Source organism: Pedobacter sp. MR2016-24 (assembly GCF_026239655.1).
Taxonomy (GTDB): domain Bacteria; phylum Bacteroidota; class Bacteroidia; order Sphingobacteriales; family Sphingobacteriaceae; genus Pedobacter.
On record NZ_JAPIVO010000010.1, the window covers coordinates 1 to 57,671 of the forward strand.

The 57,671-nt window shown below is 41.3% G+C and carries 51 protein-coding genes (1 of these 51 running past the window's edge); 28 read left to right on the forward strand and 23 right to left on the reverse strand.

Going from position 1 to position 57,671, the window contains the following annotated elements; genetic code table 11:
• Positions 1-398 precede the first annotated feature (398 nt).
• On the forward strand, positions 399-767 hold the full coding sequence (locus tag OQX62_RS24660) for a response regulator (protein WP_265834340.1): 369 nt from the start codon (positions 399-401) through the stop codon (positions 765-767).
• Between the two features lie 398 nt (positions 768-1,165).
• Here the strand turns inward: OQX62_RS24660 and OQX62_RS24665 are convergent, their stop codons facing one another.
• Positions 1,166-2,017, reverse strand: coding sequence for a helix-turn-helix domain-containing protein (locus OQX62_RS24665; protein ID WP_265834341.1), 852 nt, complete (start codon positions 2,015-2,017; stop codon positions 1,166-1,168).
• A gap of 422 nt (positions 2,018-2,439) precedes the next feature.
• Between OQX62_RS24665 and OQX62_RS24670 the strand changes: the two genes are divergently transcribed.
• From OQX62_RS24670 to OQX62_RS24680, 3 genes are all read left to right on the forward strand, one after another.
• The gene (locus tag OQX62_RS24670; protein WP_265834342.1) at positions 2,440-3,018 is read left to right on the forward strand and encodes a TetR/AcrR family transcriptional regulator; all 579 of its coding nucleotides are present in this window, start codon (positions 2,440-2,442) and stop codon (positions 3,016-3,018) included.
• Between the two features lie 79 nt (positions 3,019-3,097).
• On the forward strand, positions 3,098-3,838 hold the full coding sequence (locus OQX62_RS24675; RefSeq protein WP_265834343.1) for an SDR family NAD(P)-dependent oxidoreductase: 741 nt from the start codon (positions 3,098-3,100) through the stop codon (positions 3,836-3,838).
• A gap of 104 nt (positions 3,839-3,942) precedes the next feature.
• Entirely contained in the window at positions 3,943-5,142 is a 1,200-nt protein-coding gene (locus tag OQX62_RS24680; protein ID WP_265834344.1) for an MFS transporter, read from the forward strand.
• A gap of 132 nt (positions 5,143-5,274) precedes the next feature.
• Here the strand turns inward: OQX62_RS24680 and OQX62_RS24685 are convergent, their stop codons facing one another.
• The 3 genes from OQX62_RS24685 to OQX62_RS24695 form a co-directional block, all read right to left on the reverse strand.
• Positions 5,275-8,478, reverse strand: a complete 3,204-nt coding sequence (locus OQX62_RS24685; RefSeq protein WP_265834345.1) for a TonB-dependent receptor — start codon at positions 8,476-8,478, stop codon at positions 5,275-5,277.
• Between the two features lie 203 nt (positions 8,479-8,681).
• Positions 8,682-9,263, reverse strand: coding sequence for a YdeI/OmpD-associated family protein (locus OQX62_RS24690; RefSeq protein ID WP_265834346.1), 582 nt, complete (start codon positions 9,261-9,263; stop codon positions 8,682-8,684).
• A 99-nt stretch (positions 9,264-9,362) separates the two neighbouring features.
• Positions 9,363-10,271 (reverse strand): hypothetical protein, encoded by a 909-nt coding sequence (locus tag OQX62_RS24695; protein WP_265834347.1) that lies wholly within the window; start codon positions 10,269-10,271, stop codon positions 9,363-9,365.
• A gap of 195 nt (positions 10,272-10,466) precedes the next feature.
• Between OQX62_RS24695 and OQX62_RS24700 the strand changes: the two genes are divergently transcribed.
• Positions 10,467-11,894 (forward strand): MATE family efflux transporter, encoded by a 1,428-nt coding sequence (locus tag OQX62_RS24700; protein WP_265834348.1) that lies wholly within the window; start codon positions 10,467-10,469, stop codon positions 11,892-11,894.
• A gap of 84 nt (positions 11,895-11,978) precedes the next feature.
• Here the strand turns inward: OQX62_RS24700 and OQX62_RS24705 are convergent, their stop codons facing one another.
• Positions 11,979-12,800, reverse strand: a complete 822-nt coding sequence (locus tag OQX62_RS24705) for an alpha/beta fold hydrolase (protein ID WP_265834349.1) — start codon at positions 12,798-12,800, stop codon at positions 11,979-11,981.
• 245 nt (positions 12,801-13,045) lie between these two features.
• Positions 13,046-14,176, reverse strand: a complete 1,131-nt coding sequence (locus tag OQX62_RS24710; protein WP_265834350.1) for an epoxide hydrolase family protein — start codon at positions 14,174-14,176, stop codon at positions 13,046-13,048.
• Between the two features lie 205 nt (positions 14,177-14,381).
• Between OQX62_RS24710 and OQX62_RS24715 the strand changes: the two genes are divergently transcribed.
• Genes OQX62_RS24715 through OQX62_RS24725 form a run of 3 tightly spaced genes read left to right on the forward strand, consistent with a single transcriptional unit; the run spans position 14,382 to position 15,698 of the window.
• Positions 14,382-14,798: an organic hydroperoxide resistance protein gene (locus tag OQX62_RS24715; RefSeq protein WP_265834351.1), complete on the forward strand. Its 417-nt coding sequence runs from the start codon at positions 14,382-14,384 to the stop codon at positions 14,796-14,798.
• A 1-nt stretch (position 14,799) separates the two neighbouring features.
• The gene (locus OQX62_RS24720; RefSeq protein ID WP_265834353.1) at positions 14,800-15,216 is read left to right on the forward strand and encodes a hypothetical protein; all 417 of its coding nucleotides are present in this window, start codon (positions 14,800-14,802) and stop codon (positions 15,214-15,216) included.
• 44 nt (positions 15,217-15,260) lie between these two features.
• Positions 15,261-15,698: a MarR family winged helix-turn-helix transcriptional regulator gene (locus tag OQX62_RS24725; RefSeq protein ID WP_265834354.1), complete on the forward strand. Its 438-nt coding sequence runs from the start codon at positions 15,261-15,263 to the stop codon at positions 15,696-15,698.
• A gap of 186 nt (positions 15,699-15,884) precedes the next feature.
• Here OQX62_RS24725 and OQX62_RS24730 read toward each other — a convergent pair whose 3' ends face one another.
• The 5 genes from OQX62_RS24730 to OQX62_RS24750 form a co-directional block, all read right to left on the reverse strand.
• A complete protein-coding gene (locus OQX62_RS24730; protein WP_265834355.1) occupies positions 15,885-17,426 on the reverse strand; it encodes a sensor histidine kinase in 1,542 nt (513 codons plus the stop codon).
• A 232-nt stretch (positions 17,427-17,658) separates the two neighbouring features.
• The gene (locus OQX62_RS24735; RefSeq protein ID WP_265834356.1) at positions 17,659-17,886 is read right to left on the reverse strand and encodes a hypothetical protein; all 228 of its coding nucleotides are present in this window, start codon (positions 17,884-17,886) and stop codon (positions 17,659-17,661) included.
• The gene (locus tag OQX62_RS24740; RefSeq protein ID WP_265834357.1) at positions 17,887-20,250 is read right to left on the reverse strand and encodes a M14 family zinc carboxypeptidase; all 2,364 of its coding nucleotides are present in this window, start codon (positions 20,248-20,250) and stop codon (positions 17,887-17,889) included.
• 26 nt (positions 20,251-20,276) lie between these two features.
• Positions 20,277-21,623: a RagB/SusD family nutrient uptake outer membrane protein gene (locus OQX62_RS24745; protein WP_265834359.1), complete on the reverse strand. Its 1,347-nt coding sequence runs from the start codon at positions 21,621-21,623 to the stop codon at positions 20,277-20,279.
• 18 nt (positions 21,624-21,641) lie between these two features.
• The gene (locus OQX62_RS24750; RefSeq protein ID WP_265834360.1) at positions 21,642-24,689 is read right to left on the reverse strand and encodes a SusC/RagA family TonB-linked outer membrane protein; all 3,048 of its coding nucleotides are present in this window, start codon (positions 24,687-24,689) and stop codon (positions 21,642-21,644) included.
• A 568-nt stretch (positions 24,690-25,257) separates the two neighbouring features.
• Here OQX62_RS24750 and OQX62_RS24755 point away from each other — a divergent pair.
• The 3 genes from OQX62_RS24755 to OQX62_RS24765 all read left to right on the forward strand — a co-directional run bounded on the left by OQX62_RS24755 (position 25,258) and on the right by OQX62_RS24765 (position 28,966).
• Positions 25,258-26,130 (forward strand): ABC transporter ATP-binding protein, encoded by an 873-nt coding sequence (locus OQX62_RS24755; RefSeq protein ID WP_265834361.1) that lies wholly within the window; start codon positions 25,258-25,260, stop codon positions 26,128-26,130.
• A gap of 2 nt (positions 26,131-26,132) precedes the next feature.
• Positions 26,133-27,710 (forward strand): hypothetical protein, encoded by a 1,578-nt coding sequence (locus OQX62_RS24760; protein ID WP_265834362.1) that lies wholly within the window; start codon positions 26,133-26,135, stop codon positions 27,708-27,710.
• Between the two features lie 140 nt (positions 27,711-27,850).
• Positions 27,851-28,966, forward strand: coding sequence for an acyltransferase family protein (locus tag OQX62_RS24765; RefSeq protein ID WP_265834363.1), 1,116 nt, complete (start codon positions 27,851-27,853; stop codon positions 28,964-28,966).
• A gap of 25 nt (positions 28,967-28,991) precedes the next feature.
• On the opposite strand, the gene OQX62_RS24770 is transcribed toward OQX62_RS24765, so the two are convergent.
• Complete coding sequence (locus OQX62_RS24770) at positions 28,992-29,342, reverse strand: hypothetical protein (protein WP_265834364.1); 351 nt, start codon at positions 29,340-29,342, stop codon at positions 28,992-28,994.
• 315 nt (positions 29,343-29,657) lie between these two features.
• On the opposite strand from OQX62_RS24770, the gene OQX62_RS24775 reads away from it, so the two are divergent.
• Positions 29,658-31,235 carry a Na+/H+ antiporter gene (locus OQX62_RS24775; RefSeq protein WP_265834365.1) on the forward strand — a complete coding sequence of 526 codons (1,578 nt, stop codon included), beginning with the start codon at positions 29,658-29,660 and terminating at the stop codon, positions 31,233-31,235.
• Positions 31,236-31,249: 14 nt separating this feature from the next.
• Here the strand turns inward: OQX62_RS24775 and OQX62_RS24780 are convergent, their stop codons facing one another.
• The 4 genes from OQX62_RS24780 to OQX62_RS24795 form a co-directional block, all read right to left on the reverse strand.
• Positions 31,250-31,480, reverse strand: coding sequence for a hypothetical protein (locus OQX62_RS24780; protein WP_265834366.1), 231 nt, complete (start codon positions 31,478-31,480; stop codon positions 31,250-31,252).
• A 90-nt stretch (positions 31,481-31,570) separates the two neighbouring features.
• On the reverse strand, positions 31,571-33,142 hold the full coding sequence (locus OQX62_RS24785) for a DHA2 family efflux MFS transporter permease subunit (RefSeq protein ID WP_265834367.1): 1,572 nt from the start codon (positions 33,140-33,142) through the stop codon (positions 31,571-31,573).
• Positions 33,143-33,144: 2 nt separating this feature from the next.
• Positions 33,145-34,224, reverse strand: a complete 1,080-nt coding sequence (locus OQX62_RS24790) for an HlyD family secretion protein (protein ID WP_265834368.1) — start codon at positions 34,222-34,224, stop codon at positions 33,145-33,147.
• Between the two features lie 30 nt (positions 34,225-34,254).
• The gene (locus OQX62_RS24795; RefSeq protein ID WP_265834369.1) at positions 34,255-35,571 is read right to left on the reverse strand and encodes a TolC family protein; all 1,317 of its coding nucleotides are present in this window, start codon (positions 35,569-35,571) and stop codon (positions 34,255-34,257) included.
• Positions 35,572-35,722: 151 nt separating this feature from the next.
• Here OQX62_RS24795 and OQX62_RS24800 point away from each other — a divergent pair, with 151 nt between their 5' ends.
• From OQX62_RS24800 to OQX62_RS24815, 4 genes are all read left to right on the forward strand, one after another.
• The gene (locus OQX62_RS24800; RefSeq protein ID WP_265834370.1) at positions 35,723-36,223 is read left to right on the forward strand and encodes a MarR family winged helix-turn-helix transcriptional regulator; all 501 of its coding nucleotides are present in this window, start codon (positions 35,723-35,725) and stop codon (positions 36,221-36,223) included.
• 91 nt (positions 36,224-36,314) lie between these two features.
• Positions 36,315-36,743, forward strand: a complete 429-nt coding sequence (locus OQX62_RS24805; RefSeq protein WP_265834371.1) for a hypothetical protein — start codon at positions 36,315-36,317, stop codon at positions 36,741-36,743.
• Positions 36,744-36,888: 145 nt separating this feature from the next.
• Complete coding sequence (locus OQX62_RS24810) at positions 36,889-38,388, forward strand: M28 family peptidase (protein ID WP_265834373.1); 1,500 nt, start codon at positions 36,889-36,891, stop codon at positions 38,386-38,388.
• A 159-nt stretch (positions 38,389-38,547) separates the two neighbouring features.
• Entirely contained in the window at positions 38,548-38,811 is a 264-nt protein-coding gene (locus OQX62_RS24815) for a DUF3072 domain-containing protein (protein ID WP_265834374.1), read from the forward strand.
• 59 nt (positions 38,812-38,870) lie between these two features.
• On the opposite strand, the gene OQX62_RS24820 is transcribed toward OQX62_RS24815, so the two are convergent.
• The 4 genes from OQX62_RS24820 to OQX62_RS24835 all read right to left on the reverse strand — a co-directional run bounded on the left by OQX62_RS24820 (position 38,871) and on the right by OQX62_RS24835 (position 41,033).
• Positions 38,871-39,305 carry a carboxymuconolactone decarboxylase family protein gene (locus OQX62_RS24820; RefSeq protein ID WP_265834376.1) on the reverse strand — a complete coding sequence of 145 codons (435 nt, stop codon included), beginning with the start codon at positions 39,303-39,305 and terminating at the stop codon, positions 38,871-38,873.
• Positions 39,306-39,389: 84 nt separating this feature from the next.
• Positions 39,390-39,959 (reverse strand): Crp/Fnr family transcriptional regulator, encoded by a 570-nt coding sequence (locus OQX62_RS24825; protein ID WP_265834377.1) that lies wholly within the window; start codon positions 39,957-39,959, stop codon positions 39,390-39,392.
• A 72-nt stretch (positions 39,960-40,031) separates the two neighbouring features.
• Entirely contained in the window at positions 40,032-40,646 is a 615-nt protein-coding gene (locus OQX62_RS24830; RefSeq protein WP_265834378.1) for a DUF4142 domain-containing protein, read from the reverse strand.
• 63 nt (positions 40,647-40,709) lie between these two features.
• Complete coding sequence (locus OQX62_RS24835; RefSeq protein WP_265834379.1) at positions 40,710-41,033, reverse strand: hypothetical protein; 324 nt, start codon at positions 41,031-41,033, stop codon at positions 40,710-40,712.
• Positions 41,034-41,385: 352 nt separating this feature from the next.
• Between OQX62_RS24835 and OQX62_RS24840 the strand changes: the two genes are divergently transcribed.
• The 3 genes from OQX62_RS24840 to OQX62_RS24850 all read left to right on the forward strand — a co-directional run bounded on the left by OQX62_RS24840 (position 41,386) and on the right by OQX62_RS24850 (position 44,559).
• A complete protein-coding gene (locus OQX62_RS24840; RefSeq protein WP_265834380.1) occupies positions 41,386-42,456 on the forward strand; it encodes an ATP-binding protein in 1,071 nt (356 codons plus the stop codon).
• Between the two features lie 264 nt (positions 42,457-42,720).
• Positions 42,721-43,527, forward strand: coding sequence for an alpha/beta fold hydrolase (locus OQX62_RS24845; RefSeq protein ID WP_265834381.1), 807 nt, complete (start codon positions 42,721-42,723; stop codon positions 43,525-43,527).
• A 6-nt stretch (positions 43,528-43,533) separates the two neighbouring features.
• Positions 43,534-44,559: a PAS domain-containing protein gene (locus OQX62_RS24850; protein ID WP_265834382.1), complete on the forward strand. Its 1,026-nt coding sequence runs from the start codon at positions 43,534-43,536 to the stop codon at positions 44,557-44,559.
• Here OQX62_RS24850 and OQX62_RS24855 read toward each other — a convergent pair.
• Complete coding sequence (locus tag OQX62_RS24855) at positions 44,556-45,602, reverse strand: glycoside hydrolase family 130 protein (protein WP_265834383.1); 1,047 nt, start codon at positions 45,600-45,602, stop codon at positions 44,556-44,558. The two genes, OQX62_RS24850 and OQX62_RS24855, sit on opposite strands and share 4 nt — an antisense overlap.
• A gap of 128 nt (positions 45,603-45,730) precedes the next feature.
• On the opposite strand from OQX62_RS24855, the gene OQX62_RS24860 reads away from it, so the two are divergent.
• Positions 45,731-47,968 carry a hypothetical protein gene (locus OQX62_RS24860; RefSeq protein ID WP_265834384.1) on the forward strand — a complete coding sequence of 746 codons (2,238 nt, stop codon included), beginning with the start codon at positions 45,731-45,733 and terminating at the stop codon, positions 47,966-47,968.
• Between the two features lie 36 nt (positions 47,969-48,004).
• Positions 48,005-48,946 carry a manganese catalase family protein gene (locus tag OQX62_RS24865; RefSeq protein WP_265834385.1) on the forward strand — a complete coding sequence of 314 codons (942 nt, stop codon included), beginning with the start codon at positions 48,005-48,007 and terminating at the stop codon, positions 48,944-48,946.
• 113 nt (positions 48,947-49,059) lie between these two features.
• On the opposite strand, the gene OQX62_RS24870 is transcribed toward OQX62_RS24865, so the two are convergent.
• Together OQX62_RS24870 and OQX62_RS24875 are read right to left on the reverse strand one after the other, a co-directional pair.
• Positions 49,060-49,542: a hypothetical protein gene (locus OQX62_RS24870; protein ID WP_265834386.1), complete on the reverse strand. Its 483-nt coding sequence runs from the start codon at positions 49,540-49,542 to the stop codon at positions 49,060-49,062.
• A gap of 4 nt (positions 49,543-49,546) precedes the next feature.
• Positions 49,547-50,689 carry a zinc-dependent alcohol dehydrogenase gene (locus tag OQX62_RS24875; protein WP_265834387.1) on the reverse strand — a complete coding sequence of 381 codons (1,143 nt, stop codon included), beginning with the start codon at positions 50,687-50,689 and terminating at the stop codon, positions 49,547-49,549.
• A gap of 212 nt (positions 50,690-50,901) precedes the next feature.
• Between OQX62_RS24875 and OQX62_RS24880 the strand changes: the two genes are divergently transcribed.
• From OQX62_RS24880 to OQX62_RS24910, 7 genes are all read left to right on the forward strand, one after another.
• A complete protein-coding gene (locus OQX62_RS24880) occupies positions 50,902-53,292 on the forward strand; it encodes a response regulator (protein ID WP_265834388.1) in 2,391 nt (796 codons plus the stop codon).
• A 102-nt stretch (positions 53,293-53,394) separates the two neighbouring features.
• On the forward strand, positions 53,395-53,721 hold the full coding sequence (locus OQX62_RS24885; RefSeq protein ID WP_265834389.1) for a hypothetical protein: 327 nt from the start codon (positions 53,395-53,397) through the stop codon (positions 53,719-53,721).
• Between the two features lie 167 nt (positions 53,722-53,888).
• Complete coding sequence (locus OQX62_RS24890) at positions 53,889-54,734, forward strand: metallophosphoesterase family protein (protein ID WP_265834390.1); 846 nt, start codon at positions 53,889-53,891, stop codon at positions 54,732-54,734.
• A 425-nt stretch (positions 54,735-55,159) separates the two neighbouring features.
• A complete protein-coding gene (locus OQX62_RS24895) occupies positions 55,160-55,558 on the forward strand; it encodes a cupin domain-containing protein (RefSeq protein ID WP_265834391.1) in 399 nt (132 codons plus the stop codon).
• A 23-nt stretch (positions 55,559-55,581) separates the two neighbouring features.
• Entirely contained in the window at positions 55,582-56,085 is a 504-nt protein-coding gene (locus tag OQX62_RS24900) for a GNAT family N-acetyltransferase (RefSeq protein WP_265834392.1), read from the forward strand.
• Positions 56,086-56,160: 75 nt separating this feature from the next.
• Positions 56,161-57,360 (forward strand): PQQ-dependent sugar dehydrogenase, encoded by a 1,200-nt coding sequence (locus OQX62_RS24905; RefSeq protein WP_265834393.1) that lies wholly within the window; start codon positions 56,161-56,163, stop codon positions 57,358-57,360.
• A gap of 1 nt (position 57,361) precedes the next feature.
• A protein-coding gene (locus tag OQX62_RS24910; RefSeq protein WP_265834394.1) for a gluconolaconase crosses the window boundary here: on the forward strand, positions 57,362-57,671 show its 5' portion. Its footprint extends 662 nt past the window's final position; the window shows 310 of its 972 coding nt (coding positions 1-310); it begins with the start codon at positions 57,362-57,364; its stop codon lies off the right edge, out of view.

Sequence of the window (57,671 nt, forward strand, 5' to 3'; positions counted from 1 at the left end):
CCCCACTACTTTGTCTTATCTGTCTTATCCTTGTTTTACTTGTGTCTTATCTTAAAGAAAATGTAAGCAGATTTTTTGCGCCCTGACTTCCGGCTGCGCTTAAAGCCGTTGTAACGATTTGGTGATCCAATGAGAGATTAGGTCATCGAGCATTGCTGCTTCTGCATCATTCATTGTATGTATAAAAGTTAGTCTAAGGCTAAAATAGTTTCTTTCTATAAATCTTTAAAGATTTACAAAATCCTAATTTTCTCAGCTATTCAACATGGATCACATGATTTTACTGCTAACAATCAACTAATGAATGGAATAAAGCATCCCCATCAAATGGTGGGGCTAGAATTTAAAGGCTTTATTGATATTATAACCTTACATTTGAGCTTATCATAACTGCAACCATGAAAGACATAGTGATCATTGAAAATGACAGAGAGATTTTAGAAATTATCGAATTTCTTTTGTTAGACAAAGGCTTCAAAGTTACAGCGGTACTTAATGAAGAGGATCTTTGGCGTCTGGAAAAAATGCCTGACTTAATTATTTTGGACAATTGGTTAAATGGTCGCAGCGGTCATGATATATGTATCGAATTGAAAGAAAACGAAGAAACGGCTGCGATTCCAATTATTCTTATTTCAGCAGCAAATAACCTGCGGGAAGTTGCCCGCAGCTGTAATGCAGATTCTTTTATTGAAAAACCATTTGATATTGATGTACTGGTTAATGAAGTAGAAATTCAGTTGGCGAAAGTAGATACCCGCGTATAATCTTATCAGTGGTTAAAGTAGTAAATTTCCTTGTACCCCTCAAGAGGTAAAAAGGAACGCATTAAACAGGCATTGTTGGTGAGTGATCGCTCTTGCTGGTATGATTTAGTTTTGCCGCTGTAGCCGGATACAATTCATACAATCAGCGTAGCTAATACATAAGTCTGGATTTTATTTACGCTACTGACTCCAAATTTTGTTACACAAATCCTGTCAATAATCAATGGCAAAGGTAACCAAAGCAGGTTTACCCATCACTTTAATCTCGCACTCATAGTATTTAGATTGATCATCACGATAGATGAAATGATTAATCCTGGTAATACGAGTATGCTCAGTATATAAAAATCGTTATTCTTCTTTACCTGGTTATTGACATCATATCTGGATTTACAAGGTTATTTTCGGTATTGCTGTCTGAAGGCACTGGCCGATACACCTGCCGCTTTACGGAAAAAACGGGAGAAGTAAGAATGATCAGTATAACCCAGCTGATTTGAAATTTCCTTGATACTGAGTTCGGTATAAGATAAAAGGCGTTTGGCTTCCATCATGATTTCCTGTTGGATCCAGTAGCTGGCAGGAAAACCAGTCTGTTTTTTGAGTACCTCACTCAGATAGGCATCTGAAACATTTAATAATGCAGCATAAGCTGCCGGACTTTTATTGGATTTTAAATGTTGATTGAGCAGTTGTTTGAACTGGCTGGTGAGTTGAGCCAAACGGGAAACTTTTACGCTGGAACCACTGGTAGTACTGTAAAAACCCGCAGCTATGCCAATAAAGGAATGCAACAGGGCATGAACTATAGTAGTGTGAAAGGGATGGTAAACCTCTTCATTGTATTTCTCGACAAACAACCGTAATAGGATCCTGCATTGCTCCAGTTCCACAGCATTTAAGGAATAGGGTTGCTGTAACAATAACTGACTTTCAAACACATTTCTGCAGTCTTGTGGAATAAGCGCAGGATCAACCGCTACAAACCATCCCTTTGCGGAGTGCTGGTGGACCAGGCTGTGTACCTGGCCTGGCAACACATAGTAGAGCGTACTTCCGGCCAAATGCACTTCCTCAAAATCTATTACCATAGCACCTAAACCTTCTTCTAAAACGAAGAAAATATAATGATCATCACGGTGGGTGTGAAGTGCAGAATCATCTTCTTTCACATCACTACTGCTCATGTAGCGGATCTGCAACCCCTTGTTGGTTCTTTCCTGTAGAATGTGTATCGGAATGTGATTCATCACTCAAAGCTAACAAATTCCCGGTTTACCACTGCCAGAATTTATATACTTGCCGGGATCTGAATGCAACTCAGTGTGTCAGTTAAATGCTACAAACATTTTATCATATAAGCTCTCTCCTGCTGATCATACTCTTTCTGTCTATTTCAGTTATTCAGGAACTGCATAGTCATAAAAAAGAAGTGTAGACTGCGCAGTCTACGGGCGACAACGATGGGGTTTCAGATACAGACGATTGCAAACTGTGTGATTACCTGACGCATAAATAAGGTCATCAGCTATTTCTGCATTATTCGCCAATATTGGTTCTTGCACTGCCTCAACCAATAGGTTATCACACAGAAATTTTTATAGGTAATTATAAATTGACGCTACAGGGTTTTTTATTTGGAACAGTCGGTTTAATATAATACTTTTGCTGCATGCCGCGCATTAAAGAATTTGATTACGACCAAAAGCTTGAAATTGCCAGAAATCTTTTTTGGGAAAAAGGATATCATGCAACTTCTATGAATGATCTGGTAGATACCCTTAAACTAAATCGCAGCAGTATTTATGATACTTATGGTAACAAGCACAGTCTTTTTATCAAATGTTTGAACAGTTACATTCTCAAAAAGGAAGAGGAGTATAAAGCAGCGGGTAAAAAGGGTAAGTCGCCTCTGGAAGCTGTCCGGTTAATTATCAAAAATATTGTTAAAAATATGATACTGGAAGCTAAGACCTGCATGTCTGTCAAAACAACCTTCGAACTCGGGAAAACTGACGAAGAGACACAGGCATTATTAAATCAGCAAGCTAAAAATTCTGTTCAGTTATTTTCAGCTCTTTTACAACAGGCCAAAGAGCAGGGTGAACTGGCAGAAAATAAAGATCCCGAAATGATTGCCCACTTTATTGTAACTTCTTTCAGCTCATTATGGAACGCAGATATTTTATTCAGGGATAAAAAACTGACCCAAAAATTGACTGATCATTTAATTAGCACCATCAATACCTAATATTTTTTTACCCGATAAAAGAACGATCGGTTTAAATTAAAACAATCATTACCAACACAATAACAAACACATAAAAAAAATGACAGGATTAACAAACAAAGTAGTTTTCATTACCGGAGGAAGTCGTGGTATTGGCGCAGCAATAGCAAACAGGTTTGCAGCTGAAGGCGCAAAAGTAATTTTCACTTATGCTAAATCTACCCATCGTGCTAAAGAACAGGAAGAAAAATTAAAAGCTTTTGGGGTTAATGCAAAAGCTATACAGGTAGATAGTGCGGATGCCGTGGCGCTGCAAACTGCCATTTCCGACACGACCGATCAGTTTGGTCCGATAGACATCCTGGTGAATAATGCGGGAATCTGCCCGTCCGGCGATTTCTCTGATATTACCTTGACCGATTTTGATGAAATTATGGACATCAATGTGAAAGCGGTATTTGCGGCCAGCCACGCTGTGGTTAAAAACATGGCTGAAGGAGGACGAATTATCTCTATCGGCAGTAATCTGGCAGACATTGCCGTGTCTGGTGATACTATACTGTATTCTATGAGTAAATCTGCCTTGCAGGGTTTTACAAAAGGTCTGGCCAGGGCATTAGGCCCTAAAAAGATTACTGTTAATCTGGTACAGCCCGGCCCTATAGACACGGACATGAATCCCGCAGATGCACCGTTGGCCGACTTTTTAAGAAGCAGAATGGCCCTCCCTGAGTATGGTACTGGTGATGATATTGCCGGTTTGGTTGCCTTTCTTGCCAGCGATGAAGGGAAGTATATCACCGGTTCTACTTTAACAATTGATGGTGGAATGAATGCCTAACCTTTTTTTATCAAATAACGGAACGATAGGTTTAATATTAAATAGCTGAAGGTGATTTCAAAGGTTAATTTTTTTCAAACAGTAAAATAACGGATTTATAATAGATGAATGTAACAAATAAAAGAAATGCCTATATCGGATGTCTGGGGATAGTGGGGATCATTAGTACTGAATTTGGCGTAATTGGTATCTTGCCACAAATAGCGGAACATTACAGTATCACTATTGAAAAGGCGGGATATCTGCTTAGTGCCTTTGCGCTCACCATAGCTGTTACAGGACCATTTATGGTCTTGTACGCTTCCAAATTTGACAGAAAAAAAGTAATGCTTTTTGGTATCGCGATGTTTTTTGTAAGTAATGTCCTCTCGGTATTTGCACCACCATTCTGGTTACTGATGACTATCCGTGTGCTCCCTGCCTTTTTACAACCTGTTTTTATCTCCACTGCTATAGCTGTTGCTATAAAGGACATGCCCGAAACCACACATCACAGGTTGATGAGCATCGTCATTGGCGGCATAGCTTTGGCACAGGTTACAGTCATCCCATTTATGACCTTTATGGCTGCACACTATGGATGGGAAATCTCTTTTGCAATACAAGGGGTTATTAGCTTGCTTGCGGTAACTGCTATCTATTTTCTGATGCCGGCCATGCCTGTGAAAGAGCCAAAATCATTCAGTAGTCAGTTGAGCATATTGAAAAGGAAAACCTTTGTCCTCAGTACAATGATGAATGTATTCCTGATTGCGGCCTGGTTTTCTACTTACAGCTATTTTGCGGATTATCTAGCCAAAGTGAAAGGATTAAGCGGAGAACAAATCAGTTACATGCTACTTTTGTTTGGGATAATGGGGGTAATTTCTAATTTTTTTGCAGGAAGATTATTAGGTAAAAGTCTGGTAAAGACAACGGTAATTTTCCTATTGGGAACGTTGATTTTACCTTTTTTGCTCACCTATAGTAACACTTCTATGTTATCTGTTAGTCTGATTGTTGCCTTTTGGGGCATGATGTATGGGCCTTGTTTCTTAACCGCAATTGCTTATATGGTTTCTCGTGCGCCCGATGCCAAAGAGTTTGCGAACAGCCTGCAGACCTCTTTCGGTAATCTAGGTGTTTCTGGCGGAACAGCGATAAGCGGATGGTTTATTGGTAAACAGGGGATTACTATTGCACCATGGGTAGGCTTGTTTTTTGGCATAATTGCCTTGTTATTTATCGTATGGCGGAGCGTAGAAGAACTCAGGTTGATAAAGTATGATAAAAACAGGATGAAAACTGTTGTTGATGGAAATTAAGCAAGGGTATTTATCATGCCTAGTCTGAGATCTTAAAATTCTGGAAAATACTTGAGGAGGTCTCTCATTTGCAGGCATAAAAAAGCCGCCCCGTAAATTACGGGGCGGCTATAGTATTAAAAATATCTTGGATTAGAATCCGTATCTCAGACCAAGCTGAAACTGGTAAGGATTACCGGAAGGAGTTACAATTCCTGCATTGTTCACTCTGTAATTGAATGCTCTTGTAGCCGCATCATAGTTAGGTATTTCAGGAATTAAAGGAGTAGTAGCCGTAGCAGCTACCGCAGCTTTTCCATTTAATGCATATAGTCCCTGTGTACCCAAACTCTCGTTTACACCCCATTTCTTATTCAACAAGTTAGCAAAGTTGAACACGTCACCTGAAATTTCAAGTGTATGGTTTTGATACAATTTGAATTTTTTAGCAATTCTGATATCAACAATACCGAAAAAGTCGTTCACACCACCATTACGTTCAGCAATCTGTCCTGAATATTTAGTGATATAATCTTTCAGGCTCTGGCTTGCATTAGGGTTATCCAGGATAGTTTGCAGACCTGCGCGAACGTTCTGAGGAACATTTGTATTATTTCTGTCGAAAATAAATGCTAAGTCATTTGTGGCAACAAAGTCGCCGTTATTGTTCACGCCTGATAATAAGCTGTAACGTGTTCCGCCAATGCCCGAATAACGAACACCAACTGATACACCATAAAATGTAGGTAGTGTACCATAAATTACTACCTTATGTCTGAAATGGTTATCAGAGTAAGACATATTGCTTAGGTTTCTCGGGTCATCCTTCACCGGAAGTGACAAGGTTGCCGTATTGGCTACGTTTCCGTTATATGAAGTATTGTCTTTCGAATCGTTCCAGGTGTAACTTGCAGTAATTTCACCGTCTCCGAAATATTTCCATGTTCCATCCACTACCACAGCAAACTGGTTTACTTTACCATCGCTGTTCATCTCTAACACACGACCAAAGTTGTTGCTGATACGACCTGTTTTCCAATCCGGCGTACCGTTACCTGGCATTACTGCATATATGCCACGGTCTGCTTCGTTAGGCAAAATACTGATAGGATTAGCCACCATATTTCTGTCAACATACATATAGTTATGACGACCTAAGGTTGCATAACCTGTAATACCTACTCTGAATCTGTCATTGATTAATTTATTGTAAGACAAGTTGGCTTTGTATACTACCGGCACTTTAGCGTTGGGACCGTAAGTATTAATTGTAGGTAGCTGGAAAGCTTCGAATGTTGGTGCAGCTGCCGTTCCGTTTCTATAACCGATAAAATTAGGTGTAATAGTGGTTTGATTGGCAAATACGTCAACCGTTGCAAAGTGTTTACCGTCAAATGTCAGGTTATTGATCGTCATATAGTTGTTGATGTCTGATCCGAATATACCAGCTCCAAAACGTACAAAATCAGTCCCCTCTTCGTTCACATCCAGGTTAAACTGGATTCTTGGCTGCAACTGAAATTGCTTCAGTTTGTTGTCAGTTCTTACCCCTACCTCGTCAAGCAATTGCTGATTTAATGGTGAAGTTGGATAAGCGCTGTAGTCTAATCTCAGACCTCCTATAAACTCTAAACCTTTAGCCAGTTTAGTTTGCATCTGGCCGAATAACGCGCCATTCCAGATGTTTCCGATTACAGTTGGGTCTGCAACCAATGGCACCTCACGATAAAACCTGTTAGGTGCCAGATTGTTAAAATTCTGCAAACTACTACCAGCACCGTTGTTAATATACTCAAATCTTCCATTTACCTCACTACCGTACAGTGATTTTGCACGTGTATACATCAGGTCAGCTCCAAATGTAAATTTGATCTTTTCCGTGTTGTAGTAAAAGTTATCTACCAATTGGAAAACATTATTAGTAAAGCCTTCCTGACCAAAACGTTGACCACCGATCTGGATAGCTGTCGAAGCGGATGTACCATCGGACAATGTAGAAACTATATTACTTACTTGTGCTCTTGGAACAGCGAAACCAAGCTCATCATTTTGTGTACTGGCCTGGAAAGTATATAAATGCTGTACTTTTAATTCATTGGTGATTTTAGGACTGATAGTGGAACGTAATGTCGCCAGCAAACTGTTGTCTACGTTCTTATCGTTACCGTAACTCTCATATAAGTTGATGGCAGTGTTATCTGCTAAACCTAAGGGATTTCTATCGTTTGTATAGTTATCACGCACAGTTAACAGGTTTTTTTCATTGATCTGCCAGTCGATACGTGCAAAGGCTGCATCACTACCACGTTTTTTATCGAAACTGCCGTACTGTGGGGTTGAAGCTACACCATATTTCGTTCTTGCGATACTAACGAAGTCTGATAAAGTTTGATTTGTAATTCTGAATCTGGCCTCATCTGCAGGACCATTTATATCTGCAATAATCAATGGACGTGAATCTTTCTGGTGATCTATGCCTACAAAATAATGCAGTTTGTCTTTAATGATTGGTCCGCCTAAGGTAAAACCATACTGATAAGTAGAGAAGTCGTTATCACGTTTAACACCTCTGATATCATACGGACTTGACAACCAGTCAGCTCTTCCATACATAAAGGCACTACCTGAAACTGTATTAGTTCCTGATTTAGTTACTGCTGTAACTGTACCACCACCCGCTCTTCCAAGCGTTACGTCATATTGGTTAGTTACTACTTTAAATTCACGTACTGCCTCAATAGAGATTGAATAGGGTGCACCACTACGACTGGTTGTACTTCCTGCCGAAGTTGGATTTTTAGCATTCATACCATCAATAGTATAGTTGGTAGATGAACCTAACTGACCAGATATACCTCCACCACGACTCAAAGGACTTAAGTCCATTAAGTTGGAAAAATTACGACCGTTAACAGGCAACTGATTCATCGTTTTAGCAGAAATCTCTGTGGAGGCTCCAAAGTTCTGTACCTTGTTACGGAGACCGGAAGCACTAACCTCTACCGCATTCAGCGTCTGTGAGGCTTCCTGCATACCGATGTTGATTTTTACCAGGTCACCAAAGTTTAGCATATAGCCATTTCTGTTTTGCTCACCATAACCCATATAAACTACTTTCACTGTATAAGGACCACCCAGAGGAAGTTCTTTGAAAGTATATCCGCCTTTAGCGTCGGTTGATGTTCTGGTGGTAAAACCAGTTGAATTGTTTTTCACCTGAACAGATGCGCCTGGGATAGGTTTCTTGTCCTGATCTGTTACGATCCCTATGATCGATGCTTGTGTGGTCTGCGCTAACGCAGAATTCCTTACACAAAACGACAGCAATAACACTGCAATTAGTAAGTTTTTAATCATAATAATTTGGAAATAATTTATGCAACGAAGGTGTTACTCTTATATTAAGAATACTTTGATTTTGGATTAATAAATCGTTGTCATATCAACCGAATTCATGACCAATGTTAACATATGAGTCAAATTCTAAGCCTCATTGGTTAGATTCGATGATTTATTGAGGAATACAGGGATCAGGAGATTTATCCATTGAAAAAGATATGCTAACTAAACTGTTTGGGTTTCTGATGTCTTACGGCTAGTTCTGCGATTTCAGCAATTCTTTTTGTCCGGGTTTCCGGCCTTTTGGCTGTGACCAGCCACTGCAGAACAGCTTTTCTCACAGACTTGCTTAAACTCAAAAAATAGGCTTCCGAACCCCGATGATTACCGAATGCTTCGGCCATGTCTTCTGGAATCTTCAATTCCTCCACATCATCGAGTAGAGTCCAGCTACCGTTTTGTTTGGCAATTTCGATACTGTCAAGGCCGGCTTTAGCCATCAGTCCGTTGTCGATTAAGCCCAGCACTTTTCCCTTATTAATCTTTGACCAGCCACTATTTGGTTTCCGTTTGCTAAAAAATTGAATAAAGGTATCACCGTCACCGGATTTCCTGACACTGTCTATCCAGCCAAAACAAAGTGCTTCATCAACAGCTTCACTCCACGTAATTGTACCAATATTGGCTTTCTTTTTATAATAGATGAGCCATACAGCTTGTTTTGACTGGTGATTATCAATTAACCACTGCCTCCACTCCAGCGGGTTTGCAGGACAAAATGTTGCTATACCCTTGTTTTTCATGATCTGTTTATGGCTTTATTGCTCATCTTCAATTTTGCTGACGAATACAAATGTAATTGACGGGATGACAACCCTATGTCAGCAACTCCATTTATTTAATCAGACATCGGTATAAGGCTGCTTGCTCAGCTTGTTTTTCTTCAAATAGATATAGTTTCTTTTTGCATCAATAATCATATTGAACCTCTTGATGACATCACCTCCAAGAATACTCATTTTCTGTCGGCCTATTGCGCCCTGGAAAAAGCCAACGGAAATATCCTTCAGTTCAACTCCTGCAAGGATAAGCATCGGCATGATTGCCTTCTTTGTTTTTAGCACATTGCCGTAAGAATCTTTTAGACTTTTCTCACTAATCACTTTCAGCTGATCGCTGAGTTTATGTCTGTTCGTAAAGCCATCATCAAATAAAACTGATCCCGCGTAACCAGAGTGGATCAGAAACTGGTTGCTCAGTTCTTCAGTACCTATATTACTCCGTGCCTCAATAAACATCATACCATCATTATAGTTGAGCTTTACTTTTGTAAAGGCATCAGCTTTTTTAGGGAGGTCAGTGCTGATCGTCATCACACTTTTATCAAAATCTATTTCAATGACCTGATCATCAAATAGGTCGAGACCAAACTTACCATCGGTTTCAGGTCCGGAGTTTTTGTTCTCCCAGATCTTCATCCCCTCCCACTTTTGTTTACCAATTGCTAAGCTGTTGTTTCCGCTGAACCTGGCAGCATTGGCATCACCACCCCAACTTTTTAAGGTGTCGGTTCTGGTAAAATTTACGGTCTTTAGTCTGTTGATAGCTTCGGTGGTGATGGTAAGATCTGATGCAGAAGTGTGAAACATCAGGTTTAAGGTGTCTTTTTCATTCAGGAAGGCCCTGATGGAAATATTATTGGAAGAGGTTAGCCTGAAGGGGATGCTGTAACTGTTTAAGGATACACTATTTTGAGCGAAAGCACCCAGGCAAAAAAAGCTGAACGTGAAGATCAGTACATACTTGTTCATAGGTAAAATGATTTAATAATTCTCAATTCAATAAAGTGACAGTCTCAGAACAGATGATGCTTTCCCGATACCTGCACTATACTAAGTTAGCTCCTTTTTCGCTATTCTTATCGTTTATAAATTAATAGTATCTTAGACTAAAAATATGAGCTCTTTTTAGTATAGCCCTGCTGAATATTTTTATTTACATCCTATATGTCACAACAAAACAACGCTTTAACGGGAAAATTAACTCAAATTTTCAGCGTAATCAAACAATCACTCAATGGCGAAGAACTGGACTTCACAAAGGGCAGCATCCGCAGGGCAGTGATATTACTGGCTATTCCCATGATGCTGGAGATGGCTATGGAATCGGTTTTTGCGCTGGTAGATCTTTATTTTGTAGGTCACCTGCACAACAGCAGTCACGCCATCCAAACGGTAGGATTAACTGAATCTGTATTGACTGTCATCTACTCATTGGCCATCGGAATGAGTATGGCGGCGACAGCGGTAGTGGCCAGACGTATCGGGGAGAAAAATCCGGAAGCGGCCGCCAAAGCAGGTATACAGGCAGTTCTGATTGCCTTTGCGATGAATCTGATCATCAGTATTGCCGGGTTTATTTATGCAAAAGATATCTTGTTGCTGATGGGTGCCTCAGCAGAGACCGCAGCACAGGGAACACCTTTCATCAGGATTATGATGGGGGGCAGTATCATTATCGTGTTGCTATTTTTAATCAATGGTATTTTCAGGGGGGCAGGTAATGCAGCCATTGCCATGAAGAGTTTGTGGATCGCCAATATTGCCAATATCATTTTATGCCCGCTATTGATCAATGGATTAGGTCCTGTGCCCGCTTTTGGTTTAACAGGCGCAGCAATAGCCACGAGTATAGGCAGGGGCCTGGGCGTATGTTACCAGGTTTATCATCTGACGAATGGCGAAAGCCGTTTAAAGATTCAGCTGTCATACTTTATCCCGCAATGGGATCAGATTAAGGCGCTGTTAAAGATTGCAGCACCAGGTATTTTTCAATTTGTAATTGCTTCCTGCAGCTGGATATTTTTAGCCCAGGTAGTAGCCACTACGGGGGGCGACCATGGTTCGGCGGGTTATCAGACGGCTTTAAGGTTGATGATGTTTTTTATGCTGCCGGCCTGGGGAATGAGCAATGCAGCGGCTACACTGGTCGGGCAGAATCTCGGTGCCAAACAGGTGGAAAGAGCTGAGCAGTCGGTCATGAAAACAGCCAAATATGTGGCCATCTATATGGGAACCGTAATGGTGATCACTTTGGCGGCAGGACCGTATTTTATTTCATTTTTTAGCAATGACCTGCAGATTCAGGAAGTAGCCATTCAGGCTTTAAGGATCATGAGCACAGGCTATATACTTTACGGTATGGGTATGGTGCTGATCAGCACATTTAATGGTGCGGGTGACACATGGACACCTACACGTGTAAACTTCTTCGGTTTCTGGATGTTCCAGATTCCGCTCGCTTTTTTGCTGGCTAAACATTTTGAGATGGGTCCCACAGGCGTATTTATAGCCATACCAGTTGCAGAAACAGGAATTGCTATTGCGGGATATATCCTGTTCAAAAAAGGCAAATGGAAAACGATTAAAGTATAACCAGACGGTATTAAACTATTAAAAAAAAGCGGAGCTTTCAGCAACAATTGTAACTGAAAGCTCCGCTTTTTTGAATTATATCGCTTAAGCTTCAATGAATGCCAGTAAATCTGCATTAATTGTTTCTGCCTCTGTAGTTGGCATTCCATGTGGGAAACCAGGGTAAGAGATAAATTTACCATCCTGCAGCAGTGCAGCTGCTTTCGGACCAGAAATAGAGAAAGGAACAATCTGATCATCCTCTCCGTGCAATACCAAAACAGGAATTTCTACGCTTTTAAGGTTCTCTGTGAAATCCGTTTCTGAGAAAGCTTTAATCCCTTCATAATGTGCTTTCACCGAACCCATCATACCTTGTCTCCACCAGTTATGTTTAATACCTTCAGATACTTTAGCACCTTCACGGTTATAACCATAAAAAGCATCCGTAAAGTCCTGGTAATATTGAGGTCTGTTGAATCCTGTACCTTCGCGTATCTCGTCAAAAACCGACAATGGAACGCCATCAGGATTGTTATCATTTTTTACCATGACCGGCGTAACGGCACTGATCAATACTGCTTTTGATACACGGCCTTTACCTAATGTTGCTGCATAACGGATTACCTCGCCACCACCTGTAGAGTGACCAATGTGAATTGCATCCTTAAGATCTAATGCCGCTGTTAATTCTGCCACATCTGCTACGTAAGTATCCATGTTGTGACCTTCTGAAGCCTGACCTGATCTTCCATGTCCGCGACGGTCATGCGCAATCACACGGTATCCTTTATTTACAAAAAACATCATTTGTGCATCCCAGTCATCGCCCGATAAAGGCCATCCGTGATGAAATACGATAGGTTGTCCTGTTCCCCAATCTTTGTAGTAAATCTCTGTTCCGTCTTTTACTGTAATTGTTGCCATTGTCTTTGTGTTTAAATGTTATCTATTTTTTAGGTATTATTAAAATTGTTATCTTCTCATCTTCAAGAGACAGATATATTCCAATATCCAAAAAACACTCCTAAATTCAAACACTTAAATATCAATAACTTGCACAATTATATACCCATTTTTAATTACGGTATTTCGTGAATTTACGGATCGTTTCATTGAACAGGCAGGGTTTTAAAGCAATGACATACAGTCATCATGCTTCAAAAGTCAAATTACTCTAGTTCCGAAAAGAAATACAGCAGATCTTTTGAAAGCAGGTCTGGCTGTTCTACTGCTGCAAAATGACCTCCTGCGGGCATGGATGTCCAATGACGGACATTGAATCCTTTTTCAATGTATGATCTGGGCGGAGTGGGCAGTTCTTTTGGAAATTCAGCAAATGCAAGGGGTACAGAGATATAGTCGTTCTGGCCAAATACCATAGGATTTTTACTGTTCTCGTTATACATTCTCATAGAAGAATGGATGGTTTGCGTAATCCAGTATAAGGTAACGTTCGCCAATAGTTCATCTTTAGTAAAGACATTTTCAATATCTCCGCCATTGTCACTCCAGCTATTAAACTTCTCAATGATCCATGCACATAAACCAACCGGAGAATCATTTAGACCATAGGCTGCTGTAAGGGGTTTAGTGGCATGCAGATGCGCATAGGCACCTTCTCTGGCCGACCATTCCGCGCCTGTTTGCTGAAAGGCAATAACTTCTTCAGTAAGCTGTTCTCCTTCTTTCAGATAAGGTTTATAAGAGCCGGATATATAGTTAAGGTGTAGACCTATCAGGTGAGATGGGTATTTTAAGGACAGCCAGGTACTGATCCCGGAGCCTATATCTCCGCCCTGGGCACCATAACGATTATACCCCAGTGCTGTCATTAACTGATGCCATAGATCGGCAACAAATGCGCTGTTGCAACCAGCTTCATTAGGTTTTCCTGAAAAGCCGAATCCCGGGATGGAAGGAATCACCAGGTCAAAAGAGAAGTCTGCATTTTCCGTTAACAGTGGAATCAGTTTCATCATTTCCAGGAACGACCCCGGCCATCCATGTGTAATGATGAGTGGAACTGATCGCTTTCCTTTGCCTTTTATATGCATAAAATGGATCTGATGCCCGTCTATGTCGGCCATAAAATTGGGATAAGCATTGATTTCCCGCTCCACCTTACGCCAGTCAAAACTATGCTGCCAGTATTGCGTGAGCTTCTTCATGTAGGCAAGATCTGCGCCGTATTTCCAGGCTGATCCGCTGAGTTCATCAGGCCAGCGGGTAAGCGCAAGTCTCAATTTCAGATCGTCCAGAATCGATTGCAGAATATTTACAGTGAAAGGTTTTATCTTCATAACCATGTTTATTATTTGCTCTGTGCAGCAAATGAATTGCATCAAACAGGCAGACAAATATATAGCATCTCAGGTTATTGATTTGTTTCAGTTCAGACACCTGAACATCATAAAAAACGATTTATCATCATTATTTTGTTAAGGGACCTTATTATTCATACATTTGTATCGTGCACGATATAAAAGCAAATAAATAACAATCGATATGAAAGCATTATATGAAACCACCGTTGAAGTTACTGGTGGAAGAAATGGAAAAGTTAAAAGTGAAAATGGCATTCTGGAACTGGAAGTACGCATGCCTAAAGAACTGGGTGGTGTGGATGGATATACGAATCCTGAACAATTGTTCGCAGCAGGATATGCCTCATGTTTTGACAGTGCACTGAATTTGATTATGGGCAAGGAAAAAGTTAACCCTGCGTCACCGTCAATTGTAAAAGCAACTGTGGGATTAAATCCAAATGGTGCTGGAGGATTTGCTTTATCAGTGGCTTTAGCGGTTGAGATCCCGGGTATAGCTAAAGATTTAGCAAAAGAATTAGTAGATAAAGCACATATGATTTGTCCGTATTCGAATGCCACACGTGGTAATATCGACGTACAACTATCTATCATATAAGATGAAGAAAACAAACACTTTCCAGAATATCATGCGTGTGGTACTGGGATCTTTCATGATTTTGGCAGCAATTGGACATTTTACTTTTCAGCGCGCAGATTTTCAGGCACAGGTGCCGAACTGGATTCCCCTTGAAAAGGATCTGGTCGTGATCCTGTCAGGTGTGGCAGAGATCTCATTGGGATTAGCTATGATCTTCTGGACCAAACAAAAAGTTAAAGTAGGAATTGTATTAGCAGTCTTTTATGTATTGATATTTCCGGGTAATATAGCACAGTATATGAATGGAACTGATGCCTTTGGTTTAAATACAGATCAGAGCCGTTTGATCAGGTTGTTTTTTCAGCCAGTGCTGATTGTCTGGGCCTTATGGTCTACAGGTGTATTCCGTTATATTAAAGAAAGAAGAGCTGCATAAAATCTTTTCATAACTTTGCAGCTGGCAAAAGATGAGTGTATACTATGGAAACGAATGATCTCTTGAAACTGGAAAACCAATTGTGTTTTCCGCTTTATGCTGCTTCGAGATTGGTAACGAAGTGTTACCAGCCGCTTTTGGATGAACTGGGACTCACCTACCCGCAGTATTTGGTATTGCTGGTTTTATGGGAAACGGATTCGGTGAACCTGAAGGTACTTTCAGAAAAATTACAGCTGCAATCCAATACCTTAACGCCTTTGCTGAAGCGCATGGAAGATACGGGTTTGATTAGTCGTACCCGTTCTGAAGAAGACGAACGCAGTATGATTATGGCGTTAACCAAAAAAGGCAGTCTTTTAAAGCATAAGGCACCTGCTGTGCAAAGTCAGCTGTCAAACAACCTGGGTATTTCTCTGGAAGAAGCACAGCAGTTACATGGTTTACTATACAAGCTGATGGGACACCTGGAGACTAAATAAGTAATCCCTATCGGTTAAGATGGGGATTTACTTTAATCACATTTTTATATTTTGCGGCTATGAATTCCTAAAAGGGTTTTGAGATGTTGGTGAAATAGATATTATGACTATAACTACAAGATAATTCTTCATATGGGTAAGACTACAATATCGTCATTAACTTAGCCGCTGGTTCTTGTTAAAGAGTTATGAATGATTTGTGGCAGCAGATTGACCAGAAACAGCTAAAGGCAGTTTGAAATGAAAAGTACAACCTTTATCACTGTTATTTTCTACCCAGATCTCGCCATGATGATGTTTGATAATTTCAGCACTCAGGTAAAGTCCTATACCAAAACCGGCAGCATGCTGTACTTTTCTGTTTTCAATATAACTAAACCGCTCAAATATTTTGTGCTGATCAGGTGCTGAGATGCCTGATCCCTGGTCTTTAACAGTTACTTCAAGATAATCTTCATGCGGAATGCAGCTGACCTCTACAGTACTGTGCTGCGGAGAGAATTTGATGGCATTGGATAACATATTAGCCAATACTGCACCTATTTTATTGCGATCTGCCTTTAAATTGGCTGCATGACAATGATGCTGTACAAAGTTGTAGTTTGAAGAAATGATGCGTACCTCTGCCAGATATTCTTCCACCAGTTCTTCCATATTAAATTCAGTATACTGCAATTCAAATTTTCCGGATTCAAGACGAGAGATATTTACAAAGCTGTTGATCATGGAAGTCATCTTTTTAATCTGCTGAATCGCTTTAATATTGATCTCATGAAATATTGAGTCCTTTTCCAGATCCAGTTTCTTCCTGATCATCTGAAACATCCCGCTAAGGGAAGTCAATGGTGTCTTCAGTTCATGACTGATCATCCCAATAAATTCATTTTTACGGGTCACTTCCATCTTCTCCTTTGTGATATCCATCAATGTCCCATTCAGTGTTACACAGCCATCTTTTTCACTTTTAGTACAGCGTCCGCTGGATCGTAGCCATATCTCCCCGTCGCGGTCCAATGGATGAATGGGATATTCTATTTCAAAACTGCCGCCATTAGCAATTGCTTCACGGAAGGTATTTTTAACGGATTCCCGGTAATCTTTACAGACCATGTTTAGCCCTGTGCCAAAAGAAAGACATTTGGTATTTAGTCCGTGTAACTCTGCTCCGCGTTCCGAGAAAACAAGTTCACCTTTATCTGTTGCTAACTTCCATGTACCGAGTTTAGCCGTATCTATGGCCATCATACATTCGTTATTTCTGAAGGCCAGCTGTTCGTTCGATTTTTCCAGCTCAAGCGCATTATCTGTTAGTGCCTTTGTAGCTATCACTTTCTGTGTTACATCCTGGGCACTCACCAGCACACCAGTAATTGTTCCTTTTCGATCCCGTAAAGGTTGATAGGTATAGTCTGCATAAATCAAGTAAAGCTGCCCGTCTCTATCCTTTTGCGTTACCTCTACTTCTTGTGCTGAATATACTTTACCTTCGTTAAAAACTTCTTTTAACTGCTGCATAAAAACAGGGTTAGTGTCTGGTAATGCGGTAAGCAAAGGGTATCCAATTACTTTATCCTCCCTTTTTCTTTTCCAGGTGGAAAACATTGCATCATTAGCAAAGCTAATGGTATGCGTTTCTCCGCTGAGCACTGCTACCGGAAATGGTAACAGACTGAGAAGATATGCGTTGTCGGCAAGAATAGGTTCAATATTGTTATCGGCATGTCCCATAAGTAGCTAAGCAAGATGTTTTTATTTGTATCCTGCTACAAGAACAAGTCCAAAGATTATTGTGTTTTGGAAAAATCAAGTTTATACCAATTTAATGAGAACATGATCAGTTTACAATTGATATCAGCTAATGAATGTGTTGTAATCAGATAAAGATTAAAAAAATAACAGCATCAGATTATTTTGTGATACCACAAAAACACGATAGATTCTTGTGGTATCACAGCTTAACTCACTCTTCTTCGTACTGCCGGCCTTCACCTGTAGAGATCTGGCTGCCGAAGAAAATAGCGTTCAGAAACAAACGATCTGTACCATGCCAGTAGTGCCTGTAATTAGGGTCTTCGGCAAATAAAACTACAATACCGCTGCCAGCAGAAGAGACCAGTATTGAAGCACTATTGCTAATTTTACCGATATTAGGTTTGGAAACATAACCGCTGATATATGACTTAGGCAACTACTGGGCAACAGTAGCATACTTGTCTTTACTGGGTTGAAGGATAGTATTACCAGTTTTAGTAAAAAAGATTTTGCGGTTGTTCAGACCAAATGCAATGGGATTGGTCAGATCTATATCCGCCAGGAAAATCCCTCCATTGATCCGTTTAGCTGTTTCAGTTTCGGCTTTGACCACATAATCAATACGGGATGGACCATTACCCGCTTTTTTAGCTGCGGCACTATCTGCATAGAGTTTCTCTTTAACCAGATTTTCTTTGATGGCCCATTCTGACGCGCTTTTGAAAGTGATCAGTGTACCGCCATTGTTAACCCATTCCCTGATCTTTTCTGTGCCGGCTTTACCCAACTCGCTGTAATTTCCCGAGACCAGTACCAGTGTTGTATACCGGGATAAATTGAAACGACCGAGGCTGGATACATCGAGTTTTGTTACGGGCAGATTTAAATGGTCATTCAGCAAAAACCAGACTTCACCGGCCTCTCCGGCAGCAACGCCCGTACCGGTAAGCAAAGCAACTTCAGGTTTGCCAACAGCCCTGATATTATTACTGCCTAAATCTATTCCCTGCAGACTGAATCCTGTATGAGTACCCGAAATCCTGATCTTTGTATTTGCTGCAGCTTGTTGAATGACGCGATAGAGACTGTCGGCATTGATGTCCTGTGCTGCGACAGGGATCACCAATGATCCATAACTGAAGCCTTGTTTACCATTGGTGGTGTTCGCTGTAAAAGGTTTATAGGCAGCTTTAACTCTAACACCACGACCTTGTAAAAAGTAAAGCGCTTTAGAGGCATTGTAATCTGACCAGTCTACCAGATAGGCATAAGCTGACTTTGTGATTGCCGGTAAAGTCTCCAGCGTATCTGCAAAAGTTACTTCCCGACCTAAAGAAGGGGCTGATTTTAATTTGGCATATTGAATGCCATAAGCATGCACTACCGACCAGGACGTATTATCATAAAATGCACTATCTGCTAATTTCGCTGTTTCTTCAAACAGAGAATGGACAATTCTGAAATTAGGTTGCACTGCGGGCACGACAAATGCTTTTCCTTTTTCAAATTTTTTTCCTTCGATGGTTACATCGCCGGAAATGTGATATACTTTCAAATGATGGGTTAATACGAGATCAAGCAATTTACGGGTGAGGGTTTCATCTCGGCTGTCACCAAAAATAAACGCTTTATCAGGATTTGCCCTTCCCTGGGTTAAGGCCGACTGGAAAAACTCTTTCTGGAGTTTAAACAGGTTCAGTTTCTCGGCCACAGCACCTCTTAGCGTAGACAATCCACTGGTCACATGATTTCTGATGGTAAAAGGAAAAGTCACTAAACCGTTAGCACTTTCCTGCACAATGCCTCTGGAACCACCCTGCTCAAAGGTAACACCTACAGCACCAAAGAAGTCAGGGTAAGTGGAACCGTATATTGGAGATAGATTATCAAAAGCTTCTTTCGTGAAATAAAGGGAGCCTATTTTATCTAAAGCGTCAGCGTGGTATTTAGCCAGCGTAGCATTGAAATCATAAGATGCTTTTGGGAGAATAGGACTTTCATGCCCCGCCGGGGTAGGCTCAAAATAATAAGTACTGCCGGTACCCATCTCGTGAAAATCAATATGCACATTAGGATACCACTGATGAAAAAACTGAAGCCTGTTTTTACTTTCAATCTGGCTCACGCTTAACCAATCGCGGTTTAGATCTGTAAAATAGTGGTTCACCCTACCTGCAGGCCATTGTTCAATATGTTCCCTGTCTGCCGGGTCTGCTACGGCCGGAAAAGACTTATAAGCATTATGCCAGTTCGCTGCCCTGTCTCTCCCGTCGGGATTAAGAGAAGGTTCTATCAATACCACCGCTTCCTGAAGCCATTTTGTAGTCTCCGGATTCTGGTTGGCAGCAAGGTAATAAGCCGTAAGCAAACTGGCTTCGCCACTGGAAGTTTCATTTCCATGCACACTATATCCGAGCAAAACGACTACCGGAGCAGCGTTTCCCAGGATCGCTTTTGACGGATCTGTTAATGTAATATGTTCTTTCCTGATCTCTTCCAGTCTGGAATAATTCCCGGGAGCGGTGATCGTAGCGATGATCTGCGATCTCTCCTCATAAGTTTTCCCGATTACTTGTATATGAACCCTGTCAGACAATCTTTCCAGCTCTTTAAAATAAGAGATAATCTGATCATGACGGGTATAATGTGAACCTATAGGATAACCCAGAAATTGTTCCGGAGTAGGGATTTTAGGATCGAAGGTTCCGGAGTTAGGAAAAAAATAATTTTGCTGTGCCTTTACGGTTGTAGTCAGTACGGATAAAACAGCAAATAACAGTGGTAATTTAAAGATTTTCATATCAATTGTTTAACTATAAGAATGAATTAATAACCTGGGTTTTGTACTACATCCGGGTCTGATAATATATCTGAGTAAGGGATTGGAAATAACCAGTAATTGGTATTGGTCAGTCCCAGAGCAACACCTGCCTGTCTGGTACGTACCAGGTCAAACCAGCGATGGGCTTCGAACGCAAACTCTATACTGTTTTCGTCAGCAATAGCTTGTAAAACCTGTGCCTGAGTACCAGTTAGCAGCTGCCCAACCTGTGCCCTTCTCCTAATAGCATTCAAATCTTCCAGAGCACCTGTAAGGTTGTTCTGCTGTGCCCTTGCTTCGGCCCTGATGAGATAAAGTTCTGCAATACGGATCACGTAAGATGGATCGATACTTACACCTGAAGTGTTGTAAAGTACACCATATACTGTAGTGCCCGAACCGGCAATCAAACTGTTTCTTGTTCCTCCAATAGCAGGATTGTTAACTTTGGCAATGAAAGCATCTGATGGTTTAAGTGTAAACTGGCCACCGGATGAACTTGGATACCATAAATTCCAGAATGTATTTCTATCATTAGCAGAGAAGGTTAACTCAAAAACAGATTCAGTGCTTAAAAATGGACTGGTAAAAAATGATTTATAGTTGCTCACCAATGCAAATTTGGTATTGTTGATCACCTGTGTAGCATAACTTTCTGCTTCTGCCCAGTTTTCACGGTACAGATTTAATCTTGCCCGTAAAGCTCTGGCAGTACTTTTCTGTGCACGGTTACGGGTAATTGCATCGTCAGCAGGCAACAACTCTTCGGCCCTGACCAGATCTGCCAGCACCTGATCATAGGTTTGTGCGAGTGTACTGCGCTTAACTCCTTTCAAACCATCTACCGTCACCGTTGGAGTAAGTTGTAACTGTACCCCTCCCCAACCGCGTCCCAGGTCAAAGTACCCAAGTGCACGGATAAAATAAGCTTCGCCAAGAATTTTATTCTTCTCTTCGGGTTTCAACAGAGGATCACTCACTGCAGGCAGTCCGGCAATGACGCTGTTAGCAGAATTAATGGTACTGTATATTTTCTGATAGGCAGAAACAGTAATCACATTATCTGTCGGAACAGCATTCTGATCCAGCTGTAGATACTGACTTAATGTGCCATTGAAAATTACATTATCAGCAGTGATGGTTCCCAGCGTGGGATAGTCGGCCGCATAATAACTTTGCAACCCATCATAGGCACCGAGTATCGCGGCCCTCGCAGTACCGAGATCAGTAATTGCAGTTTCAGTTGGGATGGCATTGTTTGGTTTTTCATCGAGATATTTCTTGCAGGAGCTGACTGATAACAGCAGGATAAGCGAATAAGTGGCAGCAATATATTTATTAAGATGTTTCATAATCGTCTGTTTTTGAAATTAAAAGGTTACGCTGAGGCCGGCTTGAATAGTTCTTGGCTGAGGAACCGTAGCCCAGTCATAACCCGCTGTGTTCTGGTTGCTTCCTTGTGAACTGACTTCCGGATCAAGGCCGGAATAATGAGTGAAGGTGAGCAGGTTTGATCCGGTGATATATACCCTTGCTCTGCTGATTCCTAATTTAGCGGTGGTTAATGCCGGAATGGTATAACCCAGCGTAACGTTCTTTAAGCGGATAAAGGAACCGTCTTCCATGTATCGGGTACTTAGACTGGCCACGTTGCCACCGTAGTTATTAGCAGATCCGCCGTTTACTGTCGGGTCGCCGCTGTAAGTAGTCAAACGTGGAATATCGGTCTCGTCTCCTGCCTTTTGCCAACGTTCCAATTGTCGCGGCACAAAGCCGATATTGCTTTGTGTACCACCATGTACCAGGAAGAAATCCTTCATATTCATGATTTTGTTCCCCTGCTGGAAGTAGAAGAAGAAGTTAAAGTCAAAATCTTTATATTTCAATGTATTAGTTATACCTCCCGTGTATTTAGGTAAGGCATTACCCACAATCTGCCTGTCGGCCGATGTGATCTTGCCATCACCGTTCACATCTTCATACACTGCATTACCAGTCTGTGAATCCACATATAATTGTTTATACAACTGGAAAGAGTTCACAGCATACCCTTGTCTTGAAATAGAGATATTCCTTCCTGATGCACCCTGTGCAATGTCTGATGCCAGCTTTTCGATTTTGTTGTTGTTCTTCGAGATATTGAAATTGGTAGACCAGCTAAAGTTTTTGGTCTCCACATTGACAGAGTTGATGCTCAATTCTAATCCTTTGTTCCTTACCGCTCCATAATTCTGTAACAGATAAGCAAAACCTGAACGATTGGGCACCGGAACATTCAGGAGCAAATCGTAAGTGTATTTGTTATAATAATCTAAGTTCACGCTCAACCTGCTCTTTAAGATTGAAAATTCCGTACCCAAATCAATTTGACGGGTGGTTTCCCAGGTAAGATCAGGATTAGCTAATTGTGAAGGTGCTGTACCTGCATTTTCAAGATAGTTGTAGCCGGCCGACCATAAGCCGAGCGCTGCATAGTCGCCTATTCCGTTCTGGTTACCGGATAAACCTGCACTGACCCTGAATTTCAGCTCATCGAAAATACCCAGACTGGATATAAACTCTTCCTGCCCTGCTCTCCAGGTAAATCCACCAGAAGGAAAATAGCCCCACTGTTTATTCTTTCCGAACTTTGAGGAAGCATCGGCTCTTAAACTTCCATCCAGCGTGTATTTGTTATCATAAGTATAACTGGCTTTACCGAAGAATGAAACCAGTTTATTTCTGGAACGATAAGAAGATCCCGAACGGATAGCCGCATCAGCAATAGAAGTAAGGTCGTTCGTTGCGAAACCTGTCCCGGAAGCGCTGGTTCCCTGAGAAAGGTTAGTATTCAAAGTATTCCCCACCAGTGCATTGATGTTGTGCTTTTTATTTCCACCGAAAGACTTGATATAGGTTAAGACCTGTTCATTGATCAGACCCAGATTTTTACTCTCATAAGAATTTGCGGAACCGTTGGAAGCAATACCAGCACTGATCAGCGTATTGTTATAATTGTTCTCATACATACTATTGTTATCAATACTCCAGCTGCTCCGTAATTTCAACTCTGGTAGTAGCGTATATTCTGCAAAGAGATTCCCAATCGTACGCCAGCCCACCGCATCGTTATTCAAATTTTCTATTAAAGCGATATGATTGTCAAAACTGCCGTAACGGGCATAAGTACCATCTGCATTATAAATAGGCAGGTAAGACCTGGGAAAGATAGCGGAGTTGATTACTCCCGTAGGATTATTATCACTGCCACTCACATTTCTCCAGGTACGGCTGAAGTTGAAGCTGGTTCCTAATTTCAGTTTATCAGTAAGGTTATTATCGTAATTGAAGCGGCCGGTATAGCGTTCAAAATCAGATGGTTTAACGATCGACTGTTGTTTAAGATAACCAATACCGGTATAATAAGTGCTTTTCTCTGATCCACCGTTAGCAGAGATTTCATAATTGGTAGTTTTGGCCGTACGGAACAGGCCACTGATACGATCGTAAGTTGCCAGCGACTCAGGATTAGGAAATGGCAGCACTACAGTAGAAAGGTCACGCCCCTGATCTTTAGCAGTATTCAGCACCGCTTCGTTTGCCAGAATTGCCGTTTCCGGACCTGTTGTACTTTCAAATTTTTTGGCAGCTTCCGACCAGCCCTGATAGGTACTCACATTTATTTTAGCTTTACTGTTTAGCTTTCCACGTTTGGTTGTCACAATCACCACCCCGTTTGCACCCAAAGAGCCGTAGATAGCCGTAGCGTTTGCATCTTTAAGTATCACCAGTGATTCTATATCTGACGGATTGATGTCTGCCAGCGGATTTGATGCTGCCTGATTACCCAAACCGGTTTTGATTTGATTCACACTGCTTACAAAAATTCCATCTATAACGTATAAGGGCTCTACAGAAGCGTTTATTGAGTTGTTCCCCCTGATACGAAAAGTGATTCCACCACCCGGTGTACCTGAATTAGAAGACACCTGAACACCTGTAGCCTTGCCCTGCACCAGCTGATTAAAGCCAGAGCCAGCTACATCTTTAAGCTCATCTCCTTTTAAAGTACTAATTGATCCGGCAATGAACTTCCGCTCTTGTGTACTGTAACCGGTAACCACTACCTCGGTAAGTTCCTGCAGGTCTGCCGCCAGTTTTACTTCGATAGAACTGCCACTTACATTGATTGTTTGTGACAGATAGCCTATGTAAGAAAAGTGAAGACTTTTTTCATTCTGTGGAACTGTAAGACTGAATTCTCCTTTGTTATTGGTAATAGTGCCTTTAATTCCGGTATTTAACTTTACGCTCACTCCGGGTATAGGTTTATTATCTGTTTTATCAACCACCCTACCAGTGATTGCTCTTTCCTGGGCATGAATCCGCAGGGAAATAAACAGGAGCATGAAAATGAGTTGTAGTAATTTTAGTTTCATCTAGTTGTATTTTATTGTTGTTTAAATGTTTGATGGAGCTGTTGGTGTTTGTTTAAATGTGGGTCAAAGCCTTTTAGGATCGTTTTAATACTGCCAGCTTCGTCATCTTCAGAGAGAATTCAGGCAATAGAATTCCAGGGCCATTAAATTGGCCTGTTTATAAATTTTTTATAAAAGGATTTAGCTTAGTAAAACGTACCCTAGGGAGGGGTTCTTACTAATTACAACATCGCATGAGCGATTGCTGATCATTGCATACTTGGGCTGTCTGCATTTCTAAAAAAACCCATATCAAAGGCTGGGTAATTTTTGATTGTTTTTTTAAGAGGTTCATTCCGGTTGATTTAGTGCTTGTATCAGAACACAAACATAACACATTTAATTAAATACTACTAATTTAGTAGTATTTAATTAAATGTGTTAGCGCTCTTGTCTCATTTTGCACTAGAATTGATCCCTGCAACGTTCCCACGGCCAAAATTATCATCTGCAAGAAATTTACAATCTTTTATTTACGCGGGTGTAACTTATAGATAATCATAAGGTCTGAATGTGAAAGACGCTCAGAATGACATTAGAAATCAAAGGACTGACTAAACAATATAATTCTCAAAAAACTGGTTTATCGGATTATTCCATTACTATTGACAAAGGCATTTTAGGTTTATTAGGCCCCAATGGAGCCGGAAAATCTACCCTTATGAAGATCATTGCCACGATCAGCAAACCTACAAAAGGCAGCGTATTTTTAGATGGGAAAGACATTGTAAGCAACCCTGATTTCATCAGGAAAATATTAGGTTACCTGCCGCAGGATTTTGGTGTTTACCCCAATTTAAATGCTTATGAATTTCTTACTTATATCGCTGCGATGAAAGGTGTGGGTGGTAAAGGTTTACGCCAGCGTATTGATATGCTTCTGGAGGGCGTTAATCTTACAGCCGATGCAAAAATGCCTATTGGCACTTATTCTGGCGGTATGAAACAACGTATTGGCATCGCGCAGGCACTGTTGAATGATCCTAAGGTACTCATATTTGACGAACCCACGGTAGGCTTAGATCCTGAAGAAAGGGTTAGGTTCAGACAGCTGATTGCCGAGCTGGCTAACGATTGTATTATTATCCTTTCTTCCCACATCGTGTCAGACATAGAAACAATCGCCGATGAGGTAGCTATTATGCAAAGCGGAAAACTAATCACTAAGGGTGATCAGCAGGATATCATCAGGCAGGCCATGGGTCAGATCTATGAAGTAGTATTAAATCACAATGAGGTTGGCGACTTCAAAATGCGTTACAAGGTGATTGATACCAGTCGTCAGAACGACCGCATGAGGGTACGGTATATTAATAAGGATACTGAGACCGTACCTGGCTCCACCGCCATTAGTGCCACTCTGGAAGATGCCTACCTGTTATTAACCTTAAACAACGCCTGATCATGTCATACATTTTAAGCATTGTGAAGGCCGATTACCTGCAGCGTACACGCAGTTATGCTTTCCTGATCGCCCTTGCTGTCACTATTTATGTGGCTTATTTATTTGTGCCTCCCCATCATGCAATGTACAGTACATTAAGTGCAACCGGTTTTAAAGGTGCCTATAACTCTGCCTGGATAGGTTATGTTTCGGCCTTAATGACTACTGTCATGCTTTCCTTTTACGGCTTTTTACTGGTCAATAATAGCATTAAAAAAGATATTGATACCGAGGTTGGATTAATTATCGCAACTACACCGATTAGTAATTTTACTTATTTGCTCAGTAAACAGCTGAGTAATTATCTGGTGCTGTGTACGATAGTGGTTTGCACGTTTTTGGTGAGCTTAGTGATGTTTTACGTGCGTGGGGCGGGCTATTCTTTTATATTGTCTGACTTTATATTGCCTTATCTTTTTTTCGCCTTTCCTGCTTTGTTTGTTGTAGCTGCTTTAGCTGTAGTCGCAGAAGTTTTTTTAGGCAAGCGCAATGTCCTCCAGTTTATTACCTACTTTTTTTTATGTGGGATCGTGATGTCGCAGATTGCTACTAAAGGGAATGACATTCCCACTGGTTTCAATGATCCCTTTGGATTAAGTTTAGTCACATCCAGCGTCAAAAACCATATCAATACAACATATCATCAGGATATAAAGCAGTTATCCTTTGGTTTTATATTCAGTCCGCAAAAACCTTTCAAAATATTTACCTGGAACGGAATTGACTGGACAGGAATTTTCATTTTTAGCCGACTGGTATGGATGACCTTCGCGTTAGGATTAGTTTATTTCTCTTCCTTTTTTTTCCACCGATTTGATTTTAAACAGGTAGTACGAAAGAAAAAAAAGCTGATGAAACAGTTTCAGGAAAACCAGGAATCTATCATAAGTTCCGGTGGAATAAATACCGCGTCATTACCTCCTATAGTTACGAATTACAGCATTTCTCCCTTCATCAAAACGGAGTTATTATTAATGCTGAGACATGGGAATAAATGGGTTTGGCTATTGAATGCCTGTTTGTGGGTGGCAATGTTCCTGGTTCCCTATACTATTGCTTACTCCTATTTACTACCTATATTGTTGTTTTTACAGGTAAAACGCTGGTCGGACTTAACTACGAAAGAAAAAACCAACCGCCTGCATTATTTTACTTACGCCTCTTACCGGCCTTTAATTCGTATGCTTCCGGCACAAATTCTGGCGGGAATACTATTAGCGATTGTATTGTCCCTACCCTTAATGCTGCGTAGTGTTTTTCTGCTAAATATTGCCGCAGTCCTGAATATCATGAATGGCGCAGTGTTAATTGTTTTACTTGCCACGACGCTGGGTATTGTAAGCGGAAGCAGTAAATTGTATGAGATATTCTTCTTTTTATTGACTTATTGTGTGTTGAACAAGCTTCCCGTGACAGATTATCTGGGTAGTATGCATCATGGTAATGAACATACTTTAACCTTCATTATCCTGGGGATAAATATAATCCTGGCAGCGACCGGATTTTTAGTGAGGAGTTACCAAACGAGGCATTTATAAAAGAGTATTGCAGGTCCGTTCGAATTAAATTGAGACAAAACGAGGAGAGTTTGAACCATAGTGTATAACTGTATTTGATTTTATCCTGTTTCTTTGCAAAGCGCTTATTTGATCAATAAGAACACGAACCAAATATACACATGAACGCATTAGCACCGATTCCGACACTTTTAAAGACTAAACAACACTTCGAAATTTTAGATGGGCTCAGGGGTGTAGCCGCTGTTGCGGTAGTCATCTTTCATTTTATGGAATTTGTCACTCCGGATTACCATGATAATTTTATTGCGCACAGTTATCTGGCAGTCGACTTCTTTTTTTGTCTGTCGGGTTTCGTAATTGCCTTTGCGTATGACAATAAAGTAGAAAAAACCGGGGTTATTCAGTTTATTAAATTACGACTGATCCGCCTCCATCCTCTTGTAGTTACCGGCGCTTTAATAGGATTGCTGACTTTCGTTTTCGATCCTTATAGTAAACTACAGGAAGCCTACAGTGCCATTCAGACTTTGCTTATGTTTTTATCTTCCTGTCTGCTGATTCCTTATCCGGTTGTACACGAACGTTATTTTAATCTTTTCCATTTCAATCCACCTACCTGGTCTTTATTTTGGGAATATATTGCCAATATACTGTACGCATTATTACTTTTTAAGCTAAAAAACAGCATATTGTGGATTTTAACCCTAATAGCCGCAGCAGCGCTCTCCTACGAATCTTACCGCTCAGGATATTTGGGTGTAGGCTGGGGCGGAGATAACTTTATTGGTGGAGGCAGCAGAATTTTTTATTCATTTTTAGCGGGGATGCTGGTTTACCGCTCCAACTGGATCATCAGGACCCGCCTCGGTTTTGTACCTATCGCCGTATTGCTGATTCTTGCTTTTTTGGTCCCCTATGCTGAGCAAACTAACACAATAGCAGACCCACTACTGGTGATTTTCTATTTTCCTTTTCTGATTGCCCTTGGTGCCGGTGCTCAATTGAGATCAACATTCGTTAAAATATGCAGGTTTTTAGGAGATATTTCCTATCCATTGTATATGATTCATTATCCTTTCCTCTGGATGTATCTAAGCTATGTTGAAGTAATAAAGCCTCCGATGAGCCTGATGGCTCTTCAGGTTCCTATCGGCGTTTCGCTTTTAATCGGATTAGCCTATATCATTATGCTTTATTTGGATATTCCCGTTCGTAAATACATGAAAAGCAGATATAAACGGGAATACCCGCAAGAGAAATCAGTAACTCACTAACCTGATCTGGATATATGGTAGCTGATTAATCTCTTTTAAAGATCAGCATATTTTGGTAATCCTGCTCGTAGCGTGTAGTAGTTTCGATTTTGGATAGCTCTAAAGTAATTTTGGCCAGATGATAACCTACAGTATCAAAGTTAGCAGACATATCGCTAGTCAGTTTATTTAACTGAGCTTGCATCGTTTTGGATGATGCTTCTACCTGATCCAGTCGTTCATCCATCTGATCAAATCTCGCATCCATTTGATCGAGCCTTACTTCAATCTTATCTAACCTCGCATCCATCTGATCGAGCCTTGCTTCAATCTTATCCAACCGCTCCTCTACTTTTGTAAAACTTGCCTCAATACTCCGAAATCGTTCTTCGACCACCTTAAAAAGAGAAATGATACTCTTTTGGTTACTTTCGCACAATTCAAACAGAGCCTTAACATTATCTACGAGAGCTGAAACCGTAATTTACAGTTTCGTAATTTTTAAATTTAATTCTTCCATATCACTAAATTATTTATCAAAAGTAAAAATTACAACAAAATAAAAACAGATAAAAGATCATAATTATAAATTAACATTCGTGATAAAGAAATACAAGCAAAGGATTAGCATGATGAAATTGATATAAAACTGTTTGAATTTCGCTACGCAGAAAATTTTACAATGCATATCTTAGGGACTTAGTAAAATTACATGCTCGAAGATTTTCCATTTTACCTGGGGCTAATTGTGGCCATCGTATTACTCATCATGCTGGCCAACAAAATTAAAGTAGCTTATCCGGTGCTTTTAGTGCTGGCCGGTCTGGCCATTAGTTTTGTACCTGGTATACCCGCGGTTCATATAGATCCTGAACTGATCTTTGTCATCTTTCTTCCACCCTTATTATATGAAGCTTCCTGGGCAATTTCCTGGAAAGAGCTGTGGAGATGGAGGCGCATTATCAGCAGCTTTGCATTTATTGTAGTATTTCTAACTGCACTTTCTACCGCTTTTGTAGCCAATCATTTCATACCGGGCTTTTCGCTGGCGCTTGGCTTTTTATTGGGTGGCATCGTTTCACCTCCTGATGCGGTAAGTGCAGGAGCCATACTCAAATTTGTAAAAGTACCAAAACGAATGTCTTCTATTCTGGAAGGTGAAAGCCTGCTAAATGACGCTTCATCATTGATCATCTTCCGTTTTGCATTTATAGCTGTGGCTACAGGACAGTTTATCTGGCAGGATGCCGCATTAAGTTTTTCATGGATGCTGTTCGGCGGCGCAGGAATCGGTCTCGGAATCGGATTGATTTTCATGAAGACGCATAAATACCTACCCACAGATACCAATACAGATACAGCACTCAGCATTGTAACGCCTTACCTGATGTATATTGTCGCAGAAGAATTTCATACTTCGGGCGTTCTGGCAGTAGTTTGCGGCGGACTCTTTTTATCTTATAAAAGGCACTTCTTCCTCAACAGCAGTTCCCGGCTCAGGGGAATTAATGTTTGGGAAAGTTTAACTTTTGTGATGAACGGGCTGGTTTTTATGCTTATCGGATTGGACCTGCCGGAAATTACCGCAGGATTAGGTGATACAAGCATCAACGCTGCTATTGGTTACGGTTTATTGATCACTGCTGTATTGATTATAGGGAGAATACTCTCCGCATATGGCGCTGTGATCGTCACACTCATTGCCAGAAATTTCATCACTGTGGCAGACAGCAGAAACCCGGGATTCAAAGTGCCGCTGATTCTGGGCTGGACAGGAATGCGGGGAGTTGTATCTCTTGCCGCAGCCTTATCAATCCCGGTTCACCTGGATAATGGTGTACCTTTTCCGCAGCGCAACTTAATTCTGTTCATCACATTTATTGTCATCTTATCTACTTTGTTGTTACAAGGACTGACGTTGCCTTACCTGATTAAAAAAATTGGTCTGCCTGATGTTGATCACGCTACAATCTCTGAAGAAGAAGAAGATCAGCAGCTGACCAGACAGCTGACGGGTTACGCCTTATCCTATCTTAAATCCAACTACGAGGAAGAACTCAACAACCAGCCTTTTCTTCAGCAGGTTGCGCGTAAATGGGAAGATAAAAGTCGTTCAACCGATCAAATAGTACTAGCCGAAGAAGCCAGAACCATTTATCTGGACGTCCTGGATCAGCAACGGAAATGGCTGCTGAATAAAAATAGTGAAGAAGCAACCTTGAATGAGGAGATTATACGCAAACATTTAAAGTACCTCGACCTGGAAGAAGAAAGACTGCTATTCCTATAAAGACCGGCGTAAATTTAATCCATAAATACACCCATTACTGCAGCACTTATACCCAATTGATGGAAGCGGGCAGTCAGTTCCGTGCTTATATTATTACTCGCGGACAAGCGCAGCACCTTATCGGAGTCGCCCAAATCAATAGTCCAGTCGATAACTCCTGCGAACTTACCCACAGTTGATGAAATATGTTCCAGGTCGTACGGAGTATTAATTACTGTTGAAATGATAATGATAAATCGCGACATGTTGTTCAGGAGTGTTTGATATGAATACGTAATATTTAAAACAGAGGATGAATTAAAGGGAGGTGTTTTTTGCCTCCCTTGCTATTTTTATTAATGGCCTCCCTCTACTGTAAGGACTTCTCCTTTTTTTATCCTGGCGAAAAATACCAAAGGCAGGATAACTGCACAGATAATACCTATCATCATAAAACCTTCGCTATAAGCTATCATTGATGATTGCACATTGAGTGTCCCATCCATAATTCCCATAGCCATTTGTTTTGCCTGTGCAGCAGATTTACCGCCCGACATTAATTGTGCAGTTAACTGATGCATCCGCTCTTTGGCTGCAGGATTATACAATGATACGTTAGACATCAGATCTGCCCGATGTGCAGCAATCCTCCTGGTTACATAAGTATTAATTAAGGCCAGCCCGATAGATCCGCCCAGCAGCTGAAGCATATTGGACAATCCTGACGCCTGTGCAATATCTTTACCTTTTAGTCCTGCCAGCGTAAGACTGGCGGCCGGGACGAAAATAAATCCGAATCCAACGCCTCTGATCAACTGCGGCCAAAGGAAATCCCACTCTCCTGCCATTGGTGTAGCCAAACGGTAAGAGATATATTCGTATAAAATCACCATTGCAAAACCGAAAACGAGTAATATTTTAGGACTCACCCCTTTTTTTATCAGCGCTCCATTCAGTCCCATCAGCATACCGGTAAGAAAAGCACCGGGCAAAATCAACAGTCCCGTTCGAGTAGCATTCCAGCCCAGAAATCCCTGTACAAATACCGGATACAAAAATACTGAGCAATAAATAGCTAAACCAAAAGCAAAGCGCAATGCTGAGCCGACAGCCACATTTCTATTCCGCAGCACCCTGATATCCACTACAGGATTTTTTGCTTTCAGCTCCCGCAAGATGAACAAAACGATACCACCTATAGCCAAAATCAGGGAGATGATAATAAAATTACTCGCAAACCAGTCTTTCCGCTCTCCTTCCTCCAATAACAGTTGTAAACTTCCTACCCCCACAATCAGTGCGAGAATACCCCAGTAATCTACCTTCCCGACCAGTTTTTTACTGGCCCCTTTGATATACTTCCAGGAAAGAATTGCGGCAACGATTCCAACGGGAATATTCACATAAAATATCCAGCTCCAGGAATAGTTATCTGTGAGATATCCACCTAATACCGGACCTAAAGTTGGTCCCATTACAATACCTGCACCAAATATTCCATTTGCCTTATCCAGTTCTTCTGGCGGAAATGTTTCTACCAGCACTGTTTGTGCCGTTGCCAGTAATGCACCCCCACCTATTCCCTGTATAAAACGCCAGAACACTAAGGTCCAGATTGATCCGGAAAATCCGCACATAAAAGAGGCGATAGTAAAGAGAATAATGGAGGCTGTAAAATAATTTCTCCTCCCAAACAAATCACCCAAAAATCCAGTCAGTGGGATAATAATGATATTTGATATTGCATAAGCCGTAATTACCCATGCCGTTTCTTCTACGGTGGCGCCCAGGTTACCTGCAATCTGCCGGGTGGCCACATTTACAATAGAGGTATCAATCAGTTCCATAATGGCACAGGTAATCACAGTAATGGTGATCAGCCATTTTCTGGCCCCTACTTCATAGGTAGCTTTTGCTTCCGCTTCCATATTTACTTCGTCTCCACCTTAGCATAAACACTCATTCCAGTACGAAGTGGATAATTTTTACTGCTATGCGCCGGCATTACAATTTTAACAGGTACCCGCTGCGTAACTTTAACAAAATTGCCCGTGGCATTATCTGCCGGCAGAAAGGAGAATTTTGCTCCTGTAGCTTGTGCAATAGATTCTATTTTCCCTGTAAAAGTAGTATCAGAGTAAGCATCTACTTCGATTTCAACTTCCTGACCAACACGCATATTTTTAAGCTGTGTTTCCTTGAAATTAGCAATCACCCATACTTTTTTATTATTGGCAACTGCCATCAGTGGTTCTCCGATGGCCACTACCTGCCCTATCTGCACATTCTTTTTAGAAACAATACCATCCGAAGGTGCAACAATAGTACAATAAGATAGCTGCAGTTTGGCCGCATTCAGTTTAACCTGAGCCTCTTTAACTCCCAGTTGCGCCAGACTAATATTTTCACCGGTATTGGACACCTGCGTCCGGGTATTTGCAATTTGCAGTTTGCTGGCATCAATTTGCTTTAACAATGCATTGCGCTGACCAATTGCGGCCTGCAGTTTTGCTACCGCATCTGCCTGATCTGCTTTGACCTGGTCAAACTGCTGCTGTGTAGCCGATTTTTGCGCCAAAAGCTGCGCATAACGTTCCATATTCTTTTCAGCTACGGTTAAACGGGCTTTCGCAGATTCAATAGCAGCATTTGATGACGCTAAATTGGCAGATACAGCATAAGAGCTGGCGGTTACATTAGAAACATTTACGTTTGCTGATGTCTGGTTGTTCCCTGCCAGGGTTACATTTTTACTGGCCTGCAGTAAGGCAATTTCTGCTTGTTCTACTGCGATTTTAAATGTGGCCGTATCCAGGACAATTAAAGTATCCCCTTTTTTAACCGGTTGATTATCGGTAACCCGGATCGCAATTACAGTACTGTTGATCTTGGGTATAACTGGACTAATATCTGCTTCCAGCTGTGCATTATCAGTTCCCTCACCTGAGCACCCTATAAAAATTGCAGGTACAAAAATAAATAGTAACAGCTTTTGTATTGATTTTTTCATGATCTTATATTATCGTTTAATAGTATTGAATTAATTGGCAATCTCGCCTGTTGATTTGAGTAGTTTTTGATAAGCCAGTCCCGCATTTGCCTTAGATGTAGCCACATTAAGCTGGGCTTGCAACAACGCAGTATTAGCGGTAAGAAAGTCTGTTGGAGTGGTGGTCTGTGCATTGAGCCGGTTTTGTTCTACTCTGTAGTTTTCTGCAGCCTGTTCCAGTTCTGTTTGCACCAATGCCAATTTCTCTATCGTTTTTTTATAGTCCAGATAACAGGTATTTACTTCCCGCTGGATCTGTTCTCTGGCTAACTGCAGCTGCTCATCCAGCTGAGTGGATGCCAGTCTGCTTTCGCTAACGCGCGATTGATTGGTATAGAAAGAAGATATTTTCCAGGAAAGGCTAAGTCCGGCAAGTGCCGAATAATTGAACTGGTTAACATTCGGAATCATCCGCTGATTAGGCTTATCATAATTATAACTTCCAATTAAGTTTAGCATGGGAAAATAATCTGCCTTCGCTGCTTTGATCCGGTAGCCAGCTGCATCACTCCTCAGTTTAAAACTTTTAAATTCGGGCCTTGCCGACATAGCGGCATCCATATAAGTTTGCAGCGATGTGATGGATGTTGCAGGCTGAATATAATTGTCAGGAATCTCAACCACTGTATTCGGATCTATACCTGTCAGGATACAGATATTGTAGTTCAGGCTACCCGAAAGTGCTGAAATATCAGCAAGACTGGAGCGCAGATTGGTAACCGACAAATCAATTTTCAGCACATCATTCTCCAGCACAATTCCCTGTAAACGAAAGGTCTCTACGTCATCTCTTTTTTTACGTAGCGTCTCAATGTTTGCCATGATTATCTTCTCCGACGCCCTGGTATTATAGAGGTTAAACCATAAATCTATCATCTGCTGATCCAACACCAACATGCTTTTCTGATAGTCAGACCTGCCAGCTGCGGCCTCTTTCTGCAAGGCCTTTGTACTGTTCCTTGCTCTTCCACCATTGTAAAGGAGCTGCGTCAGCTGTATCGCGTTGTAGGACTGGTTCAGGATTTGGGGATTGATTTGAAAAGAGGCGTCAGGCAAACTGATAGTGAATGGTACAATGTTATTGCTCAGGCGCTGAAAGGTTGAATTGATAACGAGCTGAGGCAATTTGCTGGCTGAGGACTGAGCGACATGGCTGCTGCTGATCAGATACTGTATACTATCCGCTTTTAATTGACTGCTATGACTCCGCGCAAGCGTAAGCGCATCTTTTAAGGATAAAACTCTCGCTTCCTGAGCCATGGAAAAAGCGGGCAGTAACAGGAGAAACGGGATTATTCTCAGGTACATTTTTTTTTCTGTTGAAAACATGCTAATGATTGGGTTATATTTGAAAAAGTTGTTTTAAAGCGGACACGTTAATTTGTAAGCGCACAACAAAAGTAAACAATGATTACTAAATAGTAAGCATTGTTTACTTTATTTATTTTAACTTTGACCTATGAGCGACGAGAGTAGTAATATTGACGAGCAACTGAGAGCATATAAAAATCTTGATGAAAAGAACTGGCAGCGAATTATTTATCAGCTGCGGAGACATATGGATATCTGGGCTCAAAAGACCGTTAAACCTTCCTGGGGACAAATGAAATTGTCTTACTGGCCTGTCATCTGTAATATTGATGTAGAGGGTACCACAGCGTCGGAGATAGGCCGTAAATCGATGGTCATTAAACAAACCATGAGTCGCACGCTCAAGGAATTGGAAGAAAAAGGGATGATTATCAGCAAGGTCAACGAAAAGGATAAACGAAGTGAATGCCTGGAATTAACACCTACTGGCAAACGTCTGGTGCTGGATGCCAATATTGAGCTGTCAAAAACAATGACGAAGTATAAAGAACTTGTAGGAGAAAAAGACCTGGATACCACCGTAAATGTGCTGAACAAAATTATTGCGTATCATGAAAGCCTTAATTTGGAAGATGACCACGATTCGTAAATAAAAGAAAGAAAATCAGACACTATCCACTGTAATACAATGTTTTATAATTTATTTTTTACTATTTTAGTTATATAAATTATTCGCTATTATGGAAACATTGAATCATTATTCCAAAACGCAGCATATCTTCCGGATACTATTGGGATGCCTGCTTATTTTTACCGGAACCGGACACGTTACCTTTGTACGCACTGATTTTCTTGCACAGGTACCGGAGTGGATACCGCTTCAGGACAACCTCGTTGTATTGTTGTCAGGCATTGTGGAGATTGCAATAGGACTTTCTCTGCTCCTGCTCACGCGTTATCGTGTAGCCGTGGGATGGGTGGCCGCTATCTTTTTTATCGCTATATTTCCGGGCAACTATGCACAATATGCAAATCATGTTGATGCGTTCGGACTGAATAGTGATGCACTCAGGTTAACACGATTGTTCCTGCACCCATTGCTGGTCATCTGGCCACTATGGAGTTGCGGTTCATGGGCAGCATTACGCAGATCCAGACAGCAGCTATAAATACAATTCAGCGTTTCACTCAACACGAGCTTTTCCAATCAGTATCGCTTACCTCATTAGATAAAGAAAATGATGGCGAATTTGTAGTCAGATATTTTTTCGTAAAATTGCCTGAATATTTACCGCATAGCCCATTCCAAAAATCATGAAAAAATTCGTCAGATTCCTGTTATTAATTACTTGTGTGGCCAGCCTGCCTGATTTATCTGCTACAGCACAAACAGCGCCGGCAAAAGGGCTGGCAGCTATTAAAGAAACTGAGCTGAAAAATGACTTATATACTTTTGCCGGCGATGGCTTCAGGGGACGGGAATTCTGTTCGCCAGATGAGTTGAGGGCCGCAGTTTGGCTTGCAGACCAAATGCGCGCAACAGGGATGAAACCTGCAGGTAATGACGGCACATTTTTTCAGTTCTTTGACGTACAAAGAGATCGCGTATCGGCATTAAGCACCATTAAAATCGGTGATATACAACTGGAACTCTGGAAAGACATTTTAACCATTGAGCCTTTGCAGGCAACTATTGATGCCAGTATTGTTTATATAGGCAAAGGAACAGATGAAGCAATTGAAGCAGCAAACCTGGAGGGAAAAGTAGTCGCATTAATTCCTACTTATGACGGTCTTGATCTCAATGTCGCTTTTCCTGAGACAAGATTCATGCAAAGGCTGGTAACCTTGAAATACAGGAATCTTTTGTATAATAAAAAAATAAAAGGGCTCATCTTCGTGGCCAGCGATGAGTTTACGAAAAATGGCTGGAAAGAGCATGTGCATGTACGTTTCGAGAGAGGTGCCTACAAACTGAACAATGGTGGTAAAATGATTTTGCCGAAACCGGCGGTAATTCCGGCATTCTGGATGTTGGATAAAGATCTTGCTCTTTTTAATAATAATCCCCGCTTCAATGCAAACATCATTACTGAATCTTTTTTGTATCCATCGGTAAATGTAATCGGAAAAATAGAGGGTACTGATCAGCAATTAAAAGCGGAAAACGTGCTGGTCACCAGCCATATCGATCATATGGGTGTAAGAGAAACACAACAGGGCGATTCGATTTATAACGGAGCGGACGACAATGGAAGTGCTGTTGTAGCTATGCTTGCTATAGGGAGAGCTTACCATGCAGTTCCTGCTAAAAGGTCACAGTTGTTTATCTCATTTGGATCTGAGGAGCCTTATTTATTCGGATCGAATTATTATACCTTACATCCAACAGTAAAAAAGGAAAGTATTGTTGCTGTCTTAAATGCCGATCTGATTGGCAGAAATACGATTGACAGTGCAGCGATATTAGGTACAAGGGGCGCCAATAACACTTCTGTACTTTTAACAAAAATGGCGCTGGAAGCCAATAATGAAGGACCAAAATTTAAGCTTGATTCTGTTTGGGACAACCCAAACCACAAAGAAGGATTTTTATACAGAAGTGATCATGCCCCCTTTCTGAAACAGGGGATTCCGGCAGTATTTTACACAACGTTACTACATCCTGATTATCATACCCCAAAGGATGATCCTGAACATATCGACTATAAAAAACTGAGAAAAGTAACTGAATGGATGTATCGCACATCCTGGAAAGTATCCAATTCAGGAATAAGACCGGTAATCAATCCTGATTTCAAACCGAAGCGTTAGACAAAAAACCCATTACTCATTGGCTAACGATCACAGCACAGACAAAAGTAGCTATCACGCATTAGCTAAAGACTCATTTTTTGGTTTTTCATCCAGTAAATTTAAAAAAACAATGAGAGATGCCAGGTGTTCAACATAAATACCAATATAGAAAAGCATATGATAGATCAAGAAAATGAACTGTTCGATCAACAGGAAAATAATGAGCCCTCAAACCAGAACCTGCAAGGATCAAATACGATCAAAGATCCCGATGAATGGACTACAGGAGACGAGCCAATGACCGGAGCGCAGCACTCCTATCTGAAGACACTATCGGATGAAGCAAAAGAAGAATTTGATGAAACGCTTAGTAAGTCTGAAGCATCAAAACGTATAGATGAACTGCAGCATAAAACTGGCAGGGGTCTTGAAAATAACTAATATATAAAAAGCAATCATCTTAATGGGTGATTGCTTTTTATATTTGTGGTCAGGTCCCGCTATCCAACTATTAATTTTGTAGTGATCGCAATTCTATTCCAGGCATTAATGGTTACAATTGCCATGATAATTTGCGCCAGATCATGCTCACTAAACAAACTTGCTGCTTTATTATAAGTAGAATCAGCTACATGGTTACTGATCAGCGTTACTTCTTCAGTTAAAGCTAAAACAGCTTCTTCCTCTTTCGTAAATAAGGTGGTTTCTCTCCAGGCATTTAAAAGATAAAGACGCTGCTCTGTTTCGCCAATTTTGCGGGCATCTGCAGCATGCATATTTAAACAGAAGGCGCAGCCATTTATTTGTGATGCTCTCATTTTAATCAGCTCTAAAAGAATTGGGTCTACTTTGCTTGTTGAAAGGTATTTTTCTAAACCAAACATGGCCTGATATGCTGCTGGTTCAACTTTTTGGATATTGATTCTGTGTTCCATTTTTTTGTTCTTTTGAATATGATGTAAAGATCCGAAACAACAGAATCAAAAAACTTAACCTGGTTTAAGAAACGATAAAGGCCACTATTTTCTGGCTCTGATCTTACTTAAAAACTCCGGCGTAAATCCTAGATAAGAGGCAAGCATATATTGTGGAATACGCTGTACAAATTCAGGAAATAAGGTATTGAAATTGGTATATCTTTCTTCAGCAGTTTGGCTGTACAGATATTTGATCCTGATCTGAGATGCCTGGTGCAGTTTCTGAAAAATCAGCCGGAAGTACTTTTCCAGTCTGGGCAGTTTTTCAAAAATTTCATCATAGTGATGATGTTCAATGACAATAACATCTGTAGCTTCAGCCGCCTGAATATAAAAGTCTGACGTCTTTTGAAACAGAAAACTGGTTAAATCTGAAATCCACCAGTTCTCGATAGCAAACTGCGTAGTTTGTTCTGCACCCTTGATGTCAATGAAATAGAGTCGCAGGCAACCCTTCACTACAAAATAATTTGCCCTGCAGGTTTCCCCTGCTTCATGCAAATAGGCTTTCTTTTTATAGGAAGAAGATTTAAGCAATGACGCAAGAATGTCCTGTTCATCAGTGCTTAAATCTATGAATCTGTTGATGTGGGCAAAAAGTGCGTTATACATTTCATTTTTATAATCAGGCTAAAATAGTCATAATTGCACCATCAAAATAATTACTCAAATACCCTTAGTTACTTATTTCTTGTTTTTATTCTGATCAAACTGCATAGAAATCTCACGCGCAGCTTTGTAATGTTTCTGTAGAACAGGTAAAATTTTTGCAGCAAATGCACTCACTGCAGTATCCGGACTTTTCGTAGCACCTTCAAATAAAGCGATATCGGTAATATGGTCTTCGACCATCATGTTGATATAATAACTGTCAAAGTTTTTTCCTGTGCTGGTATTTAGCGCGTTCAGGTGTTCCTTTTTCGCGTCAGGAAGCTCAGCCGGCAATGTAAAGCCCTTGGTTGAGGCAAGGTCACTCAATTCTGTATTTGCCGCGGTATGATCTTTTTCGATCATTGCAGCAAAATCCTTAATACTTTGCAGCGAGGCCTTCTGCTGGCCAATTTTACCCATTTCTACTTCAAGCATTCCGCCCATTGCGGCTTGTTCCAGAAACCTGTTTACCGGAGTACCGTCCTTCATGTTACTGCTGGTGTCACGTGCTGCAGAATCATGTACCATTGCATGACCGGTTGCTGTAGTATCTGTGGTATCTTTTTTCTGGTTTGAATTACAGGCCTGGGTCAGCGATGCTAAGGCCAATAAGCCAATTGGAAGTACTTTAATTTTCATTGCTTTCATCTTTATCTATTTTATCAGTTAAGCATTCCGCATCTATTGATGCAGCTTTCATATCATCAGCTATTAATTCATTGGATCCCCCTGAGTTGGCCATTTACCTTTTTTCACTCCAGTATCCGCTTTTTTAGTAACAGTTCCTGTTCCATTGGGTACATCACGAATCAGTGATCCGGTATCACTATTAACACCGGGTCCTGTTCCCGTGCCGGGTGTACCTGTATTAGTACCGCTGCTGCTTCCTGTTCCGGTACCGGGACCATTTCCGGTTCTCATGGTATTCAAGGCAGCCGTATCTGTTCCGGTTGAATCAGATGTATGCTGATCAGCTTTGCTATCATGTTCACCTGAACTACAGCCTACTGTAAAAAGCGCAGCGATTATTATCATTGTTACAGATTTAAAACTCTTCATAAGCGGTTGGATTTTAGTTTAATCTATCCTTCATACATCTGCACTTCACTTTTGTTTTTAAAGAATATAAATTGTGCCTCTAAGTGCTGTTAAGAACTATACTTTAACAAATAAAACTTAGCATGCGGTAAAGTGTCAGTTGCAATACCGGAGAAAGGGTAAAACGATAGTCCTGATCATTTTCGTTTTGCTCTAACCGACTAATTGAATTCCTAATGGCATTGAAAAATAATTCATAAAAAGACAGCTGTCAGCTTACAGTACGTTTATAATTTTTAAATTGAATATAAAAATATTTCACACCATTTAATAGTACATTTACCAAACTATGTCATCTTCCAATTATCTTCTTCATTTAGCTGAACGTTCGGGCAATCTTGCACTGGCGTACGACCTGTCGACTGGTCAGTTTAAATACATGAATCCTGCTTGTTTTTCTTTTTTCGGGTTAGAAAGTGAGGTAACGGAAGCTAGTTTGCTGTTTAGTAAAGTGCACCCGGATGATCAGGAATACGTTCTCGACAAACTGAACGCTTGTATAGATGGTAAAATAATAGATGGAGTAGAATGCAGATTTACACGCGGAAAATATCAACGCTGGTTACGGATCACACCGCACCTCATCCTTGAAAATGACGAAAAGATTTTACTGTTAGAAGCACAAGATATCACTGAATATAAAACACAGCTTGAATTGTTGAATAATCATAATATCAAGAAAAATTCTATACTTACTATTCTTGCACATGACCTTGCAGGACCTTTGGGAATCATCCAGAACCTATCAAAGTTGCTTGGACAAGAAACGCTACAGTTACAAAATGGTAAGGTTGACCGTTATATCAATATGATTACCAAAATCAGTAAAAGCAGCATTGAACTGATCCAGAATTTTCTAAACCAGGAATTTTTGGAAAGTGCGGATGTTAACCTATTTAAAAAAAGGATAGAGCTGGTCAAAAAAATCACCCTGGGCACGGAAGAATTTCTTGCTATGCAGGAAGAACTGAGGATTAATTTTTCATGCAGAGCCAGTGCAGATACGATTTACGCAGAAATAGATGAGGATAAGTTTATGCAGGTAATCAATAACCTGATCTCTAACTCCTTGAAATTTACGCCGGCCGGCGGAAAAATTGAAGTCAATATAAAAGAAAACGACAAAGATATTTTAGTTACCGTGTCTGATAATGGTATAGGCATACCTGAAAAGTTTCATGCCACGCTTTTTGATAAATTCACCGAAGCACGCAGAACCGGACTCCAGGGAGAGCGTTCAACCGGCCTGGGTATGTCTATCATCAAAACAATCATTGAGTGGCATAACGGTGAAATCTGGTTTGAAAGTAAAGAAAATGAGGGTACGACTTTCTATCTCACACTGCCGAAATATGAATAGCCCGTTTTTGCCCAATATACTTCAAAAAAAACAACGTACATAACCTGCTACCATACAGGTGGTTAATACGTATTCACATAGGGTTTATACGTGATTTATTGATATAATTGAGTTCAAAAATAGGTTAACCTACTGATTTGTAAGTCGGTTACACAAAAACAGGATTTCCGGAAAAAAAACATTTTAATCAAAAAAAACGTATCATATCAGTATAATACTATCCAAATTGTATTCACTGACATTCTCAATCCAAACAAACAAAATATGAGTAACAACCTTACTGGTGATGTTCTAGTTAGAAATAATGTAAGAATTATTGGTACTGGTACAAGAACGCTGCTATTTGCCCATGGCTTTGGCTGTGATCAAAATACCTGGCGGGCCATTATACCCGCTTTTCAGGAGAACTATCAAATCATACTGTTCGATTATGTAGGTGCCGGCAGTTCAGATTTGAGTGCTTATGATCGAAACCGTTATAATTCTCTGGAGGGATATGCGCAGGACATAGTTGATATCTGCGGGCAGCTCCACTTATCAGAAATCACATTTATAGGACATTCTGTAAGCAGTATGATAGGTTTACTTGCACTTAAACTCCAGCCCTCCATATTTGAAAAAATTGTCTTTATAGGCCCATCTCCAAGGTATATCAATGAGCCCGGTTATCATGGGGGGATAGATCAGGCAGATCTGGAAGAATTGCTGGAGGTGATGGATAGCAATTACCTGGGATGGTCTCAAATGGTAGCCCCTTCAATAATGGGAAATGCAGACCAGCCCCAGCTCGCTGAAGGTCTGGTTAAAAGTTTCTGTTCTACTGATCCGGCGATCGCAAAAGAATTTGCACGTGTTACTTTTTTATCAGATAATCGTGAGGATCTTCAGCATTTAAGAATTCCAAGTTTAACTATACAATGTAATGATGATTTCTTAACTTCATATGCCGTAGCTGAATATATCAATGAACATACGGTGAATAATCAGATCATCATGCTGGAGTCAAGCGGTCATTGTCCGCACCTCAGTGATCCTGATGGCGTAATTAAGGCGATAAAAACCTTTATTTAAGGTAATATGAAAACAGACCAGGTAGAACGTTATTTACAAAAAGATTTTTTATATGACGAGCTGCTTTGTGGCTTTGTATCATTTAGCCCCGATGGCAAAATCCTTTCCATCAATAAAACGATGGCAACCTGGCTTGACACAGATCTGGCGGATCTTAAAGAACGAAACTTTAAAACACTGATGACTAAATCCAGCATGTTATATTACAATATGGTGGTTGCACAACTGTTACATGTGAATCAAAGCGTGAACGAAATCAGTCTTAAATTCCTGGCCAAAGATGGATTTTTCGATGTCTTGCTCAATGCGCAAAGTTATAAAAATGATCAGGGCGATGTTTTTCTGATCAACGCCACCATTCAAAAGATTTCAGAGAGAAAGCGATATGAAAATGAACTGCTGTACGAAAAGCGACATGCAGAAACAGAACGCCGGAAGTTTGAATTCTTATTTAACGCTGCCCCCAATCATATCTGGACAACAGATCCTGAGGGAAAAATCCTGACGATCAACCAGAGAGTAAAAGACTATTTTAATTTGGAACAGCCTACAGATCCTTTTGGTCTTATGGGTATATGGCCTGCCGATCTGAAGAAATATCTCAACCGATGGAAGTTATGCCTGTCAACTGGTAAAATTTTTGAAAGACATATCCGGCTGCTCGGCGTAAGCGGCTCTCCCGAATGGTTTCTGATAAGGGCGGAACCTTTTTATAATGATGAAGGCGCTATTGAAATGTGGTTTTGCTCCGGCACTAACATCAACAAGCAAAAACTACTGGAATTGGCTACCCAGGCAGATCTAAAGTCCAGTTTATCTTCTGCATACAAAACGCTGGATGAGAATGAGGAACTGTTTGTATCCATTGCGATGAACCATTCGCACATGGTGCGTAAACCCCTTGCCAATATTCTGGGCTTGGTAAAGTTAATGGAGATGGAAAATGTAAACGGTGACCTGAAGACGCTGATGGAATTATTGCTGGAAAGTACACAAGAACTCGATAGTATGATCAAAAAGTTAAATCACTAACTCAAGCTGCTCAGGATCTCCCGGATGGAGAAAGTCGCTCCGCATACAAATTCATCTGCCGCACCATAATAAATAGTGAGCTTATCTCCTTCTACCAAATGGCCATTGGTAAATACCACATAACCAAAGAAACCACTTAATTCATAGACTTCCGTAGGGACCATAATCGGATCTATACTTCTTTTAAGCACTTTTGAAGGATCAGTTAAATCCATTAAAAAAGCACCCAGACAGTAACGATGCTCTCCAGTTGCGCCATGGTATATTTCCAGCCAGCCCTCCTCAGTTCTGATAGGAGCAGCCCCGGCACCTACTCTGGCACTGTCCCACATACCCGGCCGTGACTTTACCAGGCATTGATGGTTTCCCCAATGCAAACCATCTGGTGATTCTGCCAGCCAGATAAAATTCCCGCCTATATCCTTGCTGCTGGGACGATGCAGCGCATAGTATTTACCGTTAATTTGTTCTTCGAAAATCGCCACATCTTTATTATGAGGTGGCAGGATCATGCCCTTCCGATCAAAATGCTGCCAGTCGCGCGTAATTTGTAAACCTACTCCTACCCCACTGTCAGAAACCGCAGTATAAGTCAGGTAATAGTCTTCATTTAACTGGCTTACCCTGCAGTCTTCAATACCATAACGTTCCAGTTTACCTTTACCAAACAGCCCCGGATACTTGTCCTCTTCGCTGAAATTGATACCATCTGTGCTGCTCATCAGCCGTAAATGAGAAACTGTCGTCAGGTAATCCAGTCCCTTATAATTATACACCCTTGCATCAGTCGCGATCAGATCCGGATCATTCAGCGGCACTTCAATAATTTCCAGCTTCCCCTCCTCATTCAGCGCGGGGATAAAAGCCCAGTCTTCCACCTGTTTAATACTTTCTGCCACCCTGATCAGCAGCCAGGTTTTGCCTTCAAAAATAAATACCCCAGGATTCAATAAACAGATGACCTGTAGTCCTTCTGCACTTGGTTTCACATCCTTGGGCATTAACAGTGGATTTTGGGGAAATCGCTTGGCCAGATCTTTCATATTACATATTGTTTGGAACTGCAACGTTATTAGCGCTTAAATGTTTGCTTTACCGCGCTACCTATTATTTAAAAAACCTTTCTTTCCAAACTATGTTTAAGCTCCCGAACAACATAAATCTATAGGGTATGAACGCACTGTCACCATGGGCTTTATCTGCTATTGCAGAACTGAGTGAAACTGAAAAAGTACTATATACTAAAAATGTGGGCGACTTTGCTTTTGAGGTTTACATAGATATAGACTCCGTTTGGGTTAAAGTACATATAGCCAAAGGTGGGCAGATCGCTTTCAGAGCTGCATATAGTCCCGGAGCCGGACTGCAACTGATCAATCACGAAGTTACTGAAAACGGTATTGAGCTAATGCTTTCATCAGTGGCAGGGAAACATGACGTAGTCATTTCAATAGTGCAGGGAACACAGTATCCCATTCTCCGCTACACCAGTACAATTAACCCGGCACAGGATCTGTCCGTTCCTTTCTGGCCAAAAGACATCCTGTTTTTATCGGCGAAAGGTCAGGTGAAAAAAACTACCGGAAAAATTCACACCAGTCAGTTTGGTACCAGAACAGGCTTCATTTATATGAGCGATAGTCAGCCGAAACCGGTATCCATTCTTTACCTCCAAAACCTTACTGCTCTGTCTGATTATTGTGAACAGACAGCAACTTCTGCCGGAGATACGGTTGGAGGTGAATGGCCCGAACTGGGATTCTCTTTGCCGGCATCATCAAAACCCCTCAGGGCGGGTAAAGAAATTGTTCTTGCGGATGCCTTTGTGGCTTTCAATGAAGAAGGAGCTAAAGATGAACCTGCACTGATGCGTCATTACCTGGATATGCTGGCCGGTATTTACCTGCTCCTGCCCAAACCAGAAACAACTTATCAAAACTGGCCGGAGATTGTTGAGAAAGGACTCAAAGACCTGATAGACAGCCCCGGTTGCTGGACGCAGATAGCCGGACATAAATATTTTAATGCTTATGTGAGCGATTATGAAACACCACCGGAAATCATGGTGCAGCTGGCTGTCCTGCTTCCCCTGCTGGATTATGTAGAATGGAGCGGTCAGCCTCTGGAGGTTATGGACACGATCAAAGCAGGACTACCCAACTTCTTTGACAAAAAGCTGGGCACCATTATGCGGTGGCTTCCTGCCGCAGAAGATCAGCTGAAAGGTGAAGAAGAGCAAAAAGTGCCCAAAGTGATGGATTCCTGGTATCTTCATCATCCGCTGCTAAACCTTTCCAGACTTGCTTTAAAAGGTGACGCTGTAGCCAAACAACTTTTCCTCGATTCACTTGATTTTGCGATCAGGGTTGCACATCACTTTGATTATCAATGGCCTGTCTTTTACAAAATGGATACGCTGGAAACTGTCAAAGCAGAAACTGCAGAGGGCAAAGGAGGTGAAAAAGATGTTGCCGGACTGTATGCACATGTGATGTTGCAAGCCTGGGAGCTCACTAAAGAAAAGCGTTATCTCCGGGAGGCAGAGGCAGCAGCCAAAACTTTGGAAGGCTATGGCTTCGATATATTTTACCAGGCAAACAATACCGCATTTTCTGCGGGTGCCCTGCTGAGGTTATATAAGATTACTCAAAATGAACTGTATCTGAACCTGAGCTATACCTGTCTCGCCTCAGTTTTCCGGAACGTGCAGCTGTGGGATTGTAATTACGGTTACGGCAAAAACTTCCCGAAATTCTTTTCTTTATATCCGCTGAACGACGCCCCCTATACTGCTGCCTATGAGGAGCAAGAGGTTTTTTGTGCATTTCACGACTATTTAAAACATGCCGACGGGGTTGAAATTTTACCTTCCCTGAGGATGCTTATGGCGGAGTATATCCGCTACCTGGTAGATCGTTGCGTGTATTACTATCCACCCATGCTTCCTGAAGAGATGCTGGAAGAAGATCCCAAAATAGGCGAAATAGATAATAAACTATGGATTGCCCTGGAGGATTTACAGGACGGCTGGATGAAATCAGGAACTGTGGGTCAGGAAGTATATGGAGCAGGAAATGCTTTTGGCATTCTTCCCCGTCACTTTGTGCAGGTACCTGGAGAAAACTTTATGGTCTATCTGGATTATCCGACTTCCGGCTTTACCGCCAGAAAGGGCAAAAATCTCCATTTTCGTGTATTGGGTGACAATAGGCTGAACTGCCGGATGATGATTGTTAAAACCGGCACAGGCAAACTCCCTGAAATGGTCGTTAAACAAAAAGGAAGCAAAGGAACTATTCAAAGCAGGAAGGTAAAGGACGGTCATCTGGAGTTTATGATCAATGGCGGAAGCGATTTCTTTATAACCATTATCAATAGTGCAAAGTTGAAACATAAAAGTATGGCCTAGGTTTAAGCACCATCTACACTTAAAAACAACAAAATTATGTTTCATCATTCAAAAGATTTACAATTCAACGCAAGAGTATCAAGACCTGATCCTTATTTTGCAAACATCTTACTGGAGCAATTTGGCGGCGAAAACGGCGAACTTGCAGCGGCAATGCAGTACTTCACTCAGGCCTTTGGTGCGAAGCTGCCCCATCCTGACAAATACGATATGCTTATGGATATCGCAACAGAAGAGTTCTCACACCTGGAAATTGTAGGTGCAACTATTCAGATGCTGCTTAAAGGAGTAAACGGAGAGTTAAAAGATGCGGCCGACCAGAGTGAAATTATGCAGGTAATGGATGGAAAAGCGACTAAAGAGACGATCATTCATGCAGCGTTATCAGCTAATCCGCAGTTTCCAATTATTACTGGTGGCGGACCTACTTTGAGGAACAGCCAGGGTATTCCATGGTGTGCATCTTATATTCACTCGAATGGAGACTTAACGGTCGACCTAAGAAGTAACCTTGCTTCTGAATCACGTGCCAAAATAGTTTACGAACACCTGATGAAGTTTACTGATGATCCTTACGTAAAGGATACGCTTTCATTTTTAATGACGCGCGAAGTAGCACATTATAAGATGTTTGAGGCTGCACTGGATTCAATTCAACCTAATTTCCCTCCAGCGGTGTTGCAGGCAGATCCACGTTTCACCCAACAATATTTCAACTTCTCTCCTGAGCAAAGCGTGAGAGGTCCATGGAACGAAGGCGAAATGCCAGGTATGGGCAAACAGTGGGAATATGTTGCAGATCCGGTAAGTCATGTAAAAGAAACTGCTGGTCTGACCATCAATGAGGAAGATAAGACGAAAGAACTGAAAGCAACGGCTAAGCTTGATGAAAAGATGAGCAAAGTGAAAAGCGAAGAAGTTAAAAAAGCTGATCCTGAAGGCGTAGCACAATGGAGCGATTACGATAGTAAAGCATAGATATTCACAGGCTTATAAGTGATAAATATAAACTGATTACTAACATAAAACCCCGGCTTGACCGGGGTTTTATCATAGCTGATCATTTCTAATCATCAATTTATTAAATGTCCTTATCTCTTTTTCTTTAAGGCCTGATATAGAAAAAATCCAACAGCAGCATAGGTAGCAGCTTTAATGATCACTCCTTTCGGATTGTATTTCAACTCCATCTTCCAGCCGCCTTCTGCAAAACAGTTTGGAATCTGGCCTTTGCTGATATCTTCAATAATACCCTCTACTACATTTACCCGGTCTGCCAGGATCAGCGGTATCCAGTGGCGGTAACGGTCTTCACTATGGGTAAAGGCCCAACGTCTGATCACACCGCTTAACCCCGAAGGGGGAACGGAGGTACCGAACACCGTTGTCATAGCCGGGCGTTCATTTGACATCAGGATTTCAACATCCTGGGGCTGTGGTTGAGATCTTTCATAGTTGATTCTATTGTGATCGTCTCCCGTGTAATTTTTCATTGGATAGGTCGGCTCATTTTCCGGATCAGAATCCATCCCCCAACCGGGTATCTGTTTATAATCTATGCTGTAATTTTTCATAAGCTTAATGTTTTGCTGATGGTATTAGTACTGTTTTAATACAATTGTCCAGTTTGGACGAGAACAGACGATAGGCATCTGCCACTTCTTCCAGTGGAATCCTGTGCGTAATCAGGTCTTTAGGTGATAGGCGACCCGATTGTACATGGTCTATCAGTTTAGGCAAGAGTCTTTTCACGGAAGCCTGATTTGCCCTTATGGTAATCCCCTTATTCACTACATTTCCAATTGGCAGTAAATTAAATGGCGGACCATATACACCTACAATAGAAACAATCCCACCCTTTTTCACGGAATTGATTGCCCACTGCAGTGCGGTTGCAGCACCAGCCTGCAACAACATCACTCTGCCACTGAGAGTCTGCAAGGTATTTCCCTCAGCTTCGCAGCCTACGCAGTCGATACACACATCGGCTCCATACCAGTCGGTTGTTTTCTTCAGGAATACCACAGGATCTTCCATATCCTTAAAATTATAAGCTTCACATTTAGCATAGTTCTGTGCGAACGCTAAGCGGTAATCAATATGGTCGATAATAATTACCCTGGAAGGTCCGAAAAACCAGGCACACCTGGCCGCCATAATTCCTATCGGACCCGCGCCAAAGATGACTACTGTATCTCCCTGTTTGATCCCGCCCATTTCGGCTGCCTGATAACCTGTAGGTACCACATCGGTCAGCATCACAGCATCATCCGGATCCATATCAGCTGGAATAACTGTGGGCCCGACATCTGCAAAAGGTACCCTTACATATTCCGCCTGTCCGCCATTATAGCCCCCGGCCGTATGTGAATATCCAAAAATTGCGCCTACTGCGGTGGCCATCGGGTTCGATTCATGGCAGTTTCCATACAGTCCCTGCTTACAGAAATTACATTTTCCGCAGGCAATATTAAAAGGCACCAGTACCTGATCGCCTACTTTCAGCTTTTGAACCAGCGGGCCTACTTCCTCAACGATGCCAACAAACTCATGGCCAAAGGTAGAACCAACCCGTGTGTCAGGAACCATACCATGATAAAGGTGAAGGTCAGATCCGCAGATACAGGTGCGGGTCACATGAACAATTGCATCTTCTGGATGCAATATTTCTGGCATGGGCTTTTCTACTGCCCGAACCCTATAGGGTCCTCGATAATCCATTGCTAACATATGGTTGTTTTTAGGTACAGCCCTTATTTGCGGGCAACAAAAAATTATTACCAGCTTATACAAGGGCGGTCATCCTTTGTTTTAAATGAATTAAAAAAGCCTTCGGCTGCCCTATCATTCAAATAACCATAGCTTAACATGAATTTAACACCTTAATCTCTGTCAATCCGTAATTTCGCACCTGCGTTCCCTTAAAACAACTAATGTTAAAATCTTTCAAAGCCAGACTGCTCTTAAGTTTTTGCTCTTTTATCCCACTCATATTAATCTGGTTAACTACTTATCTATACATTAATTACCAGCAAAGGAAACTCAAAGCCTTTTCTGCAGCATTGACACACATACAAGTTCAGTATCTGGAAAGCACAGGAAATCTGCAGAAATTCATGTTATCCGGCTATCATGAAGCCGGATTTTATCAAACTGGCAGACAGCGGGATATCGATGAATTTCTGCAGCTGCAGCAGTATATCAGCAATCACCTGAATAAGCTCAGAATCAGCGCGGTAAAAAACCACCTGCAAATCAACGGCCCCTTAGACAGTCTCATTAGTTTGAATTTGCAGACATTGAAATTAGGTTATACGCTGAAACAGATTTACCTGAAAAAAGGATTCGAGGATTATGGCATAGAAGGTGAAATGCGTCAATTCGCGCATCGTATTGAAAATTCAAATGTAATCCCCGGCAAACAGATCCTGCAACTGAGACGCCATGAAAAGGATTATATGCTGCGAGGTAAGCAGGAATATGCAAGACTTTTTTTTAAAGAGATAGATTCCCTGCTGCAACTGGTAAATAATGACACGAAGGTAACAGCATTACAAAGCTACAAACAGTATTTTACCAATTTTGTAGCCTATACAGAGAAATTGGGAATAGACCGTAAAAAAGGCATCGCACCAGCACTGCAGGCTAATATAGATCATTTTCACAACCAGTTTATCGTGACCAATGAAGCCTCAGACAATGACATGCATGAGGTGCAGATACAGTTCAATATCATCTTAATTGTTGTTTCCTTAGCCGTCCTGATTCTGATCGTATGGCTGAGCCTTTCTTTATCTGATTACCTTACGCGTGACATCAAAGAGCTGAACAACCGCATGGAAGCTTTTATTAATTCAGATTTCAGGGATATACAATCCTCTGATGGTGGACGGCTCCTGGCCAATAGTATAGAATTAAGTAAGCTATACCAGGATTTCAGCCTGTTAAAGACTACCCTAAAAACATATATCAGTAACCTGAACAGACATGCAGCTGAAATCAAAATTCAATCTATCAAGTCTCAGGAATTAAACGAAGAATTGCAGGTACAATCCGAAGAAATGCAGGCGCAGTCGGAAGAGCTCCATATTTTGAATATTGAATTGCAAACGCAAAAAGAGCAGGAAGAAATTGCACGTGAACTGGCAGATAAAGCCAATCAGGCAAAAAGTATTTTCCTGGCTACAATGAGTCACGAAATCAGGACGCCACTTAATGGGGTTTTAGGTATGGTTTCCCTATTGCATGAAACTAAGCTGGATGCCGAACAAACAGAGTTTGTGGAAACGATCAAACTGAGTGGAGAAAGCCTTTTGAGCGTAATCAATGATGTACTTGACTTTTCTAAAATCGAGTCGGGCAAGCTGGAACTGGATCCGCATAACTTCAATTTAAAGCTATGTATAGAAGAAGTGATAGAGATGTTTTCGGGCAGAGCTGTAGAAGCAGGTTTGAGCCTGGGTTACAGTATCGCTGAGCATGTGCCAAACTTACTGGTAGCCGACAGCCTGAGACTAAAACAGGTGCTGATTAACCTGATGGGTAATGCGCTGAAGTTTACCGGTAAAGGGGGCGTATTTTTGGCTATCAGCATGAACGGATATCATTCAGACGACACATTAGAACTTGTGTGCGAGGTAAGGGACACAGGCATAGGCATTCCGGCAGATAGGATTTCGAGATTGTTTAAGGCATTTTCCCAGGTTGACTCCTCTACTACAAGAAGATATGGCGGCACAGGATTAGGGCTTGCTATCTGTGAAAGACTAGTGCATCTTTTAGGCGGAATAATCACTGTAAAAAGCGAGGTAGACAAAGGGACATCCTTTTTTTTCACGATGAAATCATTGATTGGAAACAAAGTTACATTACAGATTGAAGCCCTGCAAAAACCTGTGGCACCAGAGTTACTTTCGGATGATTTTGCCATTAGCAATCCCCTGCGGATCCTGGTGGCTGAAGATAATATCATTAACCAGAAGCTGATTTTAAAAATACTTCATAAATTGGGATACCATCCTCAGTTGGCCATGAATGGGAAAGAAGTACTGCATGTAATAGGAGATGATCATTTTGATGTGGTGTTAATGGATATTCAAATGCCCGAAATGGATGGTTTAGAAGCCACTCAGGCGATCAGAACCAGCAATATCAAGCAACCTATCATTATTGCAATGACGGCCAATGCCATGCAGGAAGATAAAGATGAATGTCTTCGGTTAGGAATGAACGACTACCTGTCCAAACCGATCCATCTGGAAAGTTTGCTGGGTGCTTTATCACGAGCTTCGAATAGCATATTTGCATATCAAAATAATGATTAAAAGCATGGTAATGTTAACTAAATCAGTTAACTTAACATAAAAATAATATTATACTAATATTACCATAACATATCTTTGCTCATCAAGACACGCATACAGGTTATGAAAAAAAACAAACTGAAATCATTAGTTAAAGCAGCGAGAAAGACTGCAGAAAAAGACATCCATCTTAGTTTAGTAACTAGTTTACAGGAAATAGCCGGCAAATTTGGAGAAGGCTCTAAAAAATTAAACAAAGATATAGAGAAAGGCGCAAGAAGGTTGGCAAAAAAAATTGCAACAGCTATTAAAATAGATAAATCAGTTTTTATTGAGGTAAAAGAAGAAACAAATGTTGCCGGGATTGAAACTATTGACGCACCTATCCTGGTAAAAAAAGAGGCTAAAGTTAAAGCTGTCACAACTCCGGTTGTCGAAACTGAAAACTAAATAGTTTTACCATCAGATTGACCATACATAGCTATGGTCAATTTTCTTCTGCACTGCTGGGATTTTAGACGGAGAGAAAAGATTAACACAAGTTTAACCTTGAATATTATTATTTCAATCGGTTTAAGCTTAGTATTGTGATCTTTTTTAAATTCAAATTGTTAATAATGTCCAACCGCAGATTTTTTATCAAAAGCAGCCTTGCAAGTTTAGTATTGGCTGGAATATCACCCGGCGTATCAGCTTTAACTCCGGCAGATCAGTATGAATTACCTGCCGCCGGAAAAAAAGCTAAACTACGTTTTGCGATTGCGTCAGACGGTCATTACGGACAACCGGGAACGGATTATAAAAATGACCATAGCAATATGGTAAAATGGCTGAATGAAGCACATGATACCAGCGAGCTAGACTTTGTAATTATCAATGGTGATTTGGTACATGACCGCCCGGATTTACTTCCCGAGGTTAAAAAAGATTATTACGATCATTTAAAAGTTCCTTTTTACGCTATTCCGGGTAATCATGACCATACAGATACCGCTACCTGGAAATCAATTTTTGGTTATGAAGACAATTTTTCGATGGAAAAAAACGGTGTAGGTTTTGTGCTGGCCAATACCTCCAATACTACCGGCAAGTACCTTGCCCCTAACAATGACTTTATTAAAAGAGAACTGGATAAGTTTAAAGACTTAAAAACAGTATTTGTGGTATTACATATCCCGCCACATCTCTGGGTACCGGAAAATGCCTTTGTAGATTCTCCTGAGACTGTTACTTTATTGCATCAATATCCAAATGTAAAAGCAGTATTTCATGGTCATGACCATAGTCTGGATGCCGTGTTTTACACCAATAAACTTCCCCACTTTTTTGACTCACACATTGGTGGCAGCTGGGGAACGGCCTACCGCGGTTATAGAATAGTTGAAGTAGACGAAAATGACAAGATCAGTACCTATCAGGTAAATGCCAGCAAAACTCCCTTGCTGAACGAGACCGCTTTGTAGTCTGTTGAATTGACAAGCTTGTATGAGGTGCAGCAATTTGCTTGAAATCTAACCCTTGAATTCTTCGTCAAAAAGCTGCCTGGTTGATTAATTTAAGTAACGATATTCATTAAGAGAATAACCTAAGTGCTGTTTAAAAGAATGGAGTACCGTGAATCAATTCAGGATGAAATAGCAATGCCCATCCCCCCGCAGCTGCCGTCATGTTGTAGGTGTTATAGGTAATAATGGTAAGATAACCAGTAATCCGTATAACTATTCCCTTTTATATAATACGGAACTTTGTCCTGTGCAAAACGTTATAGATAGCAACCTGTTCAAACATTTTCAATATAAAGAAATCGCAAAACCGTAAATTAGTAAACATGAGTCGGCAGAGCTTTATAATCGTAAAATAAGCAACAATCATTGTATTAAAAAAAATCATGGAAAAGCAAGAAAAAGAGCGGCTCGAAGGCTTTGTACCAGCACCTGCACAATATTTTACCGGTCAGGCAAAATTAAAAATGTTTGTTCAGCCAGATGAAATCACCAACTGTTCTGTAGCAGACGTATGGTTCGATGCGGGAACCAGAAACTTTTGGCACACACATGGCAGCAACCAGATTTTGATAGTGAAGGAAGGTCTTTGTTATTACCAGGAAGAAGGTGAACCATTGCGTAAGATTCCAGCTGGCAGTGTGCTCAATATCCTCCCTGGTGTCAAACACTGGCATGGTGCCTCACCCGATGGAACAATGATGCACACGGCCATTAATATCAATACAGATAAAGGTACAGTGACCTGGCTGGAAGAAGTTACTGATGAACAATATCACGGCTAAAATCCATTTTGTATCTTTGTTGAATGAGCATAAGATTAGCAAAAACAGAAGATATACCTCAGATTATGGCTTTGGTGCGTAAAGTTGTTCCATTGATGCGTGCCTCCGGAAACTTTCAGTGGGGAGACGATTATCCGAATCCGGAAGTTTTTGCAAAAGATATTGCTATCGGCCAGTTATGGCTATCAGAACTGGCCGGTAGCATTGTAGGTATTTCTGCAATCACTATGGATCAGGATCCTGAATATGCTGATGCAGGATGGGACATTACTGAAAAAGCTATTGTTACGCACCGGCTGGCAGTAGACCCTGATTGTCAGGGAAAAGGTATTGCAAAAGCGCTGATGGCACAGGCAGAACAGGTGGCGAAAGATCGGGGCATAACGATTTTAAGAGTAGATACCAATAGTGAGAATATGGCCACCAGAGCGCTTTTCCCCAAGCTCGGATATGAGTTTAGCGGAGAAATTGGCCTGGCTAAACGCCCCGGTCTCCGGTTCCACTGTTTTCAAAAACTGTTATCCTGACAGCTGGTTGTAATTGGCCATAAGATTCAAAACTAAAAACACGGAAGGGTGTTAAGGTTGCAAAATGAATCTCCTATGAAACGATTACATCTATTTTTACCCTCATTGCTCGCCCTTTCGGTCTGCACAACGCAAGTGAATGCACAGCGGGGACTCCCTCCTAAGGAAGTGACCAAATCGGTCAATGTTACAAAGTATGCACAGGTACTGGAATTCAAACCCGAAATGCTGAAGCTTTTAAAAACACCTCCGGGCTGGCAGGTAACTCTCGCTGCCTCAGGGTTGGGTAAACCAAGAATGTTATACACCAGTCCGCAAGGCAATGTATATGTTACCCGCAGAGATGGTGGCGATGTACTGATGCTGGAGGACAAGGATGGCGACAACAAGTTCGAAAACCTGGTTACGGTAGTGGCCGACTTTAAAGGTGTGCACGGGATTACCATGAAAGACAACTGGTTATACCTATGCAACAGCAATGAAGTACGCCGGTATCCGGTTAAACCCGATGGCACATTAAATCTTCCTGCTGCTGAAATTCTGATCAGGGATCTGCCCGATGGTGGTCAGCATCCCAACAGAACAATGGACTTCGGACCAGACGGACAATTGTATATCAGTGTAGGTTCGCTTTGTAATGACTGTAAAGAGAGTGACAAGGAAACGGCAGTGATGCTGCAGGTCAATCCAGCTAACTGGTCGCGCATGATCTACGCAAGTGGTTTACGTAATACCATTGGCTTCGACTGGCATCCGCAAACGAAAGAAATGTGGGGCATAGATAATGGTGGTGATACAAAGGGCAGCGAATGGCCGCCTGAAGAAGTAAACAGGATTATCAAAGGCGGCGACTATGGTTTTCCTTATGCATACGGCAAGCGAGAAGTAGATAAAAGTCGCGAAGACCCGGCCGGCAATACCAAGGAAGCCGTAGTGAAAAACACGCAACCCTCTGTACTGGAACTGACTGCACATATGGCTCCTATCGCTTTCACCTTTTTCCGTGGCGCGGCTAATATTCCACAGGAATGGGCGGGCGACGGACTGGTAGCATGGCATGGTTCATGGAATGCGGAGAAACCTGTAGGTTTTAAAGTTCAGCGTATCCATTTCGAAAATGGAGTAGCAGCTGGTGCAGAAGATTTTCTGACCGGTTTTCTGCAAGGCGAAGCCCGCTTTGGAAGACCTGCAGGAATCACAGTAACCAAAAACGGTACGGTATACATTTCTGATGATGCCGGAGGAAATATTTACGCAATCACTAAAACTAAATAAGATGAAAGCATTAACCTATATCGCACTGGGTGTAATTGGCCTGGCTACTATAGCGGCCGTTAATCCCGCACCTACTACCAGAATTGAATTTGATGCTTTGGAAAGTTATCCCGAAGGCATAACCTTTGATAAGGTTGCCAATGTTTATTATGTTTCTTCGGCAAGGCTGGGGAATATCGGTACAGTGACACCAACAGGAGTCTACAGTGTTTTACATGCAGACACTACCTTAAAATCTACCTATGGTCTCAAAATCCATCCCGATGGTAAACACCTGTTCGCTTGTGTTTCGGATGCGAACTATAGTAAAT

Bases quoted from the DNA above. Each gene is read 5' to 3' on its own strand.
- OQX62_RS24660 (WP_265834340.1), top strand. From the start codon at position 399: ATGAAAGACATAGTGATCATTGAAAATGACAGAGAGATTTTAGAAATT.
- OQX62_RS24665 (WP_265834341.1), bottom strand. From the start codon at position 2,017: ATGAATCACATTCCGATACACATTCTACAGGAAAGAACCAACAAGGGG.
- OQX62_RS24670 (WP_265834342.1), top strand. From the start codon at position 2,440: ATGCCGCGCATTAAAGAATTTGATTACGACCAAAAGCTTGAAATTGCC.
- OQX62_RS24675 (WP_265834343.1), top strand. From the start codon at position 3,098: ATGACAGGATTAACAAACAAAGTAGTTTTCATTACCGGAGGAAGTCGT.
- OQX62_RS24680 (WP_265834344.1), top strand. From the start codon at position 3,943: ATGAATGTAACAAATAAAAGAAATGCCTATATCGGATGTCTGGGGATA.
- OQX62_RS24685 (WP_265834345.1), bottom strand. From the start codon at position 8,478: ATGATTAAAAACTTACTAATTGCAGTGTTATTGCTGTCGTTTTGTGTA.
- OQX62_RS24690 (WP_265834346.1), bottom strand. From the start codon at position 9,263: ATGAAAAACAAGGGTATAGCAACATTTTGTCCTGCAAACCCGCTGGAG.
- OQX62_RS24695 (WP_265834347.1), bottom strand. From the start codon at position 10,271: ATGAACAAGTATGTACTGATCTTCACGTTCAGCTTTTTTTGCCTGGGT.
- OQX62_RS24700 (WP_265834348.1), top strand. From the start codon at position 10,467: ATGTCACAACAAAACAACGCTTTAACGGGAAAATTAACTCAAATTTTC.
- OQX62_RS24705 (WP_265834349.1), bottom strand. From the start codon at position 12,800: ATGGCAACAATTACAGTAAAAGACGGAACAGAGATTTACTACAAAGAT.
- OQX62_RS24710 (WP_265834350.1), bottom strand. From the start codon at position 14,176: ATGAAGATAAAACCTTTCACTGTAAATATTCTGCAATCGATTCTGGAC.
- OQX62_RS24715 (WP_265834351.1), top strand. From the start codon at position 14,382: ATGAAAGCATTATATGAAACCACCGTTGAAGTTACTGGTGGAAGAAAT.
- OQX62_RS24720 (WP_265834353.1), top strand. From the start codon at position 14,800: ATGAAGAAAACAAACACTTTCCAGAATATCATGCGTGTGGTACTGGGA.
- OQX62_RS24725 (WP_265834354.1), top strand. From the start codon at position 15,261: ATGGAAACGAATGATCTCTTGAAACTGGAAAACCAATTGTGTTTTCCG.
- OQX62_RS24730 (WP_265834355.1), bottom strand. From the start codon at position 17,426: ATGGGACATGCCGATAACAATATTGAACCTATTCTTGCCGACAACGCA.
- OQX62_RS24740 (WP_265834357.1), bottom strand. From the start codon at position 20,250: ATGAAAATCTTTAAATTACCACTGTTATTTGCTGTTTTATCCGTACTG.
- OQX62_RS24745 (WP_265834359.1), bottom strand. From the start codon at position 21,623: ATGAAACATCTTAATAAATATATTGCTGCCACTTATTCGCTTATCCTG.
- OQX62_RS24750 (WP_265834360.1), bottom strand. From the start codon at position 24,689: ATGAAACTAAAATTACTACAACTCATTTTCATGCTCCTGTTTATTTCC.
- OQX62_RS24755 (WP_265834361.1), top strand. From the start codon at position 25,258: ATGACATTAGAAATCAAAGGACTGACTAAACAATATAATTCTCAAAAA.
- OQX62_RS24760 (WP_265834362.1), top strand. From the start codon at position 26,133: ATGTCATACATTTTAAGCATTGTGAAGGCCGATTACCTGCAGCGTACA.
- OQX62_RS24765 (WP_265834363.1), top strand. From the start codon at position 27,851: ATGAACGCATTAGCACCGATTCCGACACTTTTAAAGACTAAACAACAC.
- OQX62_RS24775 (WP_265834365.1), top strand. From the start codon at position 29,658: ATGCTCGAAGATTTTCCATTTTACCTGGGGCTAATTGTGGCCATCGTA.
- OQX62_RS24780 (WP_265834366.1), bottom strand. From the start codon at position 31,480: ATGTCGCGATTTATCATTATCATTTCAACAGTAATTAATACTCCGTAC.
- OQX62_RS24785 (WP_265834367.1), bottom strand. From the start codon at position 33,142: ATGGAAGCGGAAGCAAAAGCTACCTATGAAGTAGGGGCCAGAAAATGG.
- OQX62_RS24790 (WP_265834368.1), bottom strand. From the start codon at position 34,224: ATGAAAAAATCAATACAAAAGCTGTTACTATTTATTTTTGTACCTGCA.
- OQX62_RS24795 (WP_265834369.1), bottom strand. From the start codon at position 35,571: ATGTACCTGAGAATAATCCCGTTTCTCCTGTTACTGCCCGCTTTTTCC.
- OQX62_RS24800 (WP_265834370.1), top strand. From the start codon at position 35,723: ATGAGCGACGAGAGTAGTAATATTGACGAGCAACTGAGAGCATATAAA.
- OQX62_RS24805 (WP_265834371.1), top strand. From the start codon at position 36,315: ATGGAAACATTGAATCATTATTCCAAAACGCAGCATATCTTCCGGATA.
- OQX62_RS24810 (WP_265834373.1), top strand. From the start codon at position 36,889: ATGAAAAAATTCGTCAGATTCCTGTTATTAATTACTTGTGTGGCCAGC.
- OQX62_RS24815 (WP_265834374.1), top strand. From the start codon at position 38,548: ATGATAGATCAAGAAAATGAACTGTTCGATCAACAGGAAAATAATGAG.
- OQX62_RS24820 (WP_265834376.1), bottom strand. From the start codon at position 39,305: ATGGAACACAGAATCAATATCCAAAAAGTTGAACCAGCAGCATATCAG.
- OQX62_RS24825 (WP_265834377.1), bottom strand. From the start codon at position 39,959: ATGTATAACGCACTTTTTGCCCACATCAACAGATTCATAGATTTAAGC.
- OQX62_RS24830 (WP_265834378.1), bottom strand. From the start codon at position 40,646: ATGAAAGCAATGAAAATTAAAGTACTTCCAATTGGCTTATTGGCCTTA.
- OQX62_RS24835 (WP_265834379.1), bottom strand. From the start codon at position 41,033: ATGATAATAATCGCTGCGCTTTTTACAGTAGGCTGTAGTTCAGGTGAA.
- OQX62_RS24840 (WP_265834380.1), top strand. From the start codon at position 41,386: ATGTCATCTTCCAATTATCTTCTTCATTTAGCTGAACGTTCGGGCAAT.
- OQX62_RS24845 (WP_265834381.1), top strand. From the start codon at position 42,721: ATGAGTAACAACCTTACTGGTGATGTTCTAGTTAGAAATAATGTAAGA.
- OQX62_RS24850 (WP_265834382.1), top strand. From the start codon at position 43,534: ATGAAAACAGACCAGGTAGAACGTTATTTACAAAAAGATTTTTTATAT.
- OQX62_RS24855 (WP_265834383.1), bottom strand. From the start codon at position 45,602: ATGAAAGATCTGGCCAAGCGATTTCCCCAAAATCCACTGTTAATGCCC.
- OQX62_RS24860 (WP_265834384.1), top strand. From the start codon at position 45,731: ATGAACGCACTGTCACCATGGGCTTTATCTGCTATTGCAGAACTGAGT.
- OQX62_RS24865 (WP_265834385.1), top strand. From the start codon at position 48,005: ATGTTTCATCATTCAAAAGATTTACAATTCAACGCAAGAGTATCAAGA.
- OQX62_RS24870 (WP_265834386.1), bottom strand. From the start codon at position 49,542: ATGAAAAATTACAGCATAGATTATAAACAGATACCCGGTTGGGGGATG.
- OQX62_RS24875 (WP_265834387.1), bottom strand. From the start codon at position 50,689: ATGGATTATCGAGGACCCTATAGGGTTCGGGCAGTAGAAAAGCCCATG.
- OQX62_RS24880 (WP_265834388.1), top strand. From the start codon at position 50,902: ATGTTAAAATCTTTCAAAGCCAGACTGCTCTTAAGTTTTTGCTCTTTT.
- OQX62_RS24885 (WP_265834389.1), top strand. From the start codon at position 53,395: ATGAAAAAAAACAAACTGAAATCATTAGTTAAAGCAGCGAGAAAGACT.
- OQX62_RS24890 (WP_265834390.1), top strand. From the start codon at position 53,889: ATGTCCAACCGCAGATTTTTTATCAAAAGCAGCCTTGCAAGTTTAGTA.
- OQX62_RS24895 (WP_265834391.1), top strand. From the start codon at position 55,160: ATGGAAAAGCAAGAAAAAGAGCGGCTCGAAGGCTTTGTACCAGCACCT.
- OQX62_RS24900 (WP_265834392.1), top strand. From the start codon at position 55,582: ATGAGCATAAGATTAGCAAAAACAGAAGATATACCTCAGATTATGGCT.
- OQX62_RS24905 (WP_265834393.1), top strand. From the start codon at position 56,161: ATGAAACGATTACATCTATTTTTACCCTCATTGCTCGCCCTTTCGGTC.